60 protein-coding genes and 1 pseudogene (1 of these 61 cut by a window edge) are annotated in these 53759 nt (G+C 69.9%); 24 read left to right on the top strand and 37 right to left on the bottom strand.

All coding sequences use genetic code 11. The annotated features are described in order from the left end of the window. Positions 1-1601: the 5' portion of a BTAD domain-containing putative transcriptional regulator gene (locus ABZ915_RS36020; RefSeq protein WP_361812177.1), read on the bottom strand. Its footprint begins 1366 nt before the window's first position; the window shows 1601 of its 2967 coding nt (coding positions 1-1601); it begins with the start codon at positions 1599-1601; its stop codon lies beyond the left edge, outside the window. 251 nt (positions 1602-1852) lie between these two features. On the opposite strand from ABZ915_RS36020, the gene ABZ915_RS36025 reads away from it, so the two are divergent. Both ABZ915_RS36025 and ABZ915_RS36030 read left to right on the top strand, forming a co-directional pair. Further along, positions 1853-2470, top strand: coding sequence for a hypothetical protein (locus tag ABZ915_RS36025; RefSeq protein ID WP_361812180.1), 618 nt, complete (start codon positions 1853-1855; stop codon positions 2468-2470). A gap of 23 nt (positions 2471-2493) precedes the next feature. After that, positions 2494-3516 (top strand): hypothetical protein, encoded by a 1023-nt coding sequence (locus ABZ915_RS36030; protein ID WP_361812183.1) that lies wholly within the window; start codon positions 2494-2496, stop codon positions 3514-3516. Positions 3517-3521: 5 nt separating this feature from the next. Here ABZ915_RS36030 and ABZ915_RS36035 read toward each other — a convergent pair whose 3' ends face one another. Beyond that, positions 3522-3941, bottom strand: a complete 420-nt coding sequence (locus tag ABZ915_RS36035) for an ATP-binding protein (protein ID WP_361812186.1) — start codon at positions 3939-3941, stop codon at positions 3522-3524. Between the two features lie 168 nt (positions 3942-4109). Between ABZ915_RS36035 and ABZ915_RS36040 the strand changes: the two genes are divergently transcribed. The 3 genes and pseudogenes from ABZ915_RS36040 to ABZ915_RS36050 form a co-directional block, all read left to right on the top strand. Next, positions 4110-4961: a helix-turn-helix transcriptional regulator gene (locus ABZ915_RS36040; RefSeq protein ID WP_361812189.1), complete on the top strand. Its 852-nt coding sequence runs from the start codon at positions 4110-4112 to the stop codon at positions 4959-4961. A gap of 9 nt (positions 4962-4970) precedes the next feature. Further along, a complete protein-coding gene (locus ABZ915_RS36045) occupies positions 4971-5153 on the top strand; it encodes a DUF397 domain-containing protein (RefSeq protein ID WP_361812192.1) in 183 nt (60 codons plus the stop codon). An 11-nt stretch (positions 5154-5164) separates the two neighbouring features. Further along, positions 5165-5248, top strand: a pseudogene (locus ABZ915_RS36050) (DUF397 domain-containing protein); the annotation flags it as partial. On the opposite strand, the gene ABZ915_RS36055 reads toward ABZ915_RS36050, so the two are convergent. Both ABZ915_RS36055 and ABZ915_RS36060 read right to left on the bottom strand, forming a co-directional pair. Next, a complete protein-coding gene (locus ABZ915_RS36055; RefSeq protein WP_361812195.1) occupies positions 5241-5810 on the bottom strand; it encodes a leucine zipper domain-containing protein in 570 nt (189 codons plus the stop codon). The pseudogene ABZ915_RS36050 and the gene ABZ915_RS36055 overlap by 8 nt on opposite strands. Further along, positions 5737-6135, bottom strand: a complete 399-nt coding sequence (locus ABZ915_RS36060; RefSeq protein WP_361812198.1) for a VOC family protein — start codon at positions 6133-6135, stop codon at positions 5737-5739. Before ABZ915_RS36060 ends, ABZ915_RS36055 begins: the two co-directional genes overlap by 74 nt. A 93-nt stretch (positions 6136-6228) precedes the next feature. Between ABZ915_RS36060 and ABZ915_RS36065 the strand changes: the two genes are divergently transcribed. Then, positions 6229-7218, top strand: coding sequence for a YafY family protein (locus ABZ915_RS36065; protein ID WP_361812201.1), 990 nt, complete (start codon positions 6229-6231; stop codon positions 7216-7218). 194 nt (positions 7219-7412) lie between these two features. Here ABZ915_RS36065 and ABZ915_RS36070 read toward each other — a convergent pair whose 3' ends face one another. Next, positions 7413-8279, bottom strand: coding sequence for an alpha/beta hydrolase (locus ABZ915_RS36070; RefSeq protein ID WP_361812204.1), 867 nt, complete (start codon positions 8277-8279; stop codon positions 7413-7415). Positions 8280-8382: 103 nt separating this feature from the next. Here ABZ915_RS36070 and ABZ915_RS36075 point away from each other — a divergent pair, with 103 nt between their 5' ends. Continuing rightward, positions 8383-8544, top strand: a complete 162-nt coding sequence (locus ABZ915_RS36075; protein ID WP_361812207.1) for a hypothetical protein — start codon at positions 8383-8385, stop codon at positions 8542-8544. Between the two features lie 28 nt (positions 8545-8572). Here ABZ915_RS36075 and ABZ915_RS36080 read toward each other — a convergent pair whose 3' ends face one another. Continuing rightward, complete coding sequence (locus ABZ915_RS36080; protein ID WP_361812210.1) at positions 8573-8971, bottom strand: nuclear transport factor 2 family protein; 399 nt, start codon at positions 8969-8971, stop codon at positions 8573-8575. A gap of 588 nt (positions 8972-9559) precedes the next feature. On the opposite strand from ABZ915_RS36080, the gene ABZ915_RS36085 reads away from it, so the two are divergent. Further along, entirely contained in the window at positions 9560-10066 is a 507-nt protein-coding gene (locus tag ABZ915_RS36085; RefSeq protein WP_361812213.1) for a hypothetical protein, read from the top strand. Here the strand turns inward: ABZ915_RS36085 and ABZ915_RS36090 are convergent. After that, entirely contained in the window at positions 10009-10758 is a 750-nt protein-coding gene (locus tag ABZ915_RS36090; RefSeq protein WP_361812216.1) for an SDR family oxidoreductase, read from the bottom strand. The two genes, ABZ915_RS36085 and ABZ915_RS36090, sit on opposite strands and share 58 nt — an antisense overlap. A 13-nt stretch (positions 10759-10771) precedes the next feature. Beyond that, complete coding sequence (locus ABZ915_RS36095) at positions 10772-11524, bottom strand: SDR family oxidoreductase (protein WP_361812219.1); 753 nt, start codon at positions 11522-11524, stop codon at positions 10772-10774. A gap of 118 nt (positions 11525-11642) precedes the next feature. On the opposite strand from ABZ915_RS36095, the gene ABZ915_RS36100 reads away from it, so the two are divergent. Continuing rightward, positions 11643-12242 (top strand): TetR/AcrR family transcriptional regulator, encoded by a 600-nt coding sequence (locus ABZ915_RS36100; protein ID WP_361812222.1) that lies wholly within the window; start codon positions 11643-11645, stop codon positions 12240-12242. A 136-nt stretch (positions 12243-12378) separates the two neighbouring features. Here the strand turns inward: ABZ915_RS36100 and ABZ915_RS36105 are convergent, their stop codons facing one another. The 16 genes from ABZ915_RS36105 to ABZ915_RS36180 all read right to left on the bottom strand — a co-directional run bounded on the left by ABZ915_RS36105 (position 12379) and on the right by ABZ915_RS36180 (position 24806). Then, positions 12379-12921 carry a DUF4158 domain-containing protein gene (locus tag ABZ915_RS36105; protein ID WP_361812225.1) on the bottom strand — a complete coding sequence of 181 codons (543 nt, stop codon included), beginning with the start codon at positions 12919-12921 and terminating at the stop codon, positions 12379-12381. Between the two features lie 78 nt (positions 12922-12999). Next, positions 13000-13602: a hypothetical protein gene (locus ABZ915_RS36110; RefSeq protein ID WP_361812228.1), complete on the bottom strand. Its 603-nt coding sequence runs from the start codon at positions 13600-13602 to the stop codon at positions 13000-13002. 8 nt (positions 13603-13610) lie between these two features. Then, positions 13611-14228, bottom strand: coding sequence for a hypothetical protein (locus ABZ915_RS36115; protein WP_361812231.1), 618 nt, complete (start codon positions 14226-14228; stop codon positions 13611-13613). Further along, positions 14225-15565 (bottom strand): hypothetical protein, encoded by a 1341-nt coding sequence (locus ABZ915_RS36120; RefSeq protein ID WP_361812234.1) that lies wholly within the window; start codon positions 15563-15565, stop codon positions 14225-14227. The genes ABZ915_RS36115 and ABZ915_RS36120 overlap by 4 nt, the downstream gene beginning before the upstream one ends. A gap of 19 nt (positions 15566-15584) precedes the next feature. After that, positions 15585-17012 carry a hypothetical protein gene (locus ABZ915_RS36125; RefSeq protein ID WP_361812237.1) on the bottom strand — a complete coding sequence of 476 codons (1428 nt, stop codon included), beginning with the start codon at positions 17010-17012 and terminating at the stop codon, positions 15585-15587. Next, the gene (locus tag ABZ915_RS36130; protein WP_361812240.1) at positions 17009-17332 is read right to left on the bottom strand and encodes a hypothetical protein; all 324 of its coding nucleotides are present in this window, start codon (positions 17330-17332) and stop codon (positions 17009-17011) included. The genes ABZ915_RS36125 and ABZ915_RS36130 overlap by 4 nt, the downstream gene beginning before the upstream one ends. Before the next feature lie 174 nt (positions 17333-17506). Next, a complete protein-coding gene (locus ABZ915_RS36135; protein WP_361812242.1) occupies positions 17507-18229 on the bottom strand; it encodes a hypothetical protein in 723 nt (240 codons plus the stop codon). Positions 18230-18232: 3 nt separating this feature from the next. Next, complete coding sequence (locus tag ABZ915_RS36140) at positions 18233-18649, bottom strand: pilus assembly protein TadG-related protein (protein WP_361812510.1); 417 nt, start codon at positions 18647-18649, stop codon at positions 18233-18235. A 50-nt stretch (positions 18650-18699) separates the two neighbouring features. Then, positions 18700-19146 (bottom strand): TadE/TadG family type IV pilus assembly protein, encoded by a 447-nt coding sequence (locus ABZ915_RS36145; protein ID WP_361812245.1) that lies wholly within the window; start codon positions 19144-19146, stop codon positions 18700-18702. Then, on the bottom strand, positions 19147-19593 hold the full coding sequence (locus ABZ915_RS36150; protein WP_361812512.1) for a TadE family protein: 447 nt from the start codon (positions 19591-19593) through the stop codon (positions 19147-19149). Positions 19594-19645: 52 nt separating this feature from the next. Beyond that, complete coding sequence (locus ABZ915_RS36155) at positions 19646-19897, bottom strand: hypothetical protein (protein WP_132856459.1); 252 nt, start codon at positions 19895-19897, stop codon at positions 19646-19648. 97 nt (positions 19898-19994) lie between these two features. Beyond that, positions 19995-20915: a type II secretion system F family protein gene (locus ABZ915_RS36160; protein ID WP_361812248.1), complete on the bottom strand. Its 921-nt coding sequence runs from the start codon at positions 20913-20915 to the stop codon at positions 19995-19997. Further along, entirely contained in the window at positions 20912-21907 is a 996-nt protein-coding gene (locus ABZ915_RS36165) for a type II secretion system F family protein (protein ID WP_361812251.1), read from the bottom strand. The genes ABZ915_RS36160 and ABZ915_RS36165 overlap by 4 nt, the downstream gene beginning before the upstream one ends. Positions 21908-21912: 5 nt before the next feature. Continuing rightward, on the bottom strand, positions 21913-23220 hold the full coding sequence (locus ABZ915_RS36170) for an ATPase, T2SS/T4P/T4SS family (protein ID WP_361812254.1): 1308 nt from the start codon (positions 23218-23220) through the stop codon (positions 21913-21915). Further along, entirely contained in the window at positions 23217-24056 is an 840-nt protein-coding gene (locus ABZ915_RS36175) for a hypothetical protein (RefSeq protein WP_361812257.1), read from the bottom strand. Before ABZ915_RS36175 ends, ABZ915_RS36170 begins: the two co-directional genes overlap by 4 nt. 18 nt (positions 24057-24074) lie before the next feature. Continuing rightward, positions 24075-24806, bottom strand: a complete 732-nt coding sequence (locus ABZ915_RS36180; protein ID WP_361812260.1) for a hypothetical protein — start codon at positions 24804-24806, stop codon at positions 24075-24077. A 285-nt stretch (positions 24807-25091) separates the two neighbouring features. Between ABZ915_RS36180 and ABZ915_RS36185 the strand changes: the two genes are divergently transcribed. The 5 genes from ABZ915_RS36185 (at position 25092) to ABZ915_RS36205 (ending at position 29351) form a co-directional block, all read left to right on the top strand. Further along, complete coding sequence (locus tag ABZ915_RS36185) at positions 25092-26018, top strand: hypothetical protein (protein WP_361812263.1); 927 nt, start codon at positions 25092-25094, stop codon at positions 26016-26018. Between the two features lie 90 nt (positions 26019-26108). Beyond that, positions 26109-26834, top strand: a complete 726-nt coding sequence (locus ABZ915_RS36190; protein ID WP_361812266.1) for a hypothetical protein — start codon at positions 26109-26111, stop codon at positions 26832-26834. 112 nt (positions 26835-26946) lie between these two features. Continuing rightward, entirely contained in the window at positions 26947-27603 is a 657-nt protein-coding gene (locus ABZ915_RS36195) for a hypothetical protein (RefSeq protein ID WP_361812269.1), read from the top strand. A 158-nt stretch (positions 27604-27761) separates the two neighbouring features. Continuing rightward, positions 27762-28637 (top strand): hypothetical protein, encoded by an 876-nt coding sequence (locus ABZ915_RS36200; RefSeq protein WP_361812514.1) that lies wholly within the window; start codon positions 27762-27764, stop codon positions 28635-28637. Between the two features lie 243 nt (positions 28638-28880). Beyond that, the gene (locus ABZ915_RS36205) at positions 28881-29351 is read left to right on the top strand and encodes a hypothetical protein (RefSeq protein WP_361812272.1); all 471 of its coding nucleotides are present in this window, start codon (positions 28881-28883) and stop codon (positions 29349-29351) included. Between the two features lie 99 nt (positions 29352-29450). On the opposite strand, the gene ABZ915_RS36210 is transcribed toward ABZ915_RS36205, so the two are convergent. From ABZ915_RS36210 to ABZ915_RS36230, 5 genes are all read right to left on the bottom strand, one after another. Then, positions 29451-29795, bottom strand: a complete 345-nt coding sequence (locus ABZ915_RS36210; RefSeq protein WP_361812275.1) for a hypothetical protein — start codon at positions 29793-29795, stop codon at positions 29451-29453. A 230-nt stretch (positions 29796-30025) separates the two neighbouring features. Then, complete coding sequence (locus ABZ915_RS36215) at positions 30026-30694, bottom strand: hypothetical protein (RefSeq protein ID WP_361812278.1); 669 nt, start codon at positions 30692-30694, stop codon at positions 30026-30028. Continuing rightward, on the bottom strand, positions 30684-31268 hold the full coding sequence (locus tag ABZ915_RS36220) for a hypothetical protein (RefSeq protein WP_361812281.1): 585 nt from the start codon (positions 31266-31268) through the stop codon (positions 30684-30686). Before ABZ915_RS36220 ends, ABZ915_RS36215 begins: the two co-directional genes overlap by 11 nt. 32 nt (positions 31269-31300) lie before the next feature. Then, the gene (locus ABZ915_RS36225) at positions 31301-32551 is read right to left on the bottom strand and encodes a putative T7SS-secreted protein (protein ID WP_361812283.1); all 1251 of its coding nucleotides are present in this window, start codon (positions 32549-32551) and stop codon (positions 31301-31303) included. Continuing rightward, entirely contained in the window at positions 32548-32859 is a 312-nt protein-coding gene (locus tag ABZ915_RS36230; protein ID WP_361812286.1) for a hypothetical protein, read from the bottom strand. Before ABZ915_RS36230 ends, ABZ915_RS36225 begins: the two co-directional genes overlap by 4 nt. 144 nt (positions 32860-33003) lie before the next feature. On the opposite strand from ABZ915_RS36230, the gene ABZ915_RS36235 reads away from it, so the two are divergent. Then, on the top strand, positions 33004-33684 hold the full coding sequence (locus ABZ915_RS36235; RefSeq protein WP_361812288.1) for a hypothetical protein: 681 nt from the start codon (positions 33004-33006) through the stop codon (positions 33682-33684). Positions 33685-33771: 87 nt separating this feature from the next. On the opposite strand, the gene ABZ915_RS36240 is transcribed toward ABZ915_RS36235, so the two are convergent. Next, on the bottom strand, positions 33772-34074 hold the full coding sequence (locus ABZ915_RS36240) for a WXG100 family type VII secretion target (protein ID WP_361812291.1): 303 nt from the start codon (positions 34072-34074) through the stop codon (positions 33772-33774). A 191-nt stretch (positions 34075-34265) separates the two neighbouring features. Between ABZ915_RS36240 and ABZ915_RS36245 the strand changes: the two genes are divergently transcribed. Next, the gene (locus tag ABZ915_RS36245) at positions 34266-38846 is read left to right on the top strand and encodes an FtsK/SpoIIIE domain-containing protein (protein WP_361812294.1); all 4581 of its coding nucleotides are present in this window, start codon (positions 34266-34268) and stop codon (positions 38844-38846) included. Then, positions 38843-39433, top strand: coding sequence for a hypothetical protein (locus ABZ915_RS36250; protein ID WP_361812297.1), 591 nt, complete (start codon positions 38843-38845; stop codon positions 39431-39433). The genes ABZ915_RS36245 and ABZ915_RS36250 overlap by 4 nt, the downstream gene beginning before the upstream one ends. On the opposite strand, the gene ABZ915_RS36255 is transcribed toward ABZ915_RS36250, so the two are convergent. Continuing rightward, positions 39426-41126 (bottom strand): protein kinase, encoded by a 1701-nt coding sequence (locus ABZ915_RS36255; RefSeq protein WP_361812300.1) that lies wholly within the window; start codon positions 41124-41126, stop codon positions 39426-39428. The genes ABZ915_RS36250 and ABZ915_RS36255 overlap by 8 nt on opposite strands. Positions 41127-41222: 96 nt before the next feature. Then, positions 41223-42071: a menaquinone biosynthesis protein gene (locus tag ABZ915_RS36260; RefSeq protein WP_361812303.1), complete on the bottom strand. Its 849-nt coding sequence runs from the start codon at positions 42069-42071 to the stop codon at positions 41223-41225. 288 nt (positions 42072-42359) lie between these two features. On the opposite strand from ABZ915_RS36260, the gene ABZ915_RS36265 reads away from it, so the two are divergent. Beyond that, entirely contained in the window at positions 42360-42563 is a 204-nt protein-coding gene (locus ABZ915_RS36265; RefSeq protein ID WP_003992177.1) for a cold-shock protein, read from the top strand. A 125-nt stretch (positions 42564-42688) separates the two neighbouring features. On the opposite strand, the gene ABZ915_RS36270 is transcribed toward ABZ915_RS36265, so the two are convergent. Continuing rightward, on the bottom strand, positions 42689-43255 hold the full coding sequence (locus ABZ915_RS36270) for an XRE family transcriptional regulator (protein ID WP_361812306.1): 567 nt from the start codon (positions 43253-43255) through the stop codon (positions 42689-42691). A gap of 116 nt (positions 43256-43371) precedes the next feature. Here ABZ915_RS36270 and ABZ915_RS36275 point away from each other — a divergent pair, with 116 nt between their 5' ends. The 4 genes from ABZ915_RS36275 to ABZ915_RS36290 all read left to right on the top strand — a co-directional run bounded on the left by ABZ915_RS36275 (position 43372) and on the right by ABZ915_RS36290 (position 46223). Further along, complete coding sequence (locus tag ABZ915_RS36275; protein ID WP_361812309.1) at positions 43372-44058, top strand: AzlC family ABC transporter permease; 687 nt, start codon at positions 43372-43374, stop codon at positions 44056-44058. After that, complete coding sequence (locus ABZ915_RS36280; protein ID WP_361812312.1) at positions 44055-44369, top strand: AzlD domain-containing protein; 315 nt, start codon at positions 44055-44057, stop codon at positions 44367-44369. Before ABZ915_RS36275 ends, ABZ915_RS36280 begins: the two co-directional genes overlap by 4 nt. A 123-nt stretch (positions 44370-44492) precedes the next feature. Continuing rightward, positions 44493-45152, top strand: a complete 660-nt coding sequence (locus ABZ915_RS36285) for a methyltransferase domain-containing protein (protein WP_361812315.1) — start codon at positions 44493-44495, stop codon at positions 45150-45152. Positions 45153-45329: 177 nt separating this feature from the next. Next, positions 45330-46223 (top strand): LysR family transcriptional regulator, encoded by an 894-nt coding sequence (locus ABZ915_RS36290; RefSeq protein ID WP_361812318.1) that lies wholly within the window; start codon positions 45330-45332, stop codon positions 46221-46223. Positions 46224-46298: 75 nt separating this feature from the next. Here ABZ915_RS36290 and ABZ915_RS36295 read toward each other — a convergent pair whose 3' ends face one another. From ABZ915_RS36295 to ABZ915_RS36305, 3 genes are all read right to left on the bottom strand, one after another. Then, on the bottom strand, positions 46299-47504 hold the full coding sequence (locus tag ABZ915_RS36295; RefSeq protein ID WP_361812321.1) for a cytochrome P450: 1206 nt from the start codon (positions 47502-47504) through the stop codon (positions 46299-46301). Further along, positions 47504-48511: a DUF1259 domain-containing protein gene (locus ABZ915_RS36300; protein WP_361812324.1), complete on the bottom strand. Its 1008-nt coding sequence runs from the start codon at positions 48509-48511 to the stop codon at positions 47504-47506. The genes ABZ915_RS36295 and ABZ915_RS36300 overlap by 1 nt, the downstream gene beginning before the upstream one ends. 126 nt (positions 48512-48637) lie before the next feature. Next, positions 48638-50551: an AMP-binding protein gene (locus ABZ915_RS36305; RefSeq protein WP_361812516.1), complete on the bottom strand. Its 1914-nt coding sequence runs from the start codon at positions 50549-50551 to the stop codon at positions 48638-48640. 354 nt (positions 50552-50905) lie between these two features. Between ABZ915_RS36305 and ABZ915_RS36310 the strand changes: the two genes are divergently transcribed. Both ABZ915_RS36310 and ABZ915_RS36315 read left to right on the top strand, forming a co-directional pair. Then, positions 50906-52225, top strand: coding sequence for a 3-oxoacyl-ACP reductase (locus ABZ915_RS36310; protein WP_361812327.1), 1320 nt, complete (start codon positions 50906-50908; stop codon positions 52223-52225). 3 nt (positions 52226-52228) lie between these two features. Further along, on the top strand, positions 52229-53074 hold the full coding sequence (locus tag ABZ915_RS36315; RefSeq protein ID WP_361812330.1) for a MaoC/PaaZ C-terminal domain-containing protein: 846 nt from the start codon (positions 52229-52231) through the stop codon (positions 53072-53074). Here the strand turns inward: ABZ915_RS36315 and ABZ915_RS36320 are convergent. Continuing rightward, on the bottom strand, positions 53056-53721 hold the full coding sequence (locus tag ABZ915_RS36320; RefSeq protein ID WP_361812333.1) for a TetR/AcrR family transcriptional regulator: 666 nt from the start codon (positions 53719-53721) through the stop codon (positions 53056-53058). The two genes, ABZ915_RS36315 and ABZ915_RS36320, sit on opposite strands and share 19 nt — an antisense overlap. Between the last annotated feature and the right edge of the window lie 38 nt (positions 53722-53759).

The following is a 53759-nucleotide window of genomic DNA, read 5'->3' on the forward strand; positions in this document are numbered from 1 at the left end:
CTCAGCGAGACGATGCCGGGCACGGCCTCCAGGTTGAGCAGCAGCCGCGAGTCGTCCATGGTGCCGAGGCTGACGAGGCCCGGGTACGGCGCGGCCGTGTCGACGTCCTCGTACCGCTCGGCGTCGGTGCGGGACAGCATCCAGAACGTCTGGTCCTGCCCGAGCCGCCACGGCGTCGGCGGCTTGCCGGCCGGCTGGGCGAGCTGGAGGTGCAGATCGCCGTTGCTGAGCCAGGCGGCGTAGACGACGGGCAGCGCGCGCGACTCGGCGGCGAGGGAGGCGGCGAGCCCGCGCAGCGACCGGTCCAGCAGCCGTACGCCGTCGGGGTCGGCGCCGACCAGCAGCGCGTCCTGGACGTCCTGGGCGTCCCCGGTCGGCGTCGGCGGCTCCATGCCGCGCCGCCCGCCGACGGCACCGAGCGCCGACTGCCACAGCGCCTGCCGGCGCCGGCGGCCGAGGGCACCGAGGAGACCGGCGGCGAGGAGGGGGGCGCCGAGGAGGGCCTCGGGCAGGCCGAAGCCGGTGCCGTGGGAGGTGCTGTGGGAATCGGTGGAGGGAGCGGGCGGGGTGGCGTGCTGCTCGTGCCGGTCCCCGGTGGCGTCCGGGGCGGGCCGCTGCTGGGGCAGGGAGACCTGCGAGGAACCTTCGTGCTGCCCCTGGGCGTGGTCCCCGGACTTGGCGTAGTCGTGGATCTGCTCCTTGACGTCCGGGGAGACGTGCGCCTCGGGCATCTCGACGAGCTCGCCGCCGTGCGCGTCCGCCGGCATCTCCATGATCCAGCCGGGCCGGATGAGACTGGCCTCGGACAGCCGCGAACCGTCGGGCTGGGCGCGGTCCTTGTTGAGCTCGTAGATCTCCTTGTACCGGCGCCCGTCGCCGAGGTGCCGCTGGGCTATCTCCCAGAGGGAGTCGTGGTGACGCCCCTCCGGCGGCTGGATCCGGTAGTACTTCGTGCCGCCGTCCCGGGCGGCGGTGCCACCCCCCGCGTCCGCCTGGGCCGCGGCGTGCGAGGCCTGTCCGGCGACGGCGGCCGCGGCGCTCGCGGCCTGCTCCTGCGGCTGGGTGAACAGGCTGCCCGGCGTCTGCTGGGCCGCGGCGACCGTCCCCTTCTGGTTGCCCTCAAGGCTGTGCCCGAGCTGCGACAGCCCCGGCGTGAGGCTGGCGGCCGTGGCGCCGACGAGCAGCAGCGCGGCGACGAGCTGACGGGCGAGCAGCTGACTGGGCCCGGCACCGGGCACCCGGCCGGGCAGGCCGACACCGGAGAGCGCGGCCTTGACCTCGACGAGCACGCAGGCGGTGAACTGCGCCCAGGCCAGCCAGACGATGACCGTCAGCACGTGCAGGAACGTCGTGACCGTGATCTCCTGCTGGAGCCAGTCGAGCGACGGCGCCTCGTGCGGCAGCGGCCAGCCCACGGTGACGGCCAGCGCCCCGGGCACGCCGACGACCAGCGCGAGCAGGGCCACGAACGCCAGGAACGCCTTGACGAAGTCCCCGAAAGTACGCCGCCGCACACGCACCGGCTGCGGTGTCCGGTTCCGTGGGCTCGTCGGGCCTCCGCTGGGGCCTCCCGTCGAGCTTGATGTGCTGCGTCGCGCCATGGCGGGTGTCCTGGGTGGTGAGTGGAGGAAGTCGGGCTGGGGGGTGGGCTGAGCCTACAGAGATCCTATTGACTCGCACTGACACGGCGAAGCCCGGAGGGGAAACGTGAACACCCGCCCGCCGCCCCCACACAATCCCCCGCAACCGCTCAAGTGACTGTCATACGCCCCTGATAACTTCGTTCCCAGCTGCATACGCCGAACTCGGGGGAGACTCAACTGTGGCCCGCCGCACCTTGACACTGACCACCTTGACGACGACGACCGCGGCCCTGCTGCTGACCGCCTGCGGCGGAAGCGGCGGCGGCAAGACGGACGACATCAAGGGCGCGGACACGGGCTCGAAGAGCCCGTCGGCCGCCGCGTCGGCGTCGGCACCGTCCGGCGTCAAGCGTCCGGTGATCACGCTGCCGAGCAACTTCCAGCTCACGTTCGCGAACTGGACGAGCAGCGATCCGGTGGAGCAGGCGGTGCTCGACGACGCGAAGGAAGAACTCCGGGCGGGGTACGCGGCGATCATCGCGAACAACCCCGACAGCAAGGACGTCGCCTTCTACGACACCGAGGCGGTCATCCAGCAGACCAAGACGTGGATCAAGTCCTACACGGACAAGAACGTCACCGTCATCGGCAAGCTCCCCGCCTTCGACCCCAAGGTCAGCCTGGCCAAGACCGGGAGAGGCGCGTCCCTCAGCTACTGCACGGACGAGAGCAAGGCGTACACGAAGAACCGTAAGACCGGCAAGGTCCAGGGGAATCCGGCGGGCACGAATCCCGACGTCCTCTACGTGGTCTCGCTGGCGAAGAACCCGCAGGGCGTGTGGCAGAACGCGGGCGTGCACTCGGAGCGGGGCGGGTGCTCCAAGTGAGGGCGCCGTACCGGGGAATACCCGTGATCGCCGCGTCACTTGCCGTGGCTCTGCTGAGCTCCACGCCCGCCGTCGCGTTCGGGGGCTCCGACACGCGGGGCGGGTCCAAGGGCAACGAACTGACCGCCTCCGCCGGCCGGTCCCGTATCAAGGTCACCCAGATCAGCGGCCCCACCGGCGGCAAGCGCGGCACCGTCTCCGCGACGGACGTGAACTGGAAGCCGCCGCCGTGCTGGTACGAGCCGGTCTTCTCCCCCGCACAGCTGAAGGACTTCGCGGAGAACAACGGCGACGGCGACGCCGGCCTGCGCGACGGCTGGTACGGATCGAAGCTCTGGACCGCCCACTTCAAGGACGGCAAGGACGCGACCAGCATCTTCACCACGCCGTCCACCGTGCCGGGATACAAGAACTACAACCTCGGCAAGCACGGTTACTTCTGGCGCGGAGTCGCCCCGGACCTCTACAACCTCGACGACACGTCGCTGTGCACCCGGCTCATGTTCTGGGTCGACGCCGGCAAGATCCCCGCCGTACCGAACGCGCCCACACCGAAGACCCTCGCCGAGTACGCCTACAACAAGATCAAGGTCCCCACCACCTCGATCGAGCTGAAGCCGACGACCAAGTCCACCGTCAACCTCCCCACCTGGGTGTGGCTGGACAAGGGCACGTTCAGGGACGTCAAGGTCCGCGCGGAACTCCCCGACACCGGCCTCTGGGCGGAGACCACCGCCAAGCCGGTCGCCCTCCACCTCGACCCCGGCACCTCGGACGCCGAGACGACCCCCTCCTCCGGCGACTGCAAGATCAACGACGACGGCTCGATCGGCACCCCGTACAAGCCGGGCGACGGCGACAGGACCCCGCCCTGCGGCATCACCTACCTCCGCTCCTCCAACGGCACCCCCTACCAGCTGAAGGCCAGCATCACCTGGCAGATCTCCTGGAAGGGCTCCGACGGCTCGGGCGGCGACCTCCCCGACGGCGTCTTCGCGACCACGCAGGACATGAATGTCCAGGAAATCCAGTCGGTGAACCGCTGACGCGCTTACGCGGCTGCCACTTCGCACCACACGTACTTTCCCGGGTGGCCGTTCCTGGACAGCCGATTCCAGCCCCACAGATCGGCGCAGGCCCGGACCAGACCGAGGCCGCGGCCCTCCTCCGCCTCCAGTTCCGTCAAGTCAGCCGGTGACAGTGGGGGTTTAGGCGGTCTGGGGTCCGCGTCCCACGCGCCGATGCGCAGGACGCCGTCCTTGCAGCCCAGCCTGGGCGCGGCCGGTCCCTTGGCGTGCTGTACGGCATTGGCGACCAGCTCTGTTGCGAGGAGTTCGGCGACGTCCGTCAGGCGGATCAGGCCGTGGATCGTCAGGATCAAGCGGAGAGTGCGGCGGCAGACGGTGACCGCTCTGACGTCGTGGGGGATGTGGAGCGTGTATTCCCAGGGTTCGGGAGCGGTTTCGGGCATGCGTGATCTCCGATTCTGCGTGGGGGGGGGTTGGAGATGGCGGCGTTCCACAGCGTGTGCGTCGCGTCACCGACAGTAGGTCCTGAAATTAGGACCTTGCAAGCCGCTGCCGTAATCTTCACCCTGAACGGGGCACTGGCTAGGGGACGTTAGGGCGAGGAGGAAGCCATGGGGCGTCGGCGGCATCCCACGGCACGCCAGGTACGACTGGGCCTTGAGCTGCGGAAGCTGCGCGAGGCAGCCGGGCTCAAGGGGCGCGAGGCGGCGGAACTGCTTGGGGCCGACTCGGTACAGATGAGCCAGATCGAGGCAGGCATCGCGGGCGTGAGCGAAGCCCGTGTCCGACGCCTCGCCGCCCACTACGCGTGCGCGGACGAGGAGTTGCTCGCGGCGCTGGTGGCCATGGCGACCGACCGTACGCAGGGCTGGTGGGAGGAGTACCGGGGCTCACTGCCCACGCCGTTCCTGGATCTGTCGGAGTTGGAGTACCACGCCACCTTCCATCGCGAGGTGAGCTTCCTGCACGTACCCGGTCTCCTTCAGACGGAGGATTACGCCCGCCGGATCCTCGGACACCGAGTGCCCGAACTACCGGAGGGCGAGCTCGATCTGCGTGTCCGGCACCGGCTGGCGCGGCGCCTGATCCTCAAGGGGGACCGGCCGATCCCGTACGAGACCGTGATCCATGAGGCGGCACTACGTATCCGGGTCGGCGACCGCGCCGCGGCTCGCGCCCAACTCGCTCACATCCTGGAATTCTCGGAGGCCGAACACATCACCGTGCGAGTGATCCCTTTCGACCTGGACGACTTTGCCGGGGCCGACAGCGCCATGGTGTACGTAGGCGGAGCCATGCCGCAGCTGGACACGGTCGTACGAGACGGTCCGCACGGCACGGCCTTCATCGACGCCGAAGCTCAACTCGGTCGCTTTCGAACGCTCTTCCATAGAATGAAGGCCACATCACTCGAGCCTGAACGGTCGCGTGACTTCATCCACGAGCTGGCGCAGGAAGTGTGAGGGCATCTCATGAGCACGCCCGACAACTGGCAGAAGTCGTCATTCTCGGGCAGCGGTGACGGCAACGCCTGCGTCGAGGTAGCCGCTACCTCCGCCACCCTCCACCTCCGCGAAAGCGACGAGCCCGCCACGGTGCTCAAGACCTCGACTCCCCCGATGGCCGCCCTCATAGGCCACCTCCGGGATATGTGAGGACACCCCCCATGAGCACGCCAGACAACTGGCAGAAGTCGTCCTACTCCGGCGGAGGTGAAGGCAACGTCTGCGTCGAAGTAGCCGCTACCCGATGACCTCGCGCAGCTCCTCGCCGGTCGGTGGGTCGAGGTCCCGGAGCCGGTTGAGTCCCCGCCTCACCAGGATGCGGTGAACGGTCGCGGGCGCGAGTGTGACGCCGTGCAGCCGCCGTAGGTCGGCGGCGAACCGGCCTGGCCCGTGCTTGGTCTGCCGCCGCAGCGCCTCCACCAGGTCAGCGATGTCCTCGGGGGTGCGGGCGGGGCTGATGGCGGGGCGGGAGGAGTGGTCGAGTAGTCCGTTCTCACCGTGCGCGCGCCAGCGGGCGTACCACTGGGCCAGGCAGCGGCGGGAGATCCCGGCTTCCGCAGCCACGTGCGCGATCGGACGTCCGGCGTCGATCCGCAGACACAAGCGCAGACGTCCTTCGAGGGTCAGCGGTGCGTTCCGACGTCCCCTGCTGGTGGCGTTCCTGGACTCGGGGGCCGCGTTCACCGGGAGCCCAGGGATCTCAGGGCTCCCGCGTGAGCGGCTGTGCGTGGCGTCAGCGTGCGAACTTCTCGATGGCCTCCGGGGTGACGGGGGTGAAGAAGTTGACGAGGTTGCCGTCGGGGTCACGGAACAGCAGCGACCGGTTGCCCCAGGGCATCGTGGTGGGCTTGGTGACGAAGTCGGTGACGAAGCCGGTCAGGTTGTTGTAAACGCTGTCCACGTCGTCGACGAGGAACTCGGTGATCACGCTGTGGTTGTCCGCCGGGCGGGCGGAGCCCGGGGCGAACAGGGGGACGGTGCGGGTGCTGCCGATGGCGAGGGTGGCGCCCGCGGTCCTGAGTTCGGCGAAGTCTTCGGTGGCCCACGTCGCCTGCGCCCCTGTGGCTCGCTCGTAGAACTCGACGAGGCGCGCTACGTCGCCGGTGATGATGCGGATCGAGATGAAGTTCATGGGGATCTCCTTGGCTGTGCTGGAGGCGTACACGTCGCAGGTTAGAAGAAATAGTGGACAGAATCGGTCCTGTATTCGCGTTAGGCTGCGGATATGTCTCGACCCACCGGCCGCGTGCTGACACTCCTGGAGCTGCTGCAGTCGGGCGGCACCCGGACAGTGGCCGAACTCGCCGACCGGCTCGGCGTCGAAGGACGCACCGTGCGCCGGTACGTGGATCAGCTGATCGACCTCGACGTGCCCGTGGAGTCGGTGCGCGGCCGCTACGGCGGGTACCGGCTCGCCCCCGGGTACCGCCTGCCTCCGCTCATGCTCAGCGACGACGAGGCGCTGGCCGTGCTGCTCGGCCTGATCGCCGGCCGCCGAGCAGGGCTGACGACGACGGAGTACACGGCGAGCGAGACGGCGTCGGCGAAGATCCGGCGGGTGCTGCCCAAGCACATCGCCCGCCGGCTCGACACACTCCTGGAAGCTCTCGCCTTCACGGACCATCCCGGCGAGTTCGACACCCCGGACGCCGGGGTCCTGCTCACCATCGCCGATGCGGTGCGCCACCACCGACCGGTCTCGATCCGCTACACCGACCGCGAGGGACGGCGCAGCGAACGCACACTGCACGCGTACGGGATCGTCGCCCATGCGGGCCGGTGGTACGTCACGGGCAAGGACGCCCAGATCGGCGAGGACCGAACCTTCCGGCTAGACCGCATCGCAGACGCGCGGACCCTGCCCGGCTCATTCGAAGCGCCCGGGGGTCCCGCTCCTGCACAGCGCGTGTTGTCAGGATTCGCCACGGCCGGGTACCGGCATGAGGTGACCTTGCGGATCCACGGGACGGTTGAGCAGATCCGCGCCCACCTTCCCGTCAGCGTCGCGAGCCTGGAGGAGCACGAGCCCGCGGCAGGAGAGGACCGCGCGACCGAGCGCTGGCTGCGCGTCGAGCTGCGCGCGGAGCGGCTCGACTGGTTGCCTTCCGTACTCGCGGCACTCGACCAGCCGTTCGTCATCGAGCGCCCCGATGAACTCCGCGACCTCGTCATCGCGCTCGCCGATCGCCTCACGTCCTGTGCCCGCCGAGCCTGACAGCGACTCCACAAGCACGGCCGGACTGTATTCAGGACTCGACCCCGCCCGACACTCACCCATCCGGGAAGCCATCGCCAGGGCGTACAGCTTCATGTGTAGGTACGGCCGTACCTGACTGAACACACAGACCATGCCGACAACAGGTCGCTTCGCTGGTTTGGATCCTCACATGTTCCAGTCCCCGACCCTGCTTATCCCAGCACCCTCCCGAGGAAGCCGCGCAGGTAACCCGTGACGACGTCCAGGTGGCTCTCCAGCAGGAAGTGACCGCCGTTGATCAGGTGCACCTCCGCCTCCTTGGCGTCGCGGGCGAAGGCCCGCGCACCCGCCGGGCCGAAGATTTCGTCGTTGCGGCCCCACACGGCGAGCACCGGGACCTCGCTGGTGCGTAGGAATTCGTGCAGCAGCGGGTAGAGCGGGCGGTTGTTCTGGTAGTCGCGGAACAACGCCAGCTGGACCTCGTCGTTGCCCTCGCGGGAGACGAGGGCGAAGTCGTGCTCCCAGGTGTCCGGGCTGACCAGGCTCGGGTCGGGCACGCCGTGCACGTACTGCCAGCGGATGGCGTCGACGCCCAGCGCGGCGCGGACGGCGGGTTCGGTGTCGGGGCCGGGATTCGCCCCGTAGGCCCAGACGTCGCTCCAGAACGACTCGACGAAACCGTCCTCGTAGCCGTTGCCGTTCTGGGTGACGAGGGCGGAGATCCGTTCGGGGTGCTGGAGCGCGAGGCGCCATCCGATGGGGGCGCCGTAGTCCTGGACGTAGAGGGCGTAGCGGTCCAGGCCCAGTTGGTCGAGCAGTCCGGAGGTGAGTTCGGTGAGGGCGTCGAAGGTGTAGGTGAACTCCCCTACGAGGGGGGCGTCGGAGTGGCCGAAGCCGAGGTGGTCCGGCGCGATGACGTGGTAGTCGTGGGCCAGCAGCGGGATGAGTTCGCGGAACATGAACGAGCTGGTCGGGTAGCCGTGCAGCAGGACAATCACCGGGGCGGCGGCGGGGCCGGCTTCGCGGTAGAAGATCTCATAGCCGTTCACAGTGGCGGTCCGGTGGTGCACCGAGTTCATATCTGACCCCTTTGAAATGCGTACTCTGGTTAGTTCCTCCCTCTGCAAGCACGGGTGTGGGTCAACCCGTCAATGATTCGATCCAGAGGGAGAGTGGCATCCGATGGACGCGCCGCTGGACCTGCTCAACAGCAGTCCATTGGTCAATGGTCTGGAACTGCTCGAACCCGGCATAGTTCCCCTCACGCGTCGGCGTCCCGACCCCGCGGACGCGGGCCGCACCCGCGACATCGACGAATTCTGCGCGGTGACCGGCAAGCCGTGACCTCACGGGGCCCTTGCCCTGAGCCGGGTCACATCACGGCGTCGGTCTGCAGTGGGCCCGCGGTGACCCGGAGCGTCCGGATGCGCACCGGCTCTTCCTGGTCGAGGTAGAAGATGTGCATGAAGGGGGCGCGCACCACCCGCTCCGGTTCGCTCTTCTTGGCCATGACCGCCTCACCGCGCAGCAGACGGACGCCGTCGCCCGCGGTCCAGAACTCCAGGATCTCATGGCTGATGACCAGCGGTGCGTCGATCTTGACGAAGAACTCCTTGATGGCCTCGACACCGCGGATGTGCGCGGCGCCGAAGTACATGTCGGTGTTGTCGGTCAGTGGCGCGAAGCCCTTGCCGAACTCCAGGGTGTCGATGGCGTCCATGAACTTCAGGACCCAGCCGGGGACGGCTGTCGCTTGTGCGGTGACTGCCATGGTGTGGACTTCCTGATCGGACTGCGGCGCACGCCCCTTGCCAACCACGCCTTCCCCACTCCTTCCGATCTGAACGCGCCGTCCGGCGAGGACGTCAAAAGGCCATCGCTGCGACGAGGGAAGAGAACAAGACGACCACCGCTGGCTGCTTGCCCCTGAAAAAGGGTTTGGGCTGGTGACGGGGACACCTGCGACCGGTGCTACAAGCGACACGAAAAGACCTGCGCCATCTGTGAACGGGTCCGCCCCGGACACCACATCAACGGTGGCCTGGGCCCGTTCCACTGCGACACATGCCGCCCTCGCGAAGAGTGCGCATGTGCCCTGTGCGGCCGGATCGGGAAGGTCAAGGTCTTCTGGCCCAAGGGACCGGTGTGCGACCTCCGCTACAGAACAGCTCTGTCGACCCCTGCACCGTGCGCGTCGTGCAACCGACATCGCATCCTGATCGGTCAGACGGCCGGGGGAAGCCCCCTGTGCAAGGCGTGCTCGTTCCCCGACGAACCGGTCGAGCGGTGCTCGGCCTGCGATGAGCCGACGGACCTCTACTCCGGCCGCCGCTGCCCCCGCTGCATCCTGACCGCCCGCGTGACCGACCTGCTCTCCGCGGACGGCGCAAGCGTGACCCAGTCGCTCCAACCCCTCGCCGCGGTACTGACCGGCGCGGACAACCCCTACCGCGTCCTGCAGTGGCTGCGCCGACGCCCTGCCGCCCGCCTCCTGGGAGGCCTGGCCCTCGATCCCGAAGCACTGGACCACAAATCCCTCGACGCGCTGCCGCAACGGACTGCCACCGCCTACGTGCGTGGGCTACTCGTCACCGCCGGCATCCTGCCGCCACGCGATGAGAATCTCGCCCTCCTCACCAACTGGGCCGCACGGACCGTGGCCGAACTGCCACCACGGCACGCCAACCTCGTCCGTCCGTTCGCCGAGTGGCACATCATCCGCGACGCCCGCCGACGCTCATCCCGCGGCCGTTACACCTATGCCGCACACAAGGGTGACTGCGGCAACGGCGGGGCTGTTCAGGCTGCTCAATACGCCAGCTCCCCGATCCCCCCATCAACCCGCAGCACCGTGCCCGCGGTGTAAGCGGACTCATCCGAGGCGAGGTACACGGCCGCCTTCGCCAGCTCCGTGACGGTTCCCAGACGGTGGAGGGGTACGGTCTGCCGGAGTTCCTCATAGAGGGCGGCCTGGCGTTCGGGGCCGAGGGGGGCGAACGCGTTGGTGACGGTCGGACCCGGGCTCAGTCCGTTGACGCGGATGCCCCGGTCCTTCAGCTCGTAGGTCAGGCCGCGTGTGTAGGAGAGCAGCCCCGCCTTCGCCGCACCGTAGACCGTCGCGTTCTCGTGTCCTATGTACGCGGAGACCGAACCGACGAGGATAACCGAGGACTGCTGCGAGAAGAGCGGCAGCAGGTCCCTGATCAGGAAGAACGGCGACTTGAGATTGGTCGCGACGAGCCTGTCGAACGCCTCCTCGGTCCATGCGTCGAGCGGTAGGTGGGTGATGTCGGCGGCGTTGCTCATCAGGACGTCGAGCTTCGGCCACTCCGCCCGCAGCCGTGCCGCGAGTGCCGCTTGGCCGGGTACGTCGCCGGCGTCGCTGGCGATGGTCAGCAGCGGGCCTTCAAGTTGCCGGGCTGCCTCGTCCAGCCTTTCCCGGGAGCGGCCGGTGATGGCGACGGTCGCGCCTTCGGCGAGGAACTGGCGGGCCGTTTCCAGGCCGATGCCGCTCGTTCCCCCGGTGATCAGTGCGTGCTTCCCTGCAAGACGATTCACTGTTCTGAACTCCTCAGATCGCGGTCCGGCCGCCATCGGCGGCCACGATCGCTCCGGTTACGTAGCTGGCGCGGTCACTGGCGAGGAAGGCGACCACCTGGGCCACTTCGGCCGGGTCCGACGTGCGCTTGAGCGCGGTGGTCAGACCTATGCCGCCCATGTCCGGGCCCATCGCCGCGACCACCTTGGAAGTGCGCATCGGCCCCGGGGCCACGGCGTTGACCCGCACGTTCGACTCGGCGAACTCCGCCGCCCAGGTACGGGTCAGCGATTCGAGCGCCGCCTTGGTGGCGCCGTAGACGGCCATGCCCGGCATGCCGAGGCCGGCCGCGGTGGAGCTGATGTTGACGATGCTGCCGCCGCCGCCCGCCGCCATCTTCTCCGCGAACAGCGCGGTGAGCAGGAACGGCGCGCGCACGTTGACGGCGAAGGCGGCATCGTAGTTGGCGAGGTCCTGCCCGAGGGTCGGGGCGAACGTCATCACACTCGCGTTGTTGATCAGGATGTCGACGGTTCCGGCGCCGTCGGCCAGTTGCCGCACAGCCGCCGGGTCGGACAGGTCGGCGACGACGAACCGCACGGTTCCGGCCAGGGAGCCGCCACCGACCGCGCGTATGTCCGCCACCACCTGGGCACCGCGCTCGGCGTCGCTGCCGGTGAGGATCAGATCGGCCCCGCCCGCGGCCAGCACCTCGGCCGTCGCGTGCCCCAGCCCGCCGATCGCGCCGGACCCGGTGACGAGTGCCGTCTTGCCTGCGAATTCCATCTCTTCGCCCTTCACGCCGGCCGTTGGCCGAGCGACTTCTGTGCGTTCGTTCAAGAAGTAACGCAGCAGAAGCTACGACTTCTTGAACGCTGAGTCAAGAAGTCGTAGTCTTGGTCGCGTGGCACGAACCGGACGCCCCCGCGAGTTCGACAAGGAACAGACGCTGGCGCGCGCACTCGAACTGTTCTGGTCCCGGGGATACGGGGCGACGTCGGTCCAGGACCTGGTCGACGCGTTGGCCGTCGAGCGCGGCAGCCTCTATGGAGCGTTCGGTGACAAGCGCCGCTTCTACCTGGACGCCGTCAGGCTCTACTGGGAGGTGTACGAGCGGCACCTGACCACCGCGCTCGACACCGCCCCGCTCCTGCCGGCCCTGCGCGAGATCCTGACCCACCCGGCGCGGCTGGACGAACTGATCTCCGACGTGGGCGTTCCGCAGGGCTGCCTGGTTGGCAACACCACCGCCGAACTCGTCCCCCAGGACAGTGAGGCCACGGAGGTCGTGACCCGCTCGTACCGCCGCTTCATCGAGATCGTCACCGACGCGCTCCGCCGTGCCCAGACCGCCGGTGAGGTCACGGCCAACTCCTCCCCCGAGGCCCAGGCACAGCTCCTGCTCTACATCGTCCAGGGCCTGTCGCTCGTATCGAGAGCGGGTCTCGATCAGAGCGCGGCGCTGGCTGCGATCGACACGGCGGTGGACGGGCTGCGGGCGTGACCAGTCCCCGCCTTGTGGTCTGTCGCGGACAGGCAGAACCCGTTGTCCTCGGGGTCGGCCGGCATGACGTTGTCCGTATGCCTGGCCTGAACGGTCGCGCAAACGCCCCTGTTCTCCCGAAGCTGCGGCGAAGTGACTAGTAGCTCTCTGTGATCAGAGTGACGCTTGGTGAGGGTGCGCGAGGCGGGGTCCGGGTACCTCGCCGACCTGGAGAGCGGCGAAGTCGGCGTGGGCCTGTTCGACGGCTTCGGGGTACGCATCGCGCTTGGCGTGCTCGGCGAGCGCCCGGTGGACGCTCGCGGACCGGACACAGCTCGGTCGCCAGCCACGCGGCCAGCCGGTCCTGGTCCTCCTCGGTGTTCGCCCGGAACCCGTATGCCGCCCGGATCTCGCCCCGATGCCGCTGGATCGCCTTGCTCTGCCAGTCGTACTCCGCCCACGCTCCGGCCGGGACCTTCACCTGCCGGGCCACGTAATCCACCGCGGCAGCCGGCACCTCCTTGGCTGACTCCGGAAACCGGGCCTCCACCTCGAAGGACTTCAGCAACAGCGCGAACCCCAGCCGGGTCGCCCCGGACTTGTTCCGCACCCGCTTCATGCCGTCTTCCAGCAGCGTCCAGACCTCGGTCAGGTCCTCCTCAACGAGGCGCCCAGCCAGGAGAAACGAGGACCAGGGCAATCACACAGAGCTGCATGTGCGTTCGCCGTAGCCATACGAGAACAGGGCCTCATAAGTCACCTCCGCAACAAGTGACCGTCACACCGTCAGCGTCCCCGCAATGTCGTCCCCCATCTTCTCCACCGGCTCGTCCAGGACCGCCTCCGTCCACGAGAACATCAGCGTGAGGGCCGTGCGCATGCCGTCGGGGCGGACGGCGTAGAAGAGGGAGCGGACCACCGGGCGGGAGCCCAGGAGGCGTTTCTTCTCGGCGATGAAGTTCTGGCGGATGCGGACGGCGTCACCCAGGGGGAGGCGGACCTCTCGGATGTCCGGGGCGCCGAAGTCGTCGACCGTCATGCGCTCGGCCAGCAGGGCGAGGGTGATCTCCGGGTACTCCGCGTCGGGGTGGATCGCGTCGAGTTCGAGGCCGGCCGCCATGAAGTCGTAGCCGCTGAGGTAGAGGCCGAAGGCGCCCAGCGGGGAGCGGGTACGGCTGTCCGCCGCCGCGCGCTTCAGGCTTCGGGTGAGGAGCCGGGCGTCGCCCCGCTTGCCCGCGCGCGCGTACCGGGCGACGAGTTCGTCCGCCTGGTTGCGGGCCCAGTAGTCGAGGGGCACGGTGTCGGTGACCGGGAACGGTACCCAGTCCTCCGAGCATTCCAGGCCGAGGTTCGAGAGATCGTCGGCGTCGGCGTCCGTCATCGGGTTCCTCATTCCGTCCAGGTCAGCGAGCCGGCGATCGCGTCGAAGAGTTCCGCCATCGCGTCCGCTATGGGTTCCAGGGGCGTCGAGAAGGTGAGCAGCAGGAACGCCGTCGTGCCGGGGACGGGGACGTGGTACTCGACGGAGACCGAGCGGTGTGACTCGTTCGGGGCGGAGGCGTCCGCGTCCGGTTCCGGCTGGGTCGTCAGTCGGCGCACGCGTACCGCCTCGCCCGACGGCAGTTCCTCTGTGCTCACCGTCGCCTCGCCGCCGTCGGCCGCCAAGGCTTGAGCGAGCGCCTGCGCCGGGAGCGGCTGCGGGTGCTGGAGCGGGGCCAAGGTGACCAGCAGGGACGCGGGGATGGTGAAGGGACCCACCTGCTGGAGGCTGAGGTACAGCTCCACGCCTCCGCTGCGGGCCGCCTTCGCCGACCGGCGGCGCAGGTCCTTGCGGAGGTCGTCCTTGAGGTGGGGCGCGTTGTCGATGCCCTGGAACTGGCGCTCCACCAGCGCGTCTATGGACCTCTCCCGCTCCTCGGGGGGATCCAGAACTATGCGGAACCAGCCGTCCGGCAGGAGCAGGCGGTAGTCGCGGGGAGGGCCGGACTCATGGGCGGCTGTGGTCATGCGGCTTGCTCCGTGCGGGTGCGGGCCCCGGGACTCGGGCGGTCCAGGCGGGTGCGGCTGGTGAGTTGGTGGAGGGCGTACGGGATCGCCTGGAGTACGGCTCCCAGGGCGCCCAGGGTTAGCGCGGTGGCCCCGGCACCCGCCCCGGGGTGCGCGTCCTCGATCCGTATCCCCCATGTCAGGGAGAAGAAGGAGCCCAGCGCCATCACCGCCGTGGACGACACCCCGGCGATCGTGCCCGGGAAGCGGGAGACGGCGCGTGCCGTGCTCGCCGAGTCGGGGATCGGGCGGGAGCCCAGTACCGGTGTCTTCGGCCACGTGCCCTTGCCGCTCAGGCTGCGCTCGGTCACGTGCAGGCGGGTGGAGCGGCGCAGTCGGGACCAGCCGTCCGCACCGCCCTCCCCCGCGAACCAGGGGCCCCAGGGGAGCACCGCGCGCACCTGGTCGCCGGGGCCCCGGAGTTCGGCCCCGACGGGCGCTCCGGCGCGGTCGCGGACGAGGGTCAGGGTCGTCAGGGCGTGCGGTCCGGTCAGGGGGAACCAGTACTCCTGTCCGCCCAGGTCCCGGAGGACCAGGTCCCTTTCCTGCACGCGCAGTTCGGCCCGTTCGCGGAATCGCGGCGTGGCGCCCGCGTCCTCGGCCGGCGCCGGTCCGATCCGCTCCCGTACCACGGGGTCGTACCGCCGCAGCCGCCACCGCGTCCACGCCCGCAGCGCCAGCCGTGCCACCGGGGCGACGAACGCGGCGACGGCGGATACGAGGACGAGGGCCGGGCGCTCGGAGCCGGAGAAGACGATCAGTGTGAAGGTCACGAACCAGACGGCTCCGGCCAGCAGCCGCGTCGTCCAGTACCAGGACGGGAAGGCCTTCCCCGGGCCGAGGTTCCGGGTCCTGCGAGTAAGTCCCCCGGCGCCCCTGGCGACCCGCGGGTCCTTCCAGTCCCGTACGACATGGATCGGGATGCCCGCCGACCTCAGCAGGTGCGTGACACCGGTGCGGGCGAGCAGTTGCTCCCCCTGCACCGACCGTTTCGGCAGTACGGGGGATTCCGGGAGCCAGTCCTCGATGGCGAACCGGCCGATCAACGTGCCGCGTCCGTCCTGGAGTTGGACCTCGCCCCAGGAGCCCGAGATCGTCGGGCCCATGCGCTCCCCCCGGTCCTGCCCGGCCGTGTCGATGAACACCGCCCGCTCGATCCCGGCCAGGCGGAGGGTCCGGGTGCGGGTGCGCAGCACCAGTTCGCCGTTCTCCACGTGGAGCCGGGAGCGGTGGCAGAGTTCCAGGCCGGGTCCGCGCGAGCCGGCGGGTCTGAGGGCGAGGGCGGGCTCCGAGGTCATACGGGCACCTCGTTCGGGGTCATCCGGTGGCCCTGTCGTAGAGGGACGTCACCGTGCCGTACGCCCCCTCCGCGCCCGCCGCGACGCCCGTGGCCGTGGCACCCGCCCACACGTGGGTCTGGCCGGAGAAGTTGCTCATCGCCCGGCCGACGTCAGGCATGTCCTTCGCGGCCTGGGAGATGCCGTCGAGTTCGGCGGCGGACCTGGCCAGTTCCGGGTCGAGGGTGCCCGCAGAGCGCGGCGCGGCCAGGCCCTTGGCGCCGTCGCGCCACGCCTGACCGGAGAACGCCCTCCCGATCGACTTCACGCCGTCGGCGGTGTCCCGGTAGATGGCGACCGGACTGACCCCTTCCCTGAGGTTGCTCCAGGTGAAGACCTTCCCCTTCGGCATGTTCGCCAGCGCCTCGGCCGCCTGCCTGCCCCGTACCGACCCCTGGGCCCCGGCGTTGGCGATCTTCCACGCCTTGTTGGTCTTGGCGCCGGCGGCCACCGCCTCCCGGTAGAGGTTGCCGCGCACCAGCGCCTTGGTGCCCGCGGCCGCTCCCCTCGCCCCGGACATCGCCGCCCGCCCGATCCCGAACGTCGCGAGGCCCACCGCGTCCAGGATGACCGACTTCCAGCTGCCCTCGCCGCCGAGCGCGAGCACCAGGTCGGTCGCGAACGCGACGACGCTCGCCGCCAGCGCGACCGCGTTGGCGACGGCGGCGATGGCCTGCCCGATGACGGGGATCCAGCCGAGCGCGAGGGCCGCCACGCCCGCCCAGAGCGCGATACGGCCCGCCCACTTCGATATCTGGGTCAGCCAACCGGCGTTGTCGTGCACCCAGTTCTTGAACTTGTCCGTCCAGCCGTCCTTGAGGCCGTCGCCCTCGATGACGTCGTGGATGGCGTCTGCGGCCAGCCCGGCGGCCCGGTCGCGGATGCCCTTCGCGGCTTCCAGCGCGTCCTGGGCGGCGGACAGCGCGGAGGACGCCTGCTCCTTGCGGTGCTGGTACTTCTTGGTGTCCGGGTCGTCCTTCGGGGTGTCGTGGGGCTGCCCGTCCAGTGCCTTCTGGGCGGAGCCGAGATCACCGTGGGCGGCCTCCGCGTCCTGGAGCGCCTTGTCGGCCATCTGCTGGGCGCGGTGCAGTTCGGAGGCGTACTCGTTGCTGCACACCCCGTCGCGTACCTGGGTGCCGAGGGCGGCCGCGGCCTCGTCGTACCGCTTGAACGCCCTGCGCAGCTTGTCGCCCGCCCCGTCGGCGGCGCCGCGGAACTCGGTGGCGGTCTTGCTCTTCCAGTTCTCCACCGAGGCCAGCGCCTTGATCTCGCGGGCCTCCTTCTCGATGGCCTCGGCCGTCCTGCGCAACTGGCGTCCGAGGGCGGCCACTTCCTCCGGGTCACCGGGGACCGGGTCGGAGGTCTCGTCGAGCACCGCCCAGCGCTGGGCGGCGGGGCGGGCGCTCACTTCCCCGCCCCCTTGCCCTCTTTGCCGGCCTTGTCGGCCTTCCTGAGGGCCTCGGCGAGCTCGTGGTCGAGCTTCTCGTACGAGTCCGCGGCCGTCTTGGTGATCCCGGCGAGCTTCTCCAGCTCCTCGGTGAGTTTCCCGCGGTGGATCTTCCAGTTGCTGCCGAACTTCTCGAAGGCGTCCAGGAGTTTCTGCGAGCCGATCTCGGCGACGCCGTACCCTTCGGCGGGGTTGGCCCGCTCGGCGAAGGTGTCCCTGATGCGGGTCAGCGCCCTGGAACACTCCTTGATCCGGTCGATGTCCGCCTGCTGATCACTCACGCGTACGTCTCCCCCGTCCCCGTGTCACCGGGCGCAGCATCCGTTTCCGGTCATCAGACCGGCCAGCCTGCCCGGGGCGGGTAAGGAGCCGGGGCCTCAAGGTGTGAGAAGGGTAAGAAATTCTTGGCACCTCGCGCCTGCCGGGCACCGCGATCACCACAGGGAGCAGCCCTGTCAGCCCTTGGTGCCCTCCCGTACCACGGCCAGCGCGAGCGCAAGTCGGCGGTCCAGCCAGCTCGCCCGGGGGTGGTACGTCCTGATGTCCTCGAGGTACCGGCAGACCAGCGCCTCGGGTTCGGCCTCGCCCTCCGCGCGCCAGGTGACCGGCCAGCCCTCGTTCGACGGCCCGCGCCGGGCGTCGCCCTCCACGCCGAGGCTGAGGACGGAGTCGACGACGCCGCCGACCACCGCGCCCGCGCCGCGCACCACCTTCTCCTTGCCGCGCGCCGCGATGTCCTTGGCGCTGCCCCGCGCCCAGTTGTAGCGGGCCACGATGTCCGGCCGGCCGGGCTGCCGGAGCCACCAGCCGTGCTGGACGGCCCGTTTGGCGGGCGGGGTGCGGAGCAGGAGGCCCAGTTCGGTGCCGGCGGCGTCCGTCACGCGGTAGCGGGCGCCCGACTTCTCCGGCGTCAGGGAGCACAGGAGCGTTTCCGGCCGCGTGGCGTCGTACAGCTCGTACGCGGGCTGCTCTGCCCCGTCGGCCACCAGCAGCACGGCCGGGGCGAAGTACCGTACGCCCTCGTGCGTCGTGGCCGCCCGGACCGCGCGCTCGCCCTTCACCGGCTTGCGGGTGAGCGTGCCCGGACGCAGGACGTCGGTCACGGTGAACCAGGGCGTGCCGTCCCAGGGGACCGGGGGGATCTCCGGTTCGGGCCTGTGGCGTGCGAACAGCGCCACGGGTCAGCCGACCTCGTTCTCGGCGGTCGCCCGGCCGTGCACCACGACGTTCCCGCCGTAGAACATGCCGGTGAACACCGGCTCGTACGTCAACTGGACCTCGACCTCGACCCGCTGGGCGTCGGCGGCCACGCAGTGGGTCGCGGCGATGTCCGCGCCGCTCATGTCCATCTCGCGGGCGAAGCTCTTCACCCGGGCGTCGCACTCGTCGGACTTGATGGGCGCGGCGCCGCCCGCGTCGCCGTAGAGGGCTTCCTTGTCGATGTCCTGGGCGGCGTAGCGGGCCGCCTGTTCCGCGATGTCGGCGGCGCGTTCGCGCTTGGAGATGGACAGGCCGCCGTCGATCACGAACGCGGCGAGGGAGATGAAGACCAGGGCGAAGATGATCACCGCGCCGGCGCCGGAGCCGCGGTCGTCCATGCGCGTCAGGCGCGAACGCCACCAGGCCCGTACCGCGTTGGCCACATTGCTCACGCCGTCCTCCGGAACGGGTCCAGCGGGGAACTGAAGCTCGCCGACAGCCGCGTCGGGACGTCCAGGCCCAGCATCGCCAGGCCTCGCACCTGGCAGCTGACCTCGACCGTGAAGATGGTGTCGGGTGCGAAGCCCTGGCTGGTCTGGACGACGGACACCGGGCCGGAGCACACGTCCGACAGGTCCGCCTCGGCCGCCTTGCGGGCCTCGGCCATCGCCGTGCCGTGGTCCTTCTGGATGGAGCCCGCGCGGGCCGCGTCACGCGCGGCACCGTCCAAGGCTCCCCGGCCGTCGACCAGTTGACCGAAGGCCACCAGGACCAGGATGAACATGATCATCACCGGGGCGAGGATGACGACCTCGACGGTCGACAGGCCCCGGTCCCCGTCCTCACCCGTGAGACGCTCGCGCACGGAGGTGAGGTCCACGGAGGTGAAGTCCATCTAGTTCTCCCCCTCCTTCACGAACCGCTCCACCGGCCCCGACGACTGCGCGTGCACCGTCAGATCCAGCCCGGGGAACACCGTCGGCACCCGTGCGGTGATCTCCACGCCGACCGTGTGCTGCTCCGGCTGGAGCATCGTCACGTTCGGGGAGAGCACGAGCTGCGGGCCCAGTTGGCGGATGTAGGAGTCGACGACGTCCTGTGCCTCACCGCGCCACCCGCCGGGCTGTTCGTCGGCCGTGGCGCGGGCCTTGCGGGCGCCGGCCTGGGCGGCCGCCTGGGCCACGTGGTCGGCGAAGAAGTACAGCGCGAACTGCACCGTCGCGAAGATCATGAAGAAGAGGACGGGGGTGAGCAGCACGAACTCGATCGCGGTCATGCCGGAATCACCGGCCCGCCCGCGCGCGGCCTCCGTCCGGCGGCGCGCCCATCTGCCCACGCCCATGAACAACCCCGTCATCCCCGTCTTGTCGTACCCGTGATCAGCTGATCGCGGATCAGCAGGTCTTGCTCGCGCTCGCACCCTTGATGCAGTCGCCGACCTTGTTGGCACCGTCGCTCAGCGCGGTGTTGATGATCGCGGCCACCACGCCGACGATCGCGACGACGACCGCGGAGATGATGACCCACTCCACCGCGGAGGCACCGCGGTCGAGTTCGCCGGAGCGGGCGCGCTGCACGCGGCCCTGGAAGAAGGTGACCAGGAAATCCACCGCCGGGATCCCGGTGCTGAAGTTCCGTCCGTTCACAGGTCCGTTCACCGGTCCGTCCACGAGTCCGTTCACGCGTTCTTTCATGATGAGTTGTCCTCTCTGGACAGCAGTTGGCAGAAGTTCGGGAATCGGCTCACACCTGGAACACCCGCATCGCCGCCGGGAAGATAAGGAACACCAGAAAGCCGGCGCACAGCAGCAGCTGGGCGACGAGCATCGACTGTGACTTCTCGCCCGCGCTGCCCTCGATCTCGGCCAGCTCGCGGTGGCGCATCGTCTCGGCGCGGGAGGCGAGGGACTCGCGGACCTTGGCGCCGTCGTCGGCCACCAGGGCCAGCGACGCGGAGAGGTCCTTGAGCTCCTCCACGCCCAGCTCCTCGCCGAGCGCGCCCAGCGCCTGCCACTGGCTGACACCGGTGATACGGGCGTCGGCGAGGGCGTTGCGGATGCGCTGGTTGGCCCAGCCGTCGGAGACCTCGGCCGCGGCCATCAGGGCCTCGGGCAGGCCCCGGCCGCCGGCCAGGCTCATCGAGACCAGGTCCAGATAGGCGCCGATGACCCGGCGCAGGTCCCGCCGCTTGTCGGCCGCGTCCCGCCGTACCTCCAGGTCGGGCAGGAAGAAGAACAGGGCACCGCAGAGCAGCGCCAGCCAGACCGGGATGACCGGGCTGCGGCTGAAGCCGAGCGTCCAGACCACCGCGAACAGGAACGGGCCGAAGAACAGTCCGGCCGTGGCCAGCAGCACCTTCGTCGCCAGGAAGTTCTCCCAGCTGCGGTCCAGGACCGCGAGGTCGGCGCGCAGCGAGCGCTGCTCCCAGCCCTGCTGGAGATAGAACTCGCTGACGCGTGCGCCGACTTCGGCCCGCAGCGAGCCGATGCGGCCGGTGTCCTTGGCCTGGCGGGCGGATTCGTACGCCGCTCCGCGCGCCCGCATCGCGTCGATCCGCGCGACCTGCGCGACCGCGCTGCGCTTGGTCGGCATCAGGGCGCGGACGAGGGCGTAGACGCCCAGGCCGAAGATCACGCCGACGACGATCGGCATCGTCAGGTTCACCGGCGTACACCTTCCTCCGGCTGGGACGGTTGCAGCGGCTGCTGGGCGGGCGTCCGGGGCCGTACGAACTGCACCCCGGACTGGTCGCGCACCAGGAAGCGCTCCGGCGTCTCGATCGTGGACAGCTTGCGCAGCCACCAGAAGCCGAGTGCGAACAGGCCGCAGACGACGGCGAGGACGAGCTGGCCGACCGGGCTGCTGTACGGGGCCACGAAGTCGCGGTTGAAGACGGCGAGGCCGAGGACGAACGCGACGGAGACCGCCACGACGATCTGCACCGAGCGCCGGGTCGAGGCCCGCTGGGCCATCACGCGCTGGCGCATGTCGACCTCCTCGCGCGCCGACTTGGCCAGGGCGCCCAGTACCTGGCGCAGACCGGGGCCGCGCAGCCGGGCGTTGAGCATGAGCGCGGCGACGATGATGTCCGCCGAGGCGTCGTCGATCTCGTCGGCGAGGTGCTGGAGCGCGTCGGGCAGGGGCGTACGGGCCCGCAACCGGTCGACGAGCGCGTCGAGATGGGGGCGCAGTACGGGGGCCGCGGCCCGCGCGGAGGCCGGGATGGCCTGCTCCAGGCCGACCGCGCCCGCGATGGTGTCGCGCAGGGACTCGGTCCAGGAGGCGAGGGCCTCGACGCGGCGCATGCCCGCCCGCTCCTCCGCCGCGCCGCCGAAGAGCCGGTCCCAGAAGAAGACGAGGACGCCCGCCGCGATGCCGGCCACCGCCCAGCGGGTCAGCAGCAGCACGGCGAGCCCGACGATGGCGGCGAGCGAGCCGCGCTGCCCGGCGAACCGGATCAGTTCCGCCGCCCGCTCGTTGGCCTTGTGCTTCTCGTGCTCGGGCTTGGCGGGCAGGCCGCGGATGGCGATCAGGAGCAGCGCGAGGCCGCCGCCCGCCGCCACGCCGGAGCCGATCGAGTACAGGACGGTGGTGGAGAACAGCCCGCCCAGGGAGCCGATCGAGCCGAGGGCCTCGTACGTCATGGTGCTCGTCATGCCGCTCACCCCCAGCTTCCGTGGGGCTGGTAGCCGTAGGCCATCAGGTCCTCCAGGCAGGCTATGGGGGCGTGCGGGACGATGCGTCCGTCGGGGGCCTCGGCGAACACCTCGCTGGACAGCACCCGGCCGTCGACGCCGTTGACCTCGCGCACGGAGGTGACCATGCGCTGGAGGCGGCCGCCCGTCTGGTAGTTGTTGCGCCGCTGGATGAAGACGACGAAGTTCACCGCGCCCGCGATCAGCATCTGGCTGGCCTCGATGGGCAGCCGCTCGGAGGCCTGCAACGCGTACGTGGAGATACGGTTGAACACCTCGCTGGAGCTGTTCGCGTGGATCGTCGACAAGGAGCCGTCGTTGCCCTGCGACATCGCGTTGAGCATGGTCACGATCTCGTCGCCGAGGACCTCACCGACGATGACCCGGGAGGGGTTCATACGGAGGCTGCGGCGGACGAGTTCCGCCATGCTGATGGTGCCCTGACCCTCGGAGTTGGGCAGCCGCTCCTCGAACGCGACCACGTTGGGGTGCAGATCGGGAAAGGTGTCGAGGCCGAGCTCCAGCGCCCGCTCGACGGTGATGAGCCGCTCGTGCGGCGGGATCTCGTTGGCGAGGGCGCGCAGCAAGGTCGTCTTACCGGCGTTCGTCGCCCCGGCGATCATGATGTTCTTACGGGCGCGCACCGCGCAGGCCATGAAGTGCGCGACCTCGGGCGTCACGGTGCCGTTGCCGACCAGGTCGGAGATGAACACCTTGCCCATGCGCGCGCGGCGGATGGACAGGGCGGGCCGCCGGGCGACGTCCATCACGGCCGACAGACGCGAGCCGTCGGGCAGCCGCAGGTCGAGCTGCGGATTGGCGGAGTCGAACGGACGGGACGACAGACCGGAGTACGCGCCGAGCACCTGGATCAGCTCGATCAGTTCCTCGTCGGTCTCCGCGACCGCCTCGCCCTTCGTCTCCCGCCCGTCCGCATAGCCGACGAAGACCTGGTCGCACCCGTTGATGTCGATGTTCTCGACCTCGGGATCGTCCAGCAGCGGCTGGAGCCGGCCCACTCCGAACAGCGCGGCGTGCACGGCGGCCGCGTACTGCTCCTCGGTCTCCGCGTCCAGCGGCGTACGGCCCGCGTTGATCTCGGCGCGGGCGTACTCCTCCAGGATCTGGGCGATGACCGCGCGGGCGTACTGCCGCTCGTCCTCCGTGGACATCGGCGTGACGCCGGCCGCCTGGTCCTGACGGCGCTGCTCGGCGATACGGTCACCGGCGTCCTGCCGGAACCGCTTGACCAACTGGTGGTCGACAGCGGTCATCGCCCGGCCCCCGCGTGGGGCCCTTGCGCCGGTACGGTCCAGGCGGCGCCGTACTGCTGGTGGAGGTCCGCGGTGACCTTGCGGGCCGAGCGGATGAGCAGGGACTTGTCGAGACGCCCGCGCTTGCGGCCGGCCAACTGGTCGGCGCCGGCCGGGTCGTCCGCGATCGAGCCGACGACCCTGGCGCCGGTCTGGGCGTGCACCAGCATGTCGTTGACCTGGTTGACCAGCTTGCCCGAGCTGCTCGGATCGGCGATCAGCAGCACGCCGATCAGCGGGGTCGCGAGGGTGGCGGCGCCGCGCGGGCCACCGTGCAGCTTGGTGGAGAGGGCGGCGGCACGGTCCCGGACGCGGGCCAGGGCCTCGGGCTCGGTGCGCGAGACGAGCAACACCAGGGCCGCGTGCGGGAACAGCTCCACGGCCGGGGTGTCCCCGCTGGCACGTCCGCAGTCGGCGATGACGTCGGCGGGGGCGTTCGGGGAGTCGGCGAGGGAGGCGAAGGCGTGGCCGAGGGTCGGCCAGAGCCCCGCCAGACCGGCGGCCTGCTCGGCGATGCCGAGCCCGACGAGCACCTCCAGCCCCCCGCTCAACGGCTGAACGTGGTCCCAGAGTTGGTCGGGCACGAGCCCGCGCCGCGCGGTCGCGGCTATGGACAGCATGCCGGTGTTCGGGTTCAGCGGCCCGCCGTGCGCGGCGGCACTGCGGTACACCAGGTCACCGCCCGCCGGGTCGGCCTCCGCGAGCAGCACACGCCGCGGCCAGACCGCCGCGAGGGCGACGGCCGCGGTGGTGACGCCGGGGGAACCCTTGTCGGCGGCGATAGCGATGAGCGCCATGGGGTCGGGTGCCGCCTTCTAGTTACTAGTGCCGTTGCCGTTGCCGGAGACGTGCACGATGGCCACCGCCCCGGCGGACGCGGCACGCGCCACGGCGGCGGCGTCGGACTGGTCGACGAGGAGGGTGAGGGAGAGGTTGCCGGTGCTGATGGTGGCGTCGCTGTCGTCGCTCTTGGTGTTCACGCGAGCGTTGTCGACGATGAGTCCACCGGAGGAGGTGGACGTGGTGCCGCCCGTCTTGTTCGAACTCGAGCTGCTGGTGTCGACGTTGTAGACGGCGACGGTGTCACCGGGCTTGATGTCCGCCGGGTACTGGCCCTCCTTGAGGGCGACACCGACGGATGCCTTGCCGGCCGGGAGGTCGTCGCCCTCCGCGAACATGTCACCGATGACGACGGTGCCCGCGTAGATCGTGCTCTTGGCCTTGAGCTTCTTGAGCAGGCTCAGCTGCTCCCACTTGACGTAGTGGATGCTGCTGTCGTCGGCGACCATGACGGACGTCGTGTTGCCGGTGCCGACGGACTCACCGGGCTGGATGTCCTTGGTCACCTTGATGACCTCGATCCGGTCACCGGCCCGCAGCACGAGCGTCGTGGCCCCGAGCGCACCGAGCAGGATCAACAGCACCGCGAGCGCGGCCAGCGCGGGCTTGCGCTCACGTGGAGGTGTGGGAAGCCGGTCCCCGACCGACGGCTGAGCCGGAGCGACGGAACGACCGGCGCCCGCCCCCGTACGCTCTTGGATCTTCACGCAACCGCTCCCCGTACATCCAAGAAAATGTCTGCCAATTGCCTTGCAAAAGCGGACACTTCACCCCCGGATCCTTTTTGCCGGATACCCAGCGCCGGGGTCAGTGTCAAGCGATCGCACCGTATCAGTCGCGCATAAGCCCCTCAAGGCGCGATCCCACTCCTTGACCTCACTCACCTCAGCATTTCACTCCGCAACTACCTTTCTTCACAAGCCAATTGAACAGCCGAGGCCACAAGGCCAGGGCCCTGTGCGCCAGCGAACGCCCCATGCCATGATCTTCCGGTGACGAGGACACCGACACCACCCGGCCTCCTCCCCCTCAACGGCGCGACGCTGACGGCCGACGCCCGCGTCCTGTCGGCGGTCCGCGCGATCGGGGCACGTTGCGGGGTCGACTACACGGACGACGCGGCGGTGACCGCGCTCCTCACCGAACGCCGCCACGCCCTCGCGGCCGCCCAGCGCGGTCCCTTGGTGTGGCTGGGCGGCCTGACCCTCACGGCCGGCGCGCTCCTGCCCGTCCTCCACCCCGCCCTGCCCGCCCAGGCCGCGAAGGCGGCCCTCCTCGTCGCGGGCCTGCTGCTCGTCATCGCGGTGGCCGCCCTCACCCAGGTCCGCGTCCGCTGGAAGCGGGAGCTGACCCATCCGGCGCTCGCCGGGTACCGCGAGGTACTGGGCGTGGCACGGGCACACGGACTGTCCCTGGAGTACGTCCCCGGGTGGCTGGAGGGGCGGACTTCCGGCACGGGCGGGGAGGGGGGCAGGAAGGCGGCGCCGATTCCCTCGTACGAGGGACTACCGGCGGGCCGCGAAGTCCAGCCGCACGAGCAGGCAACGGAGCCCGCCGACCGGACCGAGCAGGACGAGGCCATCCCACCCCCCGTCCCCCCGAAGCCCCCCGCGGTCACCGCGTACGAGACGATCGCCGACCAGGGCGGCTGGCACGACGAGGCCGGGTGCCTCCTCGTCCTCGCGGGAGGCGCCGGCGCCCTCTGGGCGGCGACCTCTGACGCCCCCGTGGGCTACGGCGCCCTGGCTCTCATCCCCGTAGCGATCCTGATCTGGCTGGCCGGCAGTCGCCAGGGCACCGAGAAGCAACGCCTCCGGGCCGAGGCGGTGGCGTACGTCAGGGCCGTGGTGGCGGCGCAGGCGGGCGGGGCACGGGTGCCGGAACTGTCGGCTGTGCTGCGGAGGTTGCTGGACGAGTAACGTCCGCCGTCCACCCCTCCCCCGACACATACTCACACTCACGCTCACACTCACAACAGAGCCACACAAGAGCCATACAGGAGAAACCCCATGAAGCGGGCCCCGCTTGCTGCTCCCGCCATGACCATGCTGTCCCTCGTCGTGCTCACCGCATGTGGCGGAGCGGCCGACTCGGACGCCGTGGCGGACAAGCCGAAGGCGTCCGTCTCGTCGACGCCTCAGGTGAGCCCGGCCGTGCGGATCGCGAAGCTCATGGTCACCGACGCGGATGTCGACGGTTTCACCGTGCGCAAGCCGACCACCGAGTTCGTCTTCGCCAAGTCCCGGGACGAGGTCACGGTGAACAAGCAGGCATGCGCCTCTCTGGCGTACGCGATGAACCAACTCCCCCTCGGTGACCCGCAGGCGGTCCTCACCCGCGTGGCGGGCGCGAAGGAGTCCGGGGACTTCGACGGTTTCACGTACATCACGCTCGCCGCGTACGGCTCTGACGGAGCGAAAAAGGCCATGGCCGACGTGTCGAAGGCGGTCAAGGCCTGCGCGGGCGGTTTCACGGCCAAGGCGAGCGGCGGCACGACGACCTACGGCTCCGTCACCTCCGAGCAGGTCACCGCCGCCGGCGACGAATCCCTCGGCTTCAAGGCCACGATGTCGTTCCGGGGCGCCACCCACACCATGCACACCGAGGTGGTCCGCAGCGCCGACGTCATCGGTGTCTATTTCTCCGTGAACGGCATCGCCATCGCCAACGCCCGTCCGAGCGACGCCAAGTTGCCCGCTCCGGTGGTGGCGGCGCAGAGCGCGAAGCTGCGGTGAGCCCCCGACTTCTTCGCGACCGGGAAGGCCCGCGGTCCAGCCTGGCGAACCATGAATCCCACCGATAACGTCTTTTCCCACAACTGCGTCTACGTCTCACGGGGAGCCCACTGTGAAGCGCCGATCTTTGCCCGTTGCTGTTGCGCTCGCCGCGACGGCGGCCGTCCTACTGACCGCGTGCGGTGGCAACGACGACAGCTCGAAGGGCAACGACAAGATCGCCGGGACCGACACGGGCGGCAAGAAGACGTCGGCCGCACCGAGCGCGAGCCCCTCCGGCTCGGCAACACGCCCGAAGGTCACGCTGCCCGGCGACGTCTCGAACACCTTCGAGAGCTGGAAGACCGGCGACGCCACGAAGGATGCCGTACTGGCCGACGCCTCGCAGCGCATCAACGCGCTGGACTACGCCATCACGCAGGGCAATGCCGACGAGCCGGTGCTGGGTTTCTACTACAAGGGGGACGCTCTGGTGGGCGCCGCCCAGTGGGTCAAGGGGTTCGCGGACGCCAAGAAGTCCATGACGGGCGCGACCCGCTACTTCGATCCCAAGGTCGACGTCTACGCCAAGGGCAAGGCGACACTCACATACTGCTCGTTCGAGGGCAAGGCGTACCTCAAGGACCGGAAGACCGGAAAGGCCGAGATCACCCCGGTCACCAGCAAGTCGTACCTGCTCTACACGACCCGCCTGGAGCAAAGCGCCAAGGGCGTGTGGCAGACCGCCGTGCTGCACTCGGTGAGGGGTAACTCCGCGTGCACATCGTGACCTCGTGTCGCCGCCGGCTGATCGCGGTCGGCATCGCCGTCAGTTGTGCCTTCCTGACCTCGCCCGCGTACGCCGACGTCGACCCGGGTGGCGGCAACGAGGGGGGCGACACCAAGCAGGAGGGCACGCGAAGCGGCCACACACTCGAATCCCGAATCATGTTCAGCGGCACGGCCAAGGGGAGCGGCAAGACCGCGGGATCCCTCGCCCCCGTCGGGAACTGGACGCCGCCTGCCTGTTGGTACGAGCCGTACTCCGCCGACGAGTTCGCGAAGTCCACCGAGGAGGGCTACGACCTCGTCGCCAACAATCCCGACCAGCCCGACTACGCCAAGAACGCCGTCGCTCAGTTCCGCAACCACTACAAGGACGGCAAGTACAAGAACTACAACAAGGACAAGTCGGGCGAGGGTAGTTGGTGGGTCGCCACCCGAGATCCCGACCGGTGGCTGACCGAAGAGGCACAGAAGTGCGACAAGCAGCCCTTCTGGGTCGAGAACGGCAAGCCCCCGAACGTGCAGAACGCCGTCACGCCGCAAGTGCTCGCCGAACTGGCGTACAACCGGGTCAAGGTGCCGGACACCGAGATCAGCCTGGCGCCCGCCAACGCCACCAAGGTCAACCTCGCCACCTGGGCGTGGCTCGACAAGGCCGAGTTCAAACCCGTCTCCGTCACCGCCCGGCTCGACGCGGCCGGCGTCAACATCCAGGCGACCACCACCGCCAAGCCTGTCTCACTGAAGCTCGAACCGGGCACGGCGGACGCCGAGACGTACCCGGCCTCCGGCAACTGCACCATCAACGCCGACGGCTCCATCGGCGAGCCCTACGCCAAGGGCAAGGCCGACCAGACCCCGCCCTGCGGCATCAAGTACCTGCGCTCATCCGGACACGGCACGTACAAGCTGAAGGCCACCGTCACCTGGCAGATCAGCTGGACGGAATCCGGCGGTGCCGGTGGCGAGCTTCCTGACGGGACCTTCGGGGCGGCGCAGGACGTCACCGTGCAGGAAGTGCAGGCGGTCAACAGGTAAGACGGCATCACCCCCATCAACACCGCTGCCCGCGCTGCGTCCATGTCTCACGGAGAGCTCACTGTGAAGCGTCGCCCTTTGCCCGTTGCTGTCGCCCTTGCCGCAACCGCATGCCTCCTGCTGACGGCGTGCGGCGGGGCTGACGAGCCCAAGGACAACGACAAGACCGCTCATGCGGATGAGCAAGACGCCACGGTCTCCGCTTCACCGAGGCCGTCGGGAGGCGACGCCAACCCTCCCGATATGAAATTGCCGAGTGATGTCACGGAGACCTTCGAAGGCTGGAAAACCGGTGACTCCACGAAGGACGCGATCCTGACGGCCGCCGGAAAATCCCAGACCGCCGTGACGTACGCGGTCACGCAGGGCGACCCCAAGTCCCCGGCCCTGTCCTTCTACCAGGCCGACACGGCTCTCGCAGGCAGCCAGGACTGGGTCAAGTCGATCGTCGAAGCAGGCCTTACGTACTCGGGATCGGTCCGCTACTACGCGGCCAAGATCAGCGTGTACGCCGACGAGTCCGCCGGTGTCTCGTACTGCGCAGACGAGAGCAAGGCGTTCAACAAGAACCGGAAGACCAAGAAGGTCGACAAGATGCCAGCGACGTCCGACTCCTACGTGCTGTACAGCACGCGGCTGGAGCCGAACGACAAGGGCGTACGGCAGACCACGAAGCTGCAGTCAGAACGGGGGAACAGGGCCTGTACGCCATAGCCGCCGGAGTCCTTGCGCTGTTGCCCGGGCGACATAGGACGTCACCGTGCAGGAAGACGGATAAGGCGGCATGAGCCCGCTCTCACCAGGACGACGGGGTCATACCACCCATCGCAGCGAACCCGCAATGGCATCGCACAACCGCTCCATGGGGCCGGACATACCGGTGAGCGGTGCAGAGAAGGAGAGCGTCAAGTAACCGGCCGCGCCGGGCATGAGGGCGTGGACGTTCAACGTGGTGGCCCCATGGACGCGCACGGCTTGGCCCGCTGGCAGATCCACCACCGACACCTGCCGCCGTGCAGGGCCATCAGGCTCTCGCATGTCGAGCCACGCCGCATACCTCTCCAGGTCAGCGGGTGTCTCGTCCAGCGGTACCAAGGACACGAGGAGCGAGGCGGGCAGGCCGCCATCCTGCGACGTCATCAGGAGGTAGAACTCCATGGCGCCGCGTGCCCGCCCCGCTTCCGCGGTGTTCCGGAGCGCGACCCATACGTTCCGTGTGAGCTCCCCTGAAACATGTCGTCCTTCCGCTTGGCGGTCCACGAAGTTTTTGAGCTGAGCACGCCAGCGATCTCGCATGAGGTCGACACGGAACCACTCCCGCGGAACCAGCAGCCTGTAGTCCCTCGGGGCGTTCACGGGTGACGAAAGGCCGCCTTCTGGTGACGCCATCATCCGGGCATCACCAAGGGACCTCCTTGGGGGTCGAAGAAGCGAACGCTCTTCACAACGCCGGCGAACATCGCTGAGAAGACATCCCACCCTTCAATCGTCGGTGTTCCCATCTCCAGCAGCAGCACGGTCCCGTTGTCCAGCGGAATCTGAACCTGTACGAAAGAAGTCCAGAATGACTCGGCCTGCCCAGTCTGCGTCAGGCTACCGTCAACGCTTGCAGACCGATTGCCGACACACGTCACCGCCGGGCCGCAGGGCAGTTGCACTTCACCGATCTGTCCGAGCTCCAGGTGCCGCAACGTGGACGCGATGAAGCCCGCCGGATTCCTGCCTGCCCGCTCGTCCAGATCCATAAGGCTGACGTTCACCGTGGCCGTGCAGCGAACGCCGTCGACCTCCGCCGTGACGAAGCCGGCGTACTGCACGCCCGCCTCTATGAACTCGTCGTAGTGTGCAGCGCACATGGCAGCCCATTGCCGCTGGACTTCCTCATCAGCACCAGGCAACGCCCGCTTGCCCAACTCAACCAATTCCTGCGCGAGTTCATCCAAGTCGTCCGCCTCGAAAGGCAACTCAAGGAAACCCTCTGGCATGATCCAGCGGACCTCGATGCCGCCGCTTCCCGTAAGACCGTGGCGGGTTTCGCCGACGGTGTCAGTGGTCATCGGAGCCTTCACTCTCAGTCTGTTCGCGGTCATCCACTTCGGGACGGAAGTTCGCGGCGAAGGGGTAGGGACCGTAGTGCGGGTAGTGAGCCGGGACATCCGCTCCTCCCCGGCGAGCGATGTGTGCGATCTCCCGGTACTTTCGTGCCCGGGCCCGTAGGTTCTGCTGGACCGGATCACCCCAGTGCGACATCGCACTGAGCACGAAGAAGAACAGTTGCGTTCCCACCACGGCCGCGACAGCCGCCAGGTAGACAGCGCGGGCCGCGGCAGTCTCCCAGTACTGGGCCACGCCACCCCAGTAGATCACGGCCGCGAAGCCCACGAGCGCGAGTGGCAGTCCATGTACCAACCCCGCCTTGAACATGTCCTCTTCGTCAATGTGACGCCGCCGCAGCAGTGCGAGCACCGCCCGATCGTCCAGGAAGTCGAATCGAAACTCGCGTTCGGCCTCCTCTGCGGCCTGCTTGGCCTCGGGCACCGCAGCGATCACCGATCCGCCGACCAAGGTAACGACATCACCGCCCCGGCGGCCGATGAACTCCCATTCGCCGAAATCGCTATTTTCCCTCATGGCGTCTACCCTCCTTGGACAGGCTTCACGGCCTAATGCGCCAGTGCCGCGTTGAACGCCTTCGGCGAGACACTCGGGGCGGGCCCGGGCGAGGGCGACGGCGTCTGAGTGGGCGTGCTGGTCTTGGCCGGCTCCTGGTAGCCGGTCTTCTCGCCGTTCTCACCGCTGAGCATCCTGTGCAGAGCACTGGCGAAGCCGAATCCCTTGACTACACCGGTGATCTTCCTGCCGTCGATAAGGTCCGCGCGAGCCGTCCTGCCGAGAACCTTGTTGACTAGCGAGACGCTGACTCCGTTCAGGAAGTTGTGCCCAATACCGTCGATCGCCGCCAAGCCCTTGAAGGATCCAAAAGTGCTCAGCTTTCCGAATGCCCTGAGTTTCGCCAGCCCCTTGAGACCGGTGAGAGCTCGGAACCCCTTCAACGCGCCCAGACCAGGCAGCACACCCAGCGCATCGGCGCCCAGCTTCAGCCAGCTGACCTTCCCACCACGCACCGACATGTCGTACGCATGGCCCGCAAGTGCCGCGGCACTGGTCATCACGGCAAGAGCCGCAAAAATGGGAGCGAGGAACTGGAGCGGCGGAACGAAGGCGCAGATCACCGCGAGTACGGACAGAACGGCCGAGATGTTCGACAGCGCGTCCGCCCAATCCGCAAGGAAATTCATGAAGCCGCCCGGATCCCGCACCGCATCGTGGTGCACGATGTTCTTGATGCGACGAGCGGCTTTGTCCCCCGCATCGTCGTAAATCTCCCTGGCGTCCTTCACCGCCTTGCGCGCCTCACCGATGCGGTGCAGAGCTTCGGCTTTCTTCTTGACCCAGCGGTCGTATTCGTCTTTTTCCGCCGCCGGAATGTTGTGCGTAGGGTATTTATCGTCATACTTCTGCACCTCACGGTCCGCGACGTCATGGTCACTCTTCGCGTCGCGATAGTCGCTCAGCGCCTTGTCCGCCTTGCGCTGCGCACGGCGCATTTCGCTGGCAAACTGATCCGAGCTACCCTCGCACACTTCCTCGCCGATGGCCTTGGCCGCCTCGTCGTAGCGCTCAAAGGACTTCTTCAGCTTGTCCGCCGTACCACCAGCCAGGTCATGGAAGCCTTTCCCGGCGTCACTGTCCCAGCCCTCCACGGACGCGAGCGCCTCGATAACACGGGACTGCTCGTCGATCATTTCAGCCATCTTGCGCAACTTACGGCCCAATTCGGCTACGTCCTCAGGGTCACCCGGCGTCGGGTCGTCGTGCCACAGAGGCGGCCAGTCGGCATCCGTCCTGCTCACTTCTTGCCCGCACCCTTCGCCTTGGCGTCCCGAATGGCCTTGGCCAACTTCTGGTCGACCTCGTCGTACGACTTGGCGGCAGTCGAAGTGAACTCGGCCAGCTTCTCGAGTTCTTTCATCAGCTTCTTCCGGGTCTTCTTCCAGGTGTCCCCGAATTCCAAGAAGGCGTCTTTCAGACCGCCATGACCAACAGCCTGTCCATACTCATCCGCAGGATTACCGTGTCGCTCGAACTCGCGGTGAATCTTGTTCAGATCGCGTGAACATTGCTTGATGGCGGCAAGATCCGCCTTGATATGGTCCCCCATGAGTACTACCTCTCTGTGGTTGTTCTCCGTGTAATCCGTCGAACACAGGCGCGCCAGCCGAGGCCATCACTCCTCATGGCGCCCAGCGCCGGATACGCTCGGCACACCGGTCCTGTTTCCGCGTCGGCGAAGGAGACTCTTGACGTGACATCCAGGGGCAAGCATCGTGAGACGACCCAACGGCTCGACGTCCCCGTCGAAGCGGGTGAGTGGTGCACGATCGGCAAGATCCCGCAGCCGCCCGCGGATGTCCTCCAGGCCGCCGGTAACCCCCGGCTCCGCCCCGGGAGGCTGCGCCCGCTCGGCATGGCCGGGGCGGTTCTTGCCGTGCCCTTCATGCCTCTCCTCATGTTGCTGACCCTTCTGTCCAACGCGGAGGGAGCGATCAAGCGGTCCCTTGCCACCAAGGACGAGAAGGAGCGGTTGCGGGGAAAGGACGACGACGACAGACGCCGGGACGCCATCATCGCCGAACAAGGCCTCGACCGGGTCTTCGACGGGAACTGGCACGGCGACGCCGGTCAGTTCCTGCTGCGTTGGTACAGCCATTCCACTCACCACCAGCGGCTGGTCCTCGCGACCCAGGACGGGATCGTCCTGGCGGCACCGCCGCAACGCGTCACCGTGGGACGCGAGAAGCACATGCAGATCGTCGCCCGCCTTCCCGCCGCGGAGGCGACCCTCGTCGACCCGTTCTCCGGTGAGTTCGAGACGAGGATGGTGCTGATCCGCTTCCGTGACGGATCCTGGCTGCGCGTCGAGACCGAAGAACCCCGCAGTGATCTCCACACGTACCTGCTCCGGCAGCCCCTGCCGGACAGCTGAGACCCCGACCGGCCGGGTGGTGCCGCCCGGTGCGTTCAGCATTCGCCGGCGCACCGGGCAGGCACCTCACCCTTGCTCAGCGGCAGCTCACTTGCTGCGAGCCGACTTCGCCAGCTCGTCGTCGATCTGCTCGAACTTGTCGGCCGCGTTGGTCAGGTAGTCGCCCATGCCGTCGAGGCCGTCGACCGTGTCCTTGGCGCCGCGGACGAACTCGTCGAAGTTCTCGTCGAAGGCCTTCGAGGAGCTCTTGGTGACGTAGCCCGACTCGACCAGGTTGGCGATGTACTTGCGGAGGGCGTCGAGCTTCTCGTGGAGCTTTTCCTTCTCCTTCACGACATGCTTGGCCGCATCCCGCATGTCCTGATATGTGACGTCAAGGTCCTTGGCCATGAAGCCGCTCCTCTTCAACACGCCGCAGGGCCAACCCCCGTGGCTCCCTGTCACTCTTGTGACAGCAGCTTACGGGGGTGGTCCGAGGTGTCACATCCCCGATCCGGTAACGGGGTTCGTTGCCTTCGGGAAGAGCGGATATCGTCACTGGCGTCACTGAAGACGGCCACTGCGGCCTGGGGAGGACAAGCGTGCGCCTGACTCTGACCGTCGTCGATCCGTTCGGCGGAGGTTCGGCCGATGTCGTGCTCGACGCCGACCCCGAGTCCACCGTTGGGGACATCGCCCAGGAGCTCGCCAAGCAGGTGGGCCAGGGGGGTGCTCAGATCATTCCCATCGGGCAGAGCCTCCCGGCCGCCATGCGCGGCACTGGTCCGCAGGTGTACGTGGACGGGTACGCGGTCGATCCCGCCGCCACCGTCGTCGGGTCGCCGTTGCGCGAGGGCGCGGTTGTCAGTCTCCAGGACCCTGCCGGGTGTCTGCCCGGGGAGCCCACCGGGCTGGTCGAGTTGCGGGTGGCCGGCGGGCCCGCCGCCGGGTTCGTGCACCGGCTGGGTGTCGGGCGGTACGACATCGGCAGCGGGGCGGCCGCGTACGTGCGGATCGACGATCCCGAAGTCGACGCGCGCGCACTGACGTTGTCAGTTGCAACCGATGGCACCTGCCGCGTCGCCGTCCATCAGGAGAACCAGGACAAGGACACCGCCAAGGAGTCCGTCACCCTCGACGGGCAGGCCATCGACGGGGACTCCTGGCCCCTCGGCGGGCAGATAGCCCTCGGCAACACCCTGCTGGAGCTGGCCCGTTACACCCCGCCCAACGCCGCCCTGAAGTGGTCCGACGACGGGGTCGGGCTCGACTACAACCGGCCGCCCCGGCTGCGTCCGCCCGAGCGGCAGACCAAGTTCCGGCTGCCGACGCCGCCGCGGGAGTACGAGGCCCGGCCGCTGCCCTGGCTGATGGCGCTGACGCCGCTCGTCGGGTCGGTCGTGTCCGTGCTCATCTTCCACCGCTGGTACTACCTGATCATGGCGGGGCTCAGCCCCATCATGCTCTTCGCCAACTACTTCATGGACAAGAAGCACGGGCGCAAGTCCCATGCGAAGCAGGTCAAGGAGTACAAGGAGCAGAAGGAGCGGATCGAGAAGGACGCGCAGGACGCCCTCACCGCCGAGCGGCTGGACCGGCGGGGCGCCGTGCCCGATCCGGCTTCCGTGCTCTCCCTCGGGACCGGGCCGCGTACCCGGCTGTGGGAGCGTCGGCGCACCGACCGCGACCATCTCCTCGTCCGCTTCGGCACCGGGCGGCTGCCTTCGGAGGTCGTGCTCGACGACCCCGAGCAGGACGACCACCGCCGGCAGGTCACCTGGTACATCGAGGACGCCCCCGTCGCCCTCTCGCTGCGCTCCCTCGGCGTCATCGGCATGGCGGGCCCGGGTGACTCCGCGCGGGCGCTCGGGCGGTGGACCGTCGCCCAGACCGCGGCGCTGCACAGCCCCATGGACGTGCAGTTCTACGTCCTCAGCGAGAACTCCGCCCAGGACAGCTGGGACTGGGTGCGATGGCTGCCGCACGCCAAGCCGGGCGGCGGTCAGGACACGAACGTCCTCATCGGGACCGACGCCGAGACCGCCGGCGCGCGTATCGGCGAGCTGACGCAGATCCTCGACGCCCGGAAGAAGGCCGCCGAGAACAATCGCGGTCAGGGCACCTCGTTCAGTGAGCCGGACATCGTCGTCGTGTGGGACGGGTCGCGGCGGCTGCGGTCCCTGCCGGGCGTGGTGCGGCTGCTGCGGGAGGGGCCCGCCGTGTCCATGTACGCCATCTGCCTCGACGCCGAGGAACGGTTCCTGCCGGGCGAGTGCCAGGCGTTCGTGGTCGCCGAGCCCAAGGCGCGGGAGTACGACTCCGCCGCGCAGCAGGCCGTACCACAGCAGGCCGCCGGTGGGTTCCCCTCGTTCCACCAGGCCTGGCAGACGGCCGACCCGCAGGCCGAACAGGTGGAGCAGGCGCAGGAGTTGCGGCTGCGTGTCGAGGAGGCGGGGGCGGAGCGGCTGAAGGACGTACGGCCGGACTTCGTGTCGCCCGCCTGGTGCCTGCGGCTGGCCCGCGCGCTGTCGCCGCTGCGGGACATCAGCGGCGAGACCGAGGACTCCGCGCTGCCGGGTGCCAGCCGGCTGCTGGACGTGCTGCAACTGGAACCGCCGACCGGCGATGCCATCGTCGCGCGCTGGCGGATGGGCGGGCAGTCGACGCTCGCGGTCGTCGGTGAGTCGTACGACGGTTCCTTCGGCATCGACATGCGGCGGGACGGCCCGCACGGTCTGATCGCCGGTACGACCGGTTCCGGTAAGTCGGAGCTGCTCCAGACCATCGTGGCGTCGCTGGCCGTGGCCAACACACCGGAGAACATGACGTTCGTCCTCGTCGACTACAAGGGCGGTTCGGCGTTCAAGGACTGTGTGAAGCTGCCGCACACGGTCGGCATGGTCACCGACCTCGACGCCCACCTCGTGGAGCGGGCGCTGGAGTCGCTGGGCGCGGAGCTGAAGCGGCGCGAGCACATCCTGGCCGCCGCCGACGCCAAGGACATCGAGGACTACCAGGATCTCGTGCGGAGGGATCCGTCGCATGCCTCCGTGCCTCGACTCCTCATCGTCATCGACGAGTTCGCGTCCATGGTGCGCGACCTGCCCGACTTCGTGACCGGGCTCGTCAACATCGCCCAGCGAGGCCGTTCGCTCGGTATCCATCTGCTGCTGGCCACCCAGCGGCCGAGCGGTGTCGTCTCGCCGGAGATCCGGGCCAACACCAACCTCCGTATCGCGCTGCGCGTGACGGACGGCGGCGAGTCGTCGGACGTCATCGACTCGCCGGAGGCCGGCCACATCTCCAAGAACACGCCGGGCCGGGCGTACGTCCGCCTCGGGCACGCCTCCCTCGTCCCCTTCCAGTCGGGCCGTGTCGGTGGCCGTCGCCCCGGCGCGGCGGACCCGGCGGCCCTCGCGCCCTGGGTGGGTGAGCTGACCTGGGAGGACCTGGGCCGGGCCGCCCTCGCCAAGCCGAAGGCCGAGTCGCGGGAGGACGAGGAGATCACCGACCTGAAGGTGCTGGTGGACGCGGTCCGCGACGCCAACCGGACGCTCGGCATCCCCGCCCAGCACAGCCCCTGGCTGCCCGCCCTGTCCGAGACGCTGCTGCTCGACGAGATCGAGACGCCGGCGACCGCCGCGGCCCTGGCCCCGGGCAAGCTGCCGCCCGCCCCGTACGGCGTGGAGGACCTGCCCGCCGACCAGGCCCGCCGCCCGGTCGTGGTCGACTTCTCCACCTTCGGCCACCTCATGATCGGCGGTGCGCCCCGCAGCGGCCGTTCCCAGGTGCTGCGGACCATCGCGGGCTCCCTCGCCCGCACCCACTCCTGCGCCGACGTCCACCTGTACGGCATCGACTGCGGCAACGGCGCGCTCAACGCCCTCACCCGGCTGCCGCACTGCGGCGCGGTCGTCAGCCGCAACCAGACCGAGCGGGTGATCCGCCTGGTCAACCGGCTCAAGGGCGAACTCTCCCGGCGCCAGGACCTGTTGGCGGAGAAGGGCTACGCCGACATCGGCGAGCAGCGGGCCGCGGCGGCCGAGGACCAGCGGCTGCCGCACATCGTCGTGCTCCTCGACCGGTGGGAGGGCTGGATGCCCACGCTCGGCGAGATCGACCACGGGTCGCTGACGGACGAGCTGACCACGATGATGCGGGAGGGCGCGAGCGTCGGCATCCACCTGGTCCTCACCGGTGACCGCACCCTCCTCGTCGGCCGTGTCGCGACGCTCACGGAGGACAAGTACGGCCTCCGCCTCGCCGACCGCAGCGACTTCTCGACGCTCGGCATCCCGGCCCGCAAGGTCCCGGAGGAGATCCCGCCGGGCCGTGCCTTCCGCAACGAGTCCGGTACGGAGACGCAGTTCGCGCTGCTGACCGAGGACACGACCGGCCAGGGGCAGGCGGCGGCGATCTCCGCGATCGGCGAGGCGGCGACGGTCCGGGACGCGTCCGTGCCGCGCTCCCGGCGCCCCTTCCGCGTCGACAGCCTGCCCAGCCGGATCTCCTTCACGGACGCCTGGGAGATGCGCGACCCGGAGGCCTCCCGGTCCCGGCTTTGGGCGCTGGTGGGAATCGGCGGCGACGAGATCGTGGGCTTCGGCCCGGACCTGGCCGAGGGCGTGCCGACGTTCGTCATCGCGGGCCCGGCCAAGTCCGGCCGCTCGACGGTCCTGATGAACTTCGCGCAGTCCTTCCTCGCGCAGGGCATACGCCTGGTCGTCGCGGCCCCGCGCCAGTCCCCGCTCCGCCAACTCGACGGCACCGAAGGCGTACTGAAGGTGTTCACCGGCGACGACATCGACGAGGACGACTTCGAGGAGGTGATCGACTCGGCGTCCCTGGAGGAGCCCATCGTGGTGCTCGTCGACGACGGCGAGATCCTCGAGGACTGCGACGCCGAGAGCCATATGAAGAAGATCGTCTCGCGCGGCGCCGAACGCGGCCTCGCCCTCGTCATCGCCGGTGACGAGGAGGACGTGTGCAGCGGCTTCTCCGGCTGGCAGGTCGACGCCAAGAAGGGCCGCCGCGGCATCCTGCTCTCCCCGCAGGACACCTCCAGCGGCGACCTCGTCGGCGTACGGCTGAGCCGGAGCCTGGTCGGCGGGCAGGTGGCGCCCGGCAAGGGCATGCTGCACCTCGGCGACGGGGAGTTGCGGACGGTGGTCGTCCCGGGATGAGCGGCGGGTCGGCCCGGCCGAAGCGGGGGAAGGCGGCGCCGGCCGCGTTGCGGTACGAGCACGGGAGGCGGTCCGCGGTACCGGCGAAGAAGCGGGACTGGCGTGGCTGCGGTTTCGTCCTGCTGATGGTGCTGGGCGTACTGGCGTTCATCGTGCCGATGGCCGCGGCCGACCACAGCTGGGGCGATCGGGTGTGGGGCGAGGTGGCGCCCGGGTGGCCGGGCGGTGCCTACGTCTTCGCCCTCATGGTCGGTGCCGTGGTACCGCTCGCCCTCGCCGCCGTCATCGCGCCGCTCAGCCGGATGAAGTGGAAGGTGAGCAGGGTCCGTTCGCTGCTCTGGGCCGCCGCCGCGCTGCCCGGGTTCGCCGTCTGCTGGCTGCTGTCCTTCGTGATCCTGGGGACCAGCCGGCCCAAGCACCGGCGGAACTGGGACAGCGAGTGCTACAGCACGGGCCACGCCTGCTGGGTGCACGAACAGTATCCGTGGATCTGGGCGGTAGGCCTGCTCGCCACCCTCGCGATGGCCGCGCTGTTGATCGCCGCCCTCGTCAGGTTCACCGACCGCGAGTCCCGGCCCGCTACTTGACCTTCGACATCCGCGAGACCGGATTGCCCTCCGCCGAACTGTCCGAGGTGTACTTCAGGTCGTCGCCGACCGGCGTCAACTCCACCTGGTGGGCGGCGGGGTTGCAGCCGTCGTGGTTGCCCTTGGCGCCCACCGAGGTGGCGAGGATCCGCGTCTTCGTCACCTTCTTCAGGGTCAGTACGTCGGTGCACACGCCGCCGAGCTGGTCGGTCTGCGTGAGCCGGCCCAACTCCCGCCCCACGCCCGCCTCGTGGACCGTGAGCCGGAAGGTGCCGACCGGCAGGTTGCCGCCGAGGGCCGTGGCCTGGCCCTCCCAGGTTCCCTGGTAGCGGGCCGGGACGATGCTGACAGGAGTGTCGGCGGCGCTGGACTCGCCGCCCTCGATGACGCTGGAGGTCGCGCTGGGCACCTTGCCCACGGAGCTGGAGGCGGCAGTCGGCGCCGGTGAGTAGGCGCTGCCCCCGGCCGTGTCGTCGTCACCGCCGCCGATCATCGGCCGCACCAGGAACCCCAGCCCCACGGTCACCCCCGCGAGCGCCCCCGCGACGGCCAGCGCGACCGTGCAGCTCACCCGGCGCCCGCGGCCTCCCTCGCCCGGGGTGGAGGTGGCCGCCATGGTGACGGACACCTTGCCCGGCCGCTGTTCCAAGGGCGCCGGAGGCGCGTCCCGGGGCTCGGGCATGACGACCGGCTCAGGCTCAGGCATCACCGGCGCCGGCCCGAACTCCCCTACCGCAGCCGCAGCCCCGCCCACAGAAGGGCTGCTGAACCCCACCGGCCCGGACGGCACCGCCTCCGCCGCCTCCAGGTTCAGCAGTTGTACGGCCCCGCGGCTGACCTGTTCGACCAGCGGGCCAGGCAGCCAGCCGCCGGCGACCAGCCGGGCCGCCCCGTCGGGAGCCAGCCGCTGGGCCACTTCGCCGGGTGTGGGCCGGCGGCCGGGTTCCTTGGCCAGGCAGGCCCCGGCCACCTCTCGCAACTCTCCGCCGAGCGCGCCGAGTTCCGGCTCCTCGTGGACGACCTTGTACAGCAGCGCGGCCGAGGAGTCCCCCGGGAAGGGCGGTTCGCCGGTCGCCGCGTACGCCAGGACCGCGCCGAGGGAGAAGACGTCCGCCGCGCCGGTGACGCCCTTGCCGACGATCTGCTCGGGCGACATGTAGCCGGGCGAGCCGACGGAGACGCCGGAGGAGGTCAGGGACGCGGTGCCGTCGGTGGCGCGGGCGATGCCGAAGTCGATCAGCAGGGGGCCGTCGAGGGTGAGCAGGACGTTGGACGGCTTGACGTCCCGGTGCACCAGGCCCAGTTCGTGGACGGCCGCCAGCGCCTCGGCGAGGCCGGCGCCCAGGGCTCGTACGGAGGGCGCGGGCAGCGGACCGTCGGCCTCCACCGCCGCGGCGAGGGTCGGCCCGGCCACGTAGGCCGTGGCGACCCACGGCACGGGAGCGTCGGGATCGGCGTCCAGAACGGGTGCCGTCCAGGCGCCGCCGACCCGCCGGGCGGCCGCGATCTCGCGCCGGAACCGCGCGCGGAACTCCTCGTCCAGCGCGAAGTGCGGGTGCACGATCTTGACCGCGACCGTACGGCCGCCCGCGCTGCGCCCCAGGTAGACCCGCCCCATGCCGCCCGCGCCGAGCCGGCCGAGCAGCCGGTAGGGCCCGATGACGGCAGGTTCGTCGGCCGCGAGCGGCTGCATGGCGTCCCCTCTCCCCCGTGCGCCCGGCTCCCCTGTGCGCCCGGCTCCCCCAGTACGCCTGTTTCCCCGTGCGCCGTGCTGCCAGCAGCGTAGTGATTACGGCTGGAGCAGTTCCACCTTCACGTCGGCCGGGAAGCCGGTCGTCGGCCCCACCCGCCGGGCGAACTCCGCGACCGCGTTCAGCTGCGGCCCGCCGAAGCTGAAGTCGAGGGTGGTGAAGTACTGCGCCAGGGTCCGCTCGTCGAAGTCCTCCCAGCGGGCCGCCTGCTCGGCGACCTTGGCGACCTCTTCCAGGGAGAGGTTGCGGGAGGCGAGGAAGGCCTCGTGGACCTGGCGGGTGATGTCCGGCTCGCGCTTGAGGTAGTCCCGCCGGGCGGCCCACACCGCGAAGACGAACGGCAGCCCGGTCCACTCCTTCCACAGCGCGCCGAGGTCGTGCACTTCGAGCCCGTAGCGCGGTCCGTCCAGCAGGTTGGCCCGCAGCGCCGCGTCCCCGATCAGTACGGCGGCATCGGCCTCCTGCATCATCAGGCTGAGGTCGGGCGGGCAGGTGTAGTAGTCGGGCCGGACGCCGTAGCGGTCGGCGAGCAGCAGCTGGGCGAGGCGGACGGAGGTGCGGGAGGTCGAGCCGAGGGCGACCCGGGCGCCGTCCAGCTGGTCGAGGGGGACCTGGGAGACGATCACGCAGGACATCACCGGGCCGTCGCAGCCGACGGCGATGTCGGGGAAGGCGACCAGGTCGTCCGCGTTGCGCAGGAACTCCACGAGGGTGATGGGACCGATGTCGAGGTCACCCCGCACCAGCTGCTCGCTGAGCTTCTCGGGGGTGTCCTTGGTCAGCTCGAAGTCGAGGAGGGTGCCGGTTCTCGCGAGCCCCCAGTAGAGGGGCAGGCAGTTCAGGAACTGGATGTGACCGACGCGCGGCCGGGTGCGAGAATTGTCCACATCGCGAGACTAGACCCCGCGCGACACGGTGCCGCGCGCGGCCCCTCGGTCAACTCGCCCAACTGGTGGTCAAACTTCCGGGTGACGTGATCTTGACCTCTATTGCTTTGGGCAGCCCACGTGCTAGGCTCGCCGCAAGTTGCAGTTTGGTTTCCCTTGCAGTACAGAGCCTGCGGAGCATGTAACCGCGGGCTCTAGTCGTTTTCAGACGTATGCAGTTGTGCGGCACTTGCTTTCACGCTTGCAGGGTTCTGGAGCAGGGCAACCCTTTGGGCCCAAGGAGGGCTTATGGCTACCGGAACCGTGAAGTGGTTCAACGCCGAAAAGGGCTTTGGCTTCATCGCCCAGGAAGGCGGCGGTCCCGACGTCTTCGTTCACTACTCCGCGATCAACGCCAGCGGGTTCCGCTCCCTCGAGGAGAACCAGCAGGTGAGCTTCGACGTCACCCAGGGCCCGAAGGGCCCGCAGGCGGAGAACGTCACCCCCGTCTGATCACAGTCTGATTAGCGGCCCGATTAGCAGTACCCAAGGAGCCCCGCGCCATCCGGCGACGGGGCTCCTGCCTTTTCCGCAGGCGCCGCATTCGTTGTATTCGTTCGCGTTCGTTCATTTCCAGTTCACACATGCTGCATGATCAGTACGAACTTCGTTCCGTCCGCGAGCGCCTCGTACGCGTGCGGCACATCCCCTCGATAGGACATGTAGTCCCCCGGTCCCAGTTCGACGGCTTCCCCGTGCGGCCCCGCCTTCACGCGGCCCTCGCCGACCACGATGTGCTCGACGGTCCCCGGAATGTGCGGCTCGGAATCCCGTACGGTCCCGGGCTCCAGCCATACGTAGTAAATGTCCCGCCGGGCACCGGGCGGGCTGGCCGAAAGCAGTGTGGCCAGATAGCTGGACTGCTCGGAGTGCACGGTGGGCCCCTCCCCCGCCCGGATCACCTGAACGGCCGACACCGGCGGCTCCACCAGCGTGCTGAACGGCACCCCGAGGGCCACCGCCAGCGCCCAGATCGTCTCCATGCTCGGATTCCCGCCCGCCCCCTCCAGCTGCGACAGCGTGGACTTCGCGATCCCGGCCCGCTTGGCCAACTCCGAGAGCGACAGCCCCGCCCGCCCGCGTTCGCGTCGGAGCGAGGCGGCGATCCAGTCGAGGGGGAGGCGGGCGGGGACTGAGTCGGACATGGCGTTCGCTCCATCGGTATGACTGTTCGCCTTGACGAACGGGGTGACTGCTGTTCATTGTAGAGAACATGCGTTCGCCGTTCCGAACACCGACACCGACACCGACACCGACAGCCATGAACGGCACCCGAACCGCCCTGATCCGCGACAGCTCGCTCGTCTGGCTGGCCAGCGGCGTCGTCGGCGTCTCCTTCGGCGCGGTCTCCGTCGCCGGCGGTCTGCCGCTGTGGGTGCCGGTGGTGATGTCGCTCGTGGTGTACGCCGGGTCGGCCCAGTTCAGCGCGGTGGGCGTGCTGCTCGCCGGCGGCGGTCCGCTGGCCGCGGCGGCCACCGGCCTGCTCCTCAACACCCGTACGGCCGCCTTCAGTCTCGCGGTCGCGGAGATCATCGGCCGGGGCCGCCTGGCCCGCCTCGTCGGCGCCCACCTGGTGACCGACGAGACCGTGGCCTTCGCCCTCGCCCAGCGCGACCCGGAGCTGCGCCGGACGGCCTTCTGGATCTCCGGACTCGGCCTGTTCGTCACCTGGAACACCGGGGTCCTGGCAGGCGCGTTCGCCGGGAGCGCCCTCGGCGACACCGCCCGGTACGGCCTGGACGCCGCCTTCCCCGCCGTCCTGGTGGCCCTGGTCCTGCCCACCCTGCGCACGGACCGGGTGGTACGACGCTCCGCCCTGCTCGGCGCCGCCCTCGCCCTGGCGGTGACGCCCGCCGTCCCGGCCGGCGTGCCGGTACTGGTGGCCCTGTGCGGGCTGCTGCTGCACCGCCCCGCTCCGGCGGGTACTCGGCGGGAGGTGTCCCGGTGAACGCCACGGTGGCCACGATCCTGGCCCTCGCCGTGGGCACGTACGCCTTCCGGCTGGTGGGCCCCGTACTGCACGGGCGCGTGGAGATACCGGCGCGGGTACAGGAACTGGCCTCGGCCGGGGCGGTCGTCCTGCTGGTCGCCATGCTGGCGACGGGCGCGCTGACCGAGGGCGGGGGTTTCGCCGGGTGGGCGCGGCCGGTTGGGGTGCTGGTGGCGGGGGTGCTGGCGTGGCGGAGGGCGCCTTTTGTGGTGGTGGTGTTGGGAGCGGCTGTGGTGACTGGGGGGTTGCGGGTGGTGGGGGTGGGGTGAGACCCGGGGCGGTGAGTAGGTGAGTAGGTCGGTATCGGTGGAAGTCGGAGGTGGGCCGGAAAGCATCGGTCGGGGCCCGTCGGCGCCGGTGAGTGTCGGTGGGGGCCGCTAGGGTCCCCGGCCATGACCGACACCGACTTCCTGACCACCACCCAGACCTTCTACGACACGATCGTGGAGGACTACGCCGCCCACTTCCGCGACGTGCTGGCCGTGCGGCCGCTGGACCGGGCGGTGCTGACCGGTTTCGCCGAACTCGTCGGGAACGGCGGGCAGGTGGCCGACCTGGGGTGCGGGCCGGGACAGGTGACGGCGTTCCTGGACTCGCTGGGCCTGTCCGTCTTCGGGGTCGACCTCTCGACGGGCATGGTGGAACTGGCCCGGCGCGAGAACCCCGGTCTGCGCTTCTCGCAAGGCTCGATGCTGGACCTCGACCTGCCCGACGGCGGGCTGGCGGGGGTGGTCGCCTGGTACTCGGCGGTGATCCACACCCCTACCGACCGGCTCCCCGACCTCTTCGCCGAACTGGCCCGCGTACTGGCGCCCGGCGGCCACCTCCTGACGGCCTTCCAGGTGGGCGACGAGCCCCTCCATCTCGACCAGCCCTTCGGCCACCAGGTGTCCCTGGACTTCCACCGCCGACAGCCCGACCGCATCGCCGAGTTGCTGGAGGCGGCGGGGCTGGAGGTCCGGGCGCGGCTGCTACGCGAGTCGGACCCGGACGTCGGCGAGTCGACCCCACAGGCGTCCCTGATCGCCCGCAAGCCCCGGGCGGCGGGCTAGGTGGCTGAAGCCCCTCCCCCTCGCTCGGGGGCTGGGTGGGGTTTCGGGGGGGAGTGGTCGGCACCCGCTTTCCCGGGAGCGGGTTGCCGCCTGGGCCCTGGGGAAATCGTCGTACCGTCCAACCCTCCAGTCAATCCTGGGGATTTGGCGGCAGACCCAAGTGTTAGCTTGGGGGTCGTGACGCTCGACGATCTGCGCGTGTTCGTGGCCGTGTGCCGGGGTGGGAGTCTCAGCGCGGTGGCCCGGGAGCTGGGGTGTACGCAGTCGGCGGTGAGCCAGCACGTGAAGCGGCTGGAGCGGGAGACCGGCGTGGCCCTGCTGGAGCGGCAGCCCCGTGGGGTCGTGCCTACGCAGGCGGGGAGGGTGCTCGAAGCCGCCGCCGCGGAAGGGATCGCTGGACTCGATCTCGCCGTACGGGAGTTGCGGGACCTCGTCGACGGGCGCAGGGGGTATGTGCGGGTCGCCACCGGGGCCACCACCGTGCGGCACTTCATGTCCGACGCCGTCGTGCGGTTCCGGCAGCGGTATCCGCACGTCAACCTTGAGTTCCGTACGGTCAGTTCCGGCCGTGGCAGCTTCGACGCGCTCGCCGACGGCACGCTCGACCTCGCCTGGATCACCCTCGGCCCCTCCGTGCGCGGGATCGAGCAGCGGGCGGTGGTCGAGCTGCCCTGGGTACTGGCCGTACGGGCCGACGATCCGCTCGCCGGGCGGCCCCACCTCGACGCCGGCGAACTGCGTGACGTACGGCTGATCCGGCTGCCGCCCAACTCCGCTTCCGCCGCCCATCTCGACGCCGCCTGTGAAGAGTTGGGCGTGCGCCTCGCCTATGAGCCCAGCGTCGCCGACTGGGACACCGCCCTGCTGCTCGCCGAGCTGGGGGTCGGGCGGGCCGTCGTGCCCGCCGTACCCGGGCTGCCCGTGCCCGGGGAGGGGGAACTCCGGCTCGTTCCCCTTCCCGGGCTGCGGCCCCTTCCCGTCGGGTGGGCCGTACGTCGCTGGGACGCGCTCAGTCCGGCGGCGCGGGCCTTCGCCGGCACGGTCGTCGAGAGCCGAGGGCGGGCAGGCTGACACGAGTCCCTGGAGCCCCTCACCTGGCCCTCTCCCCCACCGCCTGGCTCGCCTTCCTCCCCCTCCCCCTCCCCCTCACCAAGTCACCGGCAGCTCCACAGGGAACCGGCGAATGGTCTTCCCGTCCCACTGGATCTTCTCCGGCGGCACCGCCAACCGCAGCCGGGGGAAGCGTTCCAGCAGACGGCCTACCGCCACTTCCAGCTCCGCCATGGCCAAGGGCACGCCGATGCAGCGGTGGCCGCCCCAGCCGAAGGTCATGTGGGGGGCCTGCGGGCGGCCGAGATCGATGGCGTGCGGGTCGGGGTAGCGGGCGGGGTCGCGGTTCGCGGTCAGGTAGGAGACGTGGACGAAGTCGCCGGCGCGGATCTCGGCGCCGTCCATCTCGACGTCCTCCAGGGCCACCCGGGGGATGCCGACGCCCTTGCGGAACGGGATGTACCGGAGCAGTTCGTGGATGACCTCCGGCAGCGTCTCCGGGTGCCGCTTGAGGTGGTCCATCAGTTCGGGGCGGGTCAGCAGCAGGTACACGATGTTGCTGATCTGGCAGGTGGCGGTGTCCTGGCCGCTGAGGACCAGGGTCAGGGTCATGACGGCCATTTCCTGGTCGTCGAGCTGGTCCTCGCCGTCCCGGGCGGCGATCATCCCGCTGATGATGTCGTTGCCGGGGGTGCGGCGGCGCTCCTCGACGAGGGTCAGGAAGTAGGCCGTCAGGTCGGTCTTGACCTGGGCGGCCGCCTCCTTGTTGTCCCGGCCGGTGACGAGGAGCTTGAGGACGAGTTCGCGCATCCGGGGCCATTCGTCCTGGGGGATGCCGAGCAGGTCGAGGATGGTGTGCTGGGGGAACGGGTCCGAGAGGTGGCGTACCAGGTCCGTGGGCGGGCCTTCCTCCGCCATGCCTTCGAGCAGTGAGTCGGCCAGTTGGACGATGCGTTCACGCATGCCGTCCACGCGGTCCTGGGCGAAGGCCTGGGAGACCAGGCTGCGTACGCGGCTGCTCTGCGGCGGGTCCATGACGTTGACGGACTCGGGGGACACGATGGGTTCCGGGGTCATCCGGGGATAGTCGTGGCCCATGATCTGCGCGCGGCTGAAGCGGCGGTCGACGGTGACCTGCTGGACCGAGTGGAAGTCGGTGACCAGCCAGGCGTCGGCCTCGCCGTACGGGAGGCGGATGCGGGTCAGGGACTCGCGTTCCATGAGGGCGGCGAGTTCGGGGTCGAACTCCAGGGCGCGGCTGTAGTCGAAGGGGCAGGTGCGGGGCTCTTCGTCGGTGGTCATCAGCCGGTCACCCCTGCCATGGGTACGACGTCGGTGGCGTCCACGGCGGGGCGCAGCGCCTTGGCGAGCTGGACGGCGTCGCCGACGGCCCAGTAGTGGACGAAGAAGAGGCGGGGCTCGTCGGTGAGGTTGTGGTGGTGGAGCTCGACGAGGTCGATGCCGGCGCGGCGGAGGGCGACGAGGGAGTCCTGGACCTCTCGGGCGACCATGACGAAGTCGCCGCTGATCGCGACCCGGCCGCCGCCGATGGGCTGGTAGTTGACGGAGGTGGTGGAGCCCAGGCCCGGGGGGAGGATCAGATGGCCGTCGGTGATCTTCTCCTTGCGGACGAAGGTGCTCTTGTAGACGTTTCCGTCGCGTGCGCCCGCCACGCCGATCGCGGCGTCGACGGCGGCGGTGTCCATGTCGAGGGGCGGCAGGGAGGTGGCGGTGGCCGCCTCCGGCCGTGGGGTGCCGGTGCGGTCGAACGCGGTGCGCAGGCCGTGGGCGACGGACACCGGGTCCTGGCCGTGGGCGTGCACGTGCACCCACCAGATGTCGGGCCGCTGTGCGAGCAGGTGCTTGTGGATCGCGGTCGTCATGATGCCGTGCTGCTGGAGGACGTCGATGAACGGCTGGAGTTCCGGCTCGGTGAGCACCACGTCGCCCATGAGCAGCGTGCTGCCGTCGGAGTAGCGGACGAAGGACACGTGGGTGCCGAGGGCGAGGGAGGCGTCGATCCTGACGCCGCGTGAGTACACCTTCAGGTCCCGGCGTGGGAGACCGGTGTGGTACATGAACCGCTTCATGTCGCCGGGGCCGCCCAGGGCCTGGCCGACGTCCGTCCAGTCGGACAGCTGGGTCAGCACGGGCTCGACGAGCGTGCGGGCTCCCGTGGTGCGGGCTGCCGCGTGCGCGATTCCGGCCATCGACGCGGGAAGTACGGGGGCGAACGCGGCGGTGGCCAGGATGCGGCGCCGGGACGGGATGAACGGGACTTCGGGGTGCTTCTGCCTGTCGTCAGTCATGTCATATGCCTCCTGGCGCGATGGAAACACGGCAGGAGGCGGGGACCCGTGATCCGCACCCGCTGGTGGGCCAGGTGGGCTAAGCGGGATGGGGCGGTCGGGTGAGCCCTGCGGGGAGCGGCCGTCTCAGCTGTACAGCTCCTCCACCTGTGTGGCGAAGTCCCGCATGATCGCCTCGCGGCGGAGCTTCATCGAGGGGGTGAGGTGGCCGGCCTCCTCGGTGAAGTCGACGGGGAGGACGGCGAACCGCCGGATGGACTCCGGGCGGGAGACCAGCTTGTTGGCCTCGTCCACGGCCCGTTGCAGGATGGCGGAGAGTTCCGCGTCGCCGATGAGGAGTTCGGGCGGCACGGGGTGCTTGCCGTTCATCTGGCGCCAGTGGGTGATGCCGTCGGGGTCGAGGGTGAAGAGGGCGCCGACGTAGGGGCGGCCGTCGCCGACCAGCATGCACTGGGAGATCAGGGGGTGGGCGCGGATCCAGTTCTCCATCGGGGCGGGGGCGACTGACTTGCCGCCGGCCGTGATGAGGAGTTCCTTCTTGCGGCCGGTGATGGTGAGGTAGCCCTCGTCGTCCAGTTCGCCTATGTCACCGGTGGCCAGCCAGCCGTCCCGGGTGGCGGGGACGACTCCGCCGGCCTGGGGGTCCCAGTAGCCGCGGAGCACGTGGTCGCCGGAGATCAGGATCTCGCCGTCGGCGGCGATGCGGACCCTGGTGCCGGGCAGGGGCCAGCCGACGGTGCCGAGGCGGGGTTTGAGGGGTGGGGTGACCGTGGAGGCCGCGGTGGTCTCGGTGAGGCCGTAGCCCTCGAAGATCTCGATGCCGGCGCCGGCGTAGAACGCGGCGAGGCGGCGGCCGAGCGGGGAGCCGCCGCAGATCGCGTACCGCACTCTGCCGCCCATGGCGTTGCGGATACGGCGGTAGACCAGGGGGTCGTAGAGGGTGCGGCCGGCCTTCAGGGAGCGGCTGGGGCCGCCGCCGGTGCCGGTCTGGCGGGCTTCGAGGGCCTCGCCGTAGCGGATGGCGGTGGCGGCCGCGCGGTCGAAGGTGGAGAGGCGTCCGCCCGCCTCCGCCTTGGCGCGGGCGGAGTTGAAGACCTTCTCCAGCATGTAGGGGATGGTCAGGAGGCAGGTCGGGCGGAAGGCGGCCAGGTCGGGGAGCAGGTCCTCCGCCTTCAGGCTGGGGGCGTGCCCGAGCCGTACCCGGGCCCGGACGCAGGCGATGGCGACCATCCGGCCGAAGACGTGGGACATCGGCAGGAACAGCAGCACCGACGCCTCCTCGTCGGACTTCGCCTTGAAGACCGGGTGGAGGAGTTCGATGGCGTTGTCGACCTCGGCGAAGAAGTTGCCGTGCGAGAGGGCGCAGCCCTTGGGGCGGCCGGTGGTGCCGGAGGTGTAGATGAGGGTGGCGAGCGTGTCGGGGACGAGCATGCCCCGGCGTACGGCGACCTCCGCGTCCGGGTACGGGGCGCCGACCTCGCCCAGGCGCTCCACGTGGTCCTTCTCCATCACCCACACGTGGCGCAGGTCGGGGAGGCGTTCGAGTTCGGGGCCGACGGCGGCGGCCTGCCCGGTGGTCTCGGTGACGAGGGCGACGGCGCCGGAGTCCTGGAGGATCCAGCGGGTCTGGAAGACCGAGGAGGTGGGATAGACGGGGACGGTGACCAGTCCGGCCGCCCAGGCGGCGAAGTCCAGCAGGGTCCACTCGTACGTCGTGCGGGCCATGACGGCGATCCGGTCGCCGGGCATGAGGCCCTCGGCGATCAGGCCCTTCGCCACCGCCAGTACCTGGTCGGCGAACTGGTTGGCCGTCACGTCCTGCCAGTCGCCGTCGGAGGTCCTGCGGCTGAGGACGACGGCGCCGGGGTCCGCCTCCGCGTTGTCGAACGGCAGGTCCGCCAGGGATCCGTGGGTGACCGGCGGGGCGAACGGCGGGACGGACACCTCCCGTACCTCCCCGTTCAGGCGCCGCGTCTCGGGCTCGACGAGGATCGGTACGCCGTCGTAGTCGGTGGCGTGGACAGCGGCGCCGACGGATATCGGGGCGCCGACGGAGACGGGGGCGCCGTTCGGGTACGGGGTGGACACGGGCGGCTCCTCGGGCGTGCAGCGCGAAGTGCTTGCTGCAATTACGTACGTACCTCGCACACCGAGGCGTTCACCGGCGGCCTGCCGCAGAAAGGGGTTACCGACGGTTAGGCAGGTGATCGTACGAGGCTCCTGTGGTGGGTTTGTGGGGGTTCGGGGATGGTCCGGCGCCAGGCCTGTGCAGTCTCGGGGGTTACGTGACGGGCACTCACGTTCTCGACCTTTTCCTCACCATGAACCCTGACATAGGCTTACCATCGGTAACCTTACTCCAGAGTAAGCAATTGAGCCCCTGGGAGTCGTCAGATGGCCGACCGCTACCTGAGCTTCACCGGCACCGCGCCCGGCCGCTTCCTGACCCGCCGGCTCGGGCTGCCGCAGCCGGCGCCGCTGCGGCGCTGGTCGGAGCGGGAGAGCTCCCTGGACGGTCCGCTGCTCCACCTCACCGCCGGGAAGTCCGACCTGGACCTCGCTCCCGTCCTCGCTCGTACGGGGCTCACGGCGGGCACGGGCTCGGGCTCGGGCTCGGGGAAGCCCGCCGCCGTCGTCCTCGACGCCACCGGCGTGCGGGACGTCGAGACGCTGGGCGAGGTGCACGGGGCGCTGCACCCTGTCGTGCGGTCGCTCGCCGCGAGCGGCCGGGTGGTGGTGCTGGGCGCCCCGCTCGACCCCGCCGACCACCACCAGGCCGCCGCCCAGCAGGCCCTGGAGGGCTTCACCCGCTCGCTGGGCAAGGAGATCGGGCGGGGCAGGACCGTCAACCTGGTCCGGCTCACCGACGCGGTGGCCGCCGAGTCCACCCTGCGCTTCCTGCTCTCCCCCAAGTCCGCCTACGTCAGCGGCCAGGTCATCGGCACCGGCGAGGCACGGATCACCGCCCCCGACGACTGGGAGCGGCCCCTCGCCGGGCGCACCGCTCTGGTCACCGGCGCCGCACGCGGGATCGGGGAGGCGGTCGCCGGGACGCTGGCGCGGGACGGCGCCCGGGTCGTCGTCATGGACGTACCGGCGGCGGAGGCGCACGCCCTCCGGGTCGCCGAACGGCTCGGCGGCACCGCCCTCGCCCTCGACATCACCGCCGCCGACGCCGGTGCGCGGATCGCGGCGGCGCTGCCCGACGGGCTCGACGTGCTCGTCCACAACGCCGGGATCACCCGGGACCGGCGGCTGGTCAACATGCCCGCCGAGCGGTGGAGTTACGTGCTGGAGGTCAACCTCGCCAGTGTGCTGCGCACGACGGACGCGCTGCTCGCGCGCGGCACCCTGCGCCCCGGCGGGCGGATCGTGGCCACCGCGTCGATCGCGGGGCTGGCGGGGAACGCGGGGCAGACGAACTACGGGGCGAGCAAGGCGGGGGTCGCCGGGCTGGTGCGGTCCCTCGCGCCCCGGGCACTGGCCGAACACGGGGTCACCGTCAACGCGGTCGCCCCCGGATTCGTCGAGACCACGATGACCGCCTCGATCCCGCTGCTCATCCGGGAGGCCGGGCGGCGGATGAACTCCCTCGCCCAGGGCGGGCTGCCCGTCGACGTCGCCGAGACCATCGCCTGGCTCGCCCACCCGGCCTCCGGCGCGGTCAACGGGCAGGTCGTCCGGGTCTGCGGCCAGAGCCTGCTGGGGGCGTAGCGCATGACCGAGCTCGCCGGACTCCCCGCCCTCCCGCCGCTCCTGCTGCGCGGCGCCCTCCTCTCCCCCTTCAAGCGCCCCCGCCCGGACGCGGACCACCCCCGCGACCGGCTCGTCGTGCCCGGACTGCGCGTGGACCTCACGCGGCTGGCCGGGTACGAGCGGGTGTGCGGGTTCCCGACCGGCGAGGACGCGCTGCCGGTGACGTATCCGCATGTGCTGGGGTTCCCGCTGGCCATGCGGCTGATGAGCGGGCGCGCCTTCCCGCTGCCGCTGCTCGGGCTCGTCCACACGTCGATCGAGATGACCCGGCGTGCCGCGCTGACGGCCGGCGCGACGTACGAACTCGCCGTGCACGTCGAGGGGTTGGCGCCGCACCGGCGGGGCACCGAGGCGGTCGTGGTCACGGAGCTACGGGCGGACGGGGAGACGGTGTGGGAGTCGCGGAGCACCTATCTGGCACGGCACCGCACTCCGGGTGGCCCCTCGGCGGAGGCCTTCGGGGGGCGTGCGGAGCGCGGCCCTCTGCCCAGGGCCGAGGAGTGGCAGCTGGGCGGTGACGTCGGGCGGCGGTACGGCGCCGTGTCCGGCGACCGCAACCCGATCCACCTCAGCCCGCTGACCGCCCGCCTCTTCGGTTTCCCCCGCGCCATCGCGCACGGCATGTGGACGGTGGCCCGCTGTCTCGCCGCGCACGGGACGCCGGAAGCGGTGCTGGTGCGGGCGGAGTTCCGGGCGCCGGTGCTGCTGCCGGGGGCCGTGACGTACGCGGCTCAGGGCGGGCGGTTCGAGCTGCGGGGCGGCGACAAGGTGCACGTCGCCGGGGACGTCTACGCGCTGGTCCCCTGAGCCGACGGCTCCGGCGGCGACCACGGCCGCCCGGCCATCAGATTGCCCAGGCCCGACCACGCGAAGTTCATCAGGGTCGCCGCGGCCTGCCGGGCGGTGACGCCCGGGGTGGCGTTGGCCCAGGCGGCGAGGGACTCGGCGGCGCCGACCAGGGCCTCGGCGAGGCCGGCGACCTCATGCTCGGGGAGGTCGGGGTCCCGGTGAACCTCCCGGGCGGCGACCGCGATCAGCTCGGTGACGAACGCGACGATCTCCTCGCGCATCGCCCTGGCCTCGGCGGCGAAGGGCTCGCCGTGGGTGCGGGCCTGGAGGTGCAGCACCGACCAGCCGTCCGGGTGCTCGCCGGTGTGCGCGAAGAACGCCTGGAGACCGTCCCAGAGTTGACGGTCGGCGGGCAGGCCGGGCCGGACCCCGGTGCGTACGGCCTCCGTCAGCGCCGCGGCCTCCCGGCGGATGCAGGCGGTGAAGAGGTCTTCCTTCGAGTTCAGGTACAGGTACACCAACGGCTTGGACACGCCCGCCAGTTCGGCGATCTCGTCCATCGACGCCGCCATGTACCCCCGCTGGCCGAAGGTCCGTACGGCGGCGTCGAGCATCTGCTGCTCCCGCACAGCGCGCGGCATCCGCTTGGTCTTCACGGCACCCATGGGGCAAGACTAGTTGGGGGAACCGCTCACGCCTCTCG

Source organism: Streptomyces sp. NPDC046915 (assembly GCF_040644935.1).
In the GTDB taxonomy this organism is placed as follows: Bacteria; Actinomycetota; Actinomycetes; order Streptomycetales; family Streptomycetaceae; genus Streptomyces.

Excerpts from the sequence above, each read along its gene's own strand:
- ABZ915_RS36045 (WP_361812192.1), top strand. The coding sequence starts at position 4,971 with ATGAGCACGCCCGACAACTGGCAGAAGTCGTCATTCTCGGGCAGCGGT.
- ABZ915_RS36170 (WP_361812254.1), bottom strand. The coding sequence starts at position 23,220 with ATGACCGCTGTCGACCACCAGTTGGTCAAGCGGTTCCGGCAGGACGCC.
- ABZ915_RS36310 (WP_361812327.1), top strand. The coding sequence starts at position 50,906 with ATGGCCGACCGCTACCTGAGCTTCACCGGCACCGCGCCCGGCCGCTTC.
- ABZ915_RS36270 (WP_361812306.1), bottom strand. The coding sequence starts at position 43,255 with ATGTCCGACTCAGTCCCCGCCCGCCTCCCCCTCGACTGGATCGCCGCC.
- ABZ915_RS36035 (WP_361812186.1), bottom strand. The coding sequence starts at position 3,941 with ATGCCCGAAACCGCTCCCGAACCCTGGGAATACACGCTCCACATCCCC.
- ABZ915_RS36175 (WP_361812257.1), bottom strand. The coding sequence starts at position 24,056 with ATGGCGCTCATCGCTATCGCCGCCGACAAGGGTTCCCCCGGCGTCACC.
- ABZ915_RS36140 (WP_361812510.1), bottom strand. The coding sequence starts at position 18,649 with ATGGACGACCGCGGCTCCGGCGCCGGCGCGGTGATCATCTTCGCCCTG.
- ABZ915_RS36255 (WP_361812300.1), bottom strand. The coding sequence starts at position 41,126 with ATGCAGCCGCTCGCGGCCGACGAACCTGCCGTCATCGGGCCCTACCGG.
- ABZ915_RS36300 (WP_361812324.1), bottom strand. The coding sequence starts at position 48,511 with ATGACTGACGACAGGCAGAAGCACCCCGAAGTCCCGTTCATCCCGTCC.
- ABZ915_RS36060 (WP_361812198.1), bottom strand. The coding sequence starts at position 6,135 with ATGAACTTCATCTCGATCCGCATCATCACCGGCGACGTAGCGCGCCTC.
- ABZ915_RS36095 (WP_361812219.1), bottom strand. The coding sequence starts at position 11,524 with ATGGAATTCGCAGGCAAGACGGCACTCGTCACCGGGTCCGGCGCGATC.
- ABZ915_RS36115 (WP_361812231.1), bottom strand. The coding sequence starts at position 14,228 with ATGACCACAGCCGCCCATGAGTCCGGCCCTCCCCGCGACTACCGCCTG.
- ABZ915_RS36120 (WP_361812234.1), bottom strand. The coding sequence starts at position 15,565 with ATGACCTCGGAGCCCGCCCTCGCCCTCAGACCCGCCGGCTCGCGCGGA.
- ABZ915_RS36275 (WP_361812309.1), top strand. The coding sequence starts at position 43,372 with ATGAACGGCACCCGAACCGCCCTGATCCGCGACAGCTCGCTCGTCTGG.
- ABZ915_RS36295 (WP_361812321.1), bottom strand. The coding sequence starts at position 47,504 with ATGACCACCGACGAAGAGCCCCGCACCTGCCCCTTCGACTACAGCCGC.
- ABZ915_RS36320 (WP_361812333.1), bottom strand. The coding sequence starts at position 53,721 with ATGGGTGCCGTGAAGACCAAGCGGATGCCGCGCGCTGTGCGGGAGCAG.
- ABZ915_RS36040 (WP_361812189.1), top strand. The coding sequence starts at position 4,110 with ATGGGGCGTCGGCGGCATCCCACGGCACGCCAGGTACGACTGGGCCTT.
- ABZ915_RS36215 (WP_361812278.1), bottom strand. The coding sequence starts at position 30,694 with ATGACCACTGACACCGTCGGCGAAACCCGCCACGGTCTTACGGGAAGC.
- ABZ915_RS36075 (WP_361812207.1), top strand. The coding sequence starts at position 8,383 with ATGGACGCGCCGCTGGACCTGCTCAACAGCAGTCCATTGGTCAATGGT.
- ABZ915_RS36200 (WP_361812514.1), top strand. The coding sequence starts at position 27,762 with ATGTTCAGCGGCACGGCCAAGGGGAGCGGCAAGACCGCGGGATCCCTC.
- ABZ915_RS36145 (WP_361812245.1), bottom strand. The coding sequence starts at position 19,146 with ATGGACTTCACCTCCGTGGACCTCACCTCCGTGCGCGAGCGTCTCACG.
- ABZ915_RS36080 (WP_361812210.1), bottom strand. The coding sequence starts at position 8,971 with ATGGCAGTCACCGCACAAGCGACAGCCGTCCCCGGCTGGGTCCTGAAG.
- ABZ915_RS36250 (WP_361812297.1), top strand. The coding sequence starts at position 38,843 with ATGAGCGGCGGGTCGGCCCGGCCGAAGCGGGGGAAGGCGGCGCCGGCC.
- ABZ915_RS36240 (WP_361812291.1), bottom strand. The coding sequence starts at position 34,074 with ATGGCCAAGGACCTTGACGTCACATATCAGGACATGCGGGATGCGGCC.
- ABZ915_RS36220 (WP_361812281.1), bottom strand. The coding sequence starts at position 31,268 with ATGAGGGAAAATAGCGATTTCGGCGAATGGGAGTTCATCGGCCGCCGG.
- ABZ915_RS36150 (WP_361812512.1), bottom strand. The coding sequence starts at position 19,593 with ATGGGCGTGGGCAGATGGGCGCGCCGCCGGACGGAGGCCGCGCGCGGG.
- ABZ915_RS36205 (WP_361812272.1), top strand. The coding sequence starts at position 28,881 with ATGAAATTGCCGAGTGATGTCACGGAGACCTTCGAAGGCTGGAAAACC.
- ABZ915_RS36285 (WP_361812315.1), top strand. The coding sequence starts at position 44,493 with ATGACCGACACCGACTTCCTGACCACCACCCAGACCTTCTACGACACG.
- ABZ915_RS36210 (WP_361812275.1), bottom strand. The coding sequence starts at position 29,795 with ATGGAGTTCTACCTCCTGATGACGTCGCAGGATGGCGGCCTGCCCGCC.
- ABZ915_RS36070 (WP_361812204.1), bottom strand. The coding sequence starts at position 8,279 with ATGAACTCGGTGCACCACCGGACCGCCACTGTGAACGGCTATGAGATC.
- ABZ915_RS36315 (WP_361812330.1), top strand. The coding sequence starts at position 52,229 with ATGACCGAGCTCGCCGGACTCCCCGCCCTCCCGCCGCTCCTGCTGCGC.
- ABZ915_RS36110 (WP_361812228.1), bottom strand. The coding sequence starts at position 13,602 with ATGACGGACGCCGACGCCGACGATCTCTCGAACCTCGGCCTGGAATGC.
- ABZ915_RS36265 (WP_003992177.1), top strand. The coding sequence starts at position 42,360 with ATGGCTACCGGAACCGTGAAGTGGTTCAACGCCGAAAAGGGCTTTGGC.
- ABZ915_RS36230 (WP_361812286.1), bottom strand. The coding sequence starts at position 32,859 with ATGGGGGACCATATCAAGGCGGATCTTGCCGCCATCAAGCAATGTTCA.
- ABZ915_RS36165 (WP_361812251.1), bottom strand. The coding sequence starts at position 21,907 with ATGACGAGCACCATGACGTACGAGGCCCTCGGCTCGATCGGCTCCCTG.
- ABZ915_RS36065 (WP_361812201.1), top strand. The coding sequence starts at position 6,229 with ATGTCTCGACCCACCGGCCGCGTGCTGACACTCCTGGAGCTGCTGCAG.
- ABZ915_RS36190 (WP_361812266.1), top strand. The coding sequence starts at position 26,109 with ATGAAGCGGGCCCCGCTTGCTGCTCCCGCCATGACCATGCTGTCCCTC.